We start from the raw sequence: 57,671 nt of genomic DNA, 5'->3' as shown, positions 1-57,671 counted from the left end.
GCCCCTGAGAATGCGGGCGTCTGGGCGCGACCCGCCGGCCACCCGGATGAGCGGGTGCGGGTGCATGCTTCAGCCGCTTCCCCGGACCGTCCTGCCGGCACCCTGATCTTCGCACCCCGGGGCTGGTATGACGCCGGTGACTACAACAAATATGTAGTCAATTCGGGTATCTCCACCTATACCCTGCTGAGGGCCTGGACAGACTTCCGGTCCTTTTATGTCAACCGGCAGTGGCAGATCCCGGAGTCTACCAATGCCCTCCCGGACCTGCTCGATGAAGTACTCTGGAACCTCGACTGGATGCGGGCCATGCAGGACCCCGGCGATGGCGGGGTGTACCACAAACTCACCACCTTGAATTTCGCCGGCGCGGTAATGCCACACCAGGCCACTGCCGAGCGTTATGTGGTGCAGAAAACCACCTCTGCCGCCCTCAACTACGCCGCCGTCATGGCCCTGGCCAGCCGGGTACTGGATGAATTTTCCAACCAGTTGCCTGGCCTGGGGCCGGACTACCGGCAAAGTGCTGAGCTAGCCTGGCAATGGGCGCTACAGCATCCACAACAGGCGTACCAGCAGCCGGAGGATGTCTCTACCGGCGCCTACGGGGATCAGCAGTTACAGGATGAATTTGCCTGGGCGGCGGCCGAACTCTACCTGGCCACCGGGGAATCCACATATCTGCAGGCATTTTTGGACCGGGACGCGCCGATCACAGAGGCGTCCTGGAGTGATGTGGCGGCCCTGGGTTACTTTTCTCTGGCGGGTGCTTCGCACAGCCTGGATGAGGAAACGCTGCAACTTGTCAGGGCGCGTATCCTGGCTGCAGCGGATTGCTTTGTCGGCCAGCATCAGCAGTCTGCCTATAAGGTGGCGATGGAGGAAGCCGACTTCGTGTGGGGCAGCAATGCGGTCGCCCTGAACAAGGCCGTTTTGCTATACCAGGCCTGGCAGCTCAAGCCTGAGCCGGTCTACTTACAGGCCGCACAAGGCCTGGTGGATTATGTGCTGGGACGCAACCCGACTGACTATTCCTATCTGACCGGGTTCGGCAATAAACCCCCCCTGCATATTCACCATCGTCCCTCCGAGGCTGACGGCATTGCCCAGCCCGTCCCTGGCTGGCTGGCGGGCGGCGCCCAGCCCGGCTGGCAGGACGGTTGTGCGTACCCCAGCCGGTTACCGGCCAAATCCTATCTGGATGACTGGTGCAGTTACTCCACCAATGAGATCACGATCAACTGGAACGCCCCGCTGGTTTATATGCTGGCCGGACTTTCCTCACTTGCCGAAGTGGAATCGCCATGAAAGCCGCTATCCTCTTGACTGTTCTCTGTCTGCTGAGCTTTGGCGGAGAGGCGAAAAACGCTGTTGTGCCGCCGTTATCTTCCCTGGTGGACTTTCCCGTCGGCGCGGCGGTGCCCGCCGATCCCTGGCCCAACAGCCTGCTGCAAAGCCCCCAGCGCCAGGCCCTGATGGAGCGGCACTTTAACAGCCTGACTGCAGAGAACGCCATGAAAATGGCCTACCTGCAGCCCCGCCCCGGTGAATTTGACTTTACCCATGCTGACGCCCTGGTGAACTACGCCAGGGGCCACAACATGATCGTCCACGGCCATGCCCTGGTCTGGCACACCCAGACGGCAAAATGGATGGATGAACAGACCGGACCCGCCAACGAATTTACCCGGATCCTGGACCGGCATATCCGCACAGTGGCAGGTCATTTTGTCGGCAGGCTGAAAAGCTGGGATGTGGTCAACGAAGCCTTTACCGATGAAACCCCCTCTGACTACCGTGACACGATCTGGTACCGCAATATCGGTGCCGGTTATATCGAAAGAGCGTTCAAACTGGCCCACCAGGCCGATCCAAAGGCCGAGCTGTATTACAACGACTATGACATCTCCGGCATGATTGGCCCGGCTAAACTGGATAGGGTACTGGCCATGTTCGATGACTTCCTGGCCCGGGGTGTGCCCATCCATGGACTGGGATTTCAGATGCATATCGACACCCAGGAACCGACCCTGTCTGACATCGAAGAGGCTTTTAGTAAGGCGGTGGCACGTGGCATCAAGGTCCGTATCTCGGAACTGGATATCGCTGTGAATCAGTCTGAGCAATACCAGCAACTGACCCCCGAGGTGGCCCAGTTGCAGCGCCAACGCTATCAGGATGTGGCCCGTGTGTATCTGCAAACCGTGCCCCCCGCCCAGCGCGGCGGTATTACCCTGTGGGGACTGACGGACGCCGACAGCTGGATCCCGGGCTTCAGGAAACGGGCCGACTGGCCCCTGTTGTTCGATGCCGACTTCCAGGCCAAACCCGCCCTGACCGGCCTTGCTGAAGGACTGGGGGCGGCGCAATGACAAACCCAGGCGGTCCGGGTTGGGTGCCAAGTCTGATGAGCCTGTTGCTGTTGCTGAACTGTGCTGTTACATCGGCACAGTCCGCTTCTCAGGCAACCTTTCACTGGTTTGACTATCAGGGCCGTGATCCGGTGTTTACCGAGCCGCTGGGCCGGGGACAATACCAGAATCCGCTTGCGGCCGGCTTTTTTCCCGATCCCAGTATCACCCGCCGGGGCGCGGATTTTTACATGGCAGTGTCATCCTTTGCCTATACGCCCGGCCTGCCTATTTTGCACAGCCGGGATCTGGTCAACTGGCAACTGGTGGGTCATGCCCTGACCCGCCCGTCGCAGTTGGATATGTCGGGCCTTGGCATTTCCCGGGGTATCTTCGCGCCGACCCTGCGCTACCACAATGGCCTGTTCTACCTGATCGGCACCGCGGTGGACAGCGGCGGTAATTTTATCCTCACAGCGGCCGATCCCGCAGGGCCCTGGTCTGATCCCATCTGGTTGCCACCCATTGATGGCATCGACCCGGATATTTTCTTCGATGAGGAAGGCCGGGTGTTTATCACCCACAACGGTCCGCCCCCCGACGAACCCTTATACGAAGGGCACCGGGCCATCTGGTTGTGGGAATATGATGCGGCCGCCCGACAAGTGGTGGCCGGTTCACAGCAACTGCTGGTCAACGGCGGCACCGAACTGAGCCGCGAGCCCATCTGGATCGAGGCCCCCCACCTTTACAAGCACCAGGGCTGGTACTATCTGCTCTGTGCCGAAGGGGGCACAGGTTACAACCACTCGGCAGTGATATTCCGCAGCCGCAGCCTTGACGAGCCTTTCGAGCCCTATGGGGGCAACCCCATCCTGACCCAGCGGGACCTGGACATCAGCCGGCCCGCTCCCATTACCACTGCCGGTCATGCTGACTTCGTGCAATTGGCGGACGGGCAGTGGTGGGCCGTATTCCTGGCCACCCGCGCCTACCAGCAGACCTACTACAACACCGGCCGGGAGAGTTTCCTGCTACCGGTGAGCTGGAAAGACGGCTGGCCTCACATCCTGCCTGCAGGGCAGCTTATTCCCTACCGCACTGACAAACCGGCCGGACTGGCCCCAGTCCCCGTTTCAGATCCCCTGACAGGCAACTTCAACTGGCGCGATGACTTTAACGACACACAACTGGATTCCCACTGGAGCCTGCTACGGGAGTTTGACAGAAGCTGGCTCAAGCTGGACGGACATAACCTGAGAATGCAGGCAAAGCCTGTCGGGCTCGACAGCCTGGCCCAGCCAGCTTTTGTCGCCCGGCGTCAGCAGCATATGCACTTTACCGCCAGTACCGCCTTAAACCTGCCAGAGCAGGGCATTTCAGCCGGTATTGCCGCCTTCCAGAACGAGACCTATCACTACTACCTTGGCGTGCGCAAACAGGGGACCGCTTACCAGGTGTTTCTTGAGCAGGCCAGTGGAGCAAAGCCGCGGCAGATTGCCGCCCGATCCGTTCCGGACACAGACGGCAAATTGCGTATGAAGATTGCCGGCGATGCAGGGCAAATCGAATTTTTCTATGCCGTTGGTGAGGGTATCTGGCAATCCCTGGGAGGGAGTCAGGACGCCAGGTTGTTGAGCACGGAAGTGGCCGGCGGCTTTGTCGGCACCACCCTTGGCCTGCACGCCAGACTGGAACAAAAGGACGAATAATGCGAACACTGTTGAGTCTGTGCCTGATGCTGATCAGCCCTGTTTTATGGGCTCTGCCCGGCAGTTATCTGACCGAAGACCCGGGCAAAGAGGATTTTGCCCTGGTGGCTGACAACGACCAGGCCCTGATCCGGGTGGACAGCGCCGATCACAAAGGCCTGCTCAGAGCCGTACAGACCCTGCAGCAGGACATCGGCAGGGTCAGCGGCCGGCAGCTGCCAATCAGCCCGTCGGAACAGCACCCTCAGATGCTGATTATCGGCAGCCTGGGCAATAACCGGCTCCTGGACCGGCTGGCGGCAGAAGGCAAGCTGGATGTCAGCGACATAGCGGGGCGCTGGGAGGCCTATCTAATCCAAGTGGTAAAGAAACCTCTGCCCGGCGTGGAACAGGCACTGGTCATTGCCGGTAGCGACAAACGCGGCGCCATATACGGCGTCTATGACCTGGCCGAAACCATCGGCGTGTCCCCCTGGTCCTGGTGGGCCGATGTGCCGGTGGTCAGACGCAGCAGCTTGTCCGTCAAAGCGGATACCCGGGTGATCGAGGCGCCCAAGGTCAAATACCGGGGCATTTTCCTGAACGACGAACACCCGGCCCTGAGCAACTGGGCCGCCGAGAAATTTGGCGGCTACAACAGCCGGTTCTATGTGCATGTGTTTGAGCTGTTGCTGCGTCTCAAGGCCAATTTCCTGTGGCCGGCCATGTGGAACAATGCCTTTGCCGACGATGATCCCCTCAACCCCATCCTGGCAGATGAAATGGGCATAGTGATGAGCAACAGCCACCATGAACCCATGATGCGCGCAGACAAGGAATGGAACCGCTACGGCGAAGGGCCCTGGGAGTATTCCACCAACCGCGACAGCATCTACCGTTTCTGGCAGCAGGGGGCTGCCCGACACAAGGATCTGGAGAGTATCTTTACCCTGGGCATGCGCGGCCAGGAAGACGAGCCCATGAGCGAGGGGGAGAATATCGGTCTGCTGGAACAGGTGGTGGCCGATCAGCGTGAAATTCTTCGTCAGACTTTCACCGACCGGGACATCAGCGAGGTTCCCCAGGTCTGGGCCCTGTACAAGGAAGTGCAGGGGTTTTATGAGAGGGGTATGCGGGTGCCGGACGATGTGACCCTGTTGTGGGCCGATGATAACTTCGGCAACCTGCGGCGTCTGCCCACCCCCGAAGAAAGGGGGCGGGCCGGAGGCGCCGGGGTCTACTATCACTTCGACTATGTGGGCGGTCCCCGTTCCTACCGCTGGATCAATACGGTGCCGATGGCCAAGATCTGGGAACAGATGAATCTGGCCTGGCAATACCAGGCAGACCGCATCTGGATAGTCAACGTGGGGGATCTTAAGCCGATGGAATATCCCATCGACTTTTTTCTGCGCATGGCCTGGGATCCGGAGGATTTCACTGCCGATAATCTCGATCAGTTCGCCACCGACTGGGCGGCCCAGCAGTTTGGCCGCAGGCACGCCGCTGATGTGGCGGAGCTGATCCAGGGCTATACCCGTCATAACGGCAGGCGTAAGCCCGAAGCGGTGGAGCCCCATACCTACAGCATTCTTCATTATGATGAAGCTGACCGCGTGTCTGCTGAGCTAGCTGAATGGGTGGACAAATCTGATCGGCTTGAGCGGCAACTGGCACCGGCCTACAAGGATGCCTACGTGCAGCTGGTTTCCCATCCTCTTAAAGCCAGCCAGGCGGTGTTTGAGCTGAACCGGGCGGTGGCCCTTAACCTGTTGCATGGGCAGCAGGGCCGGGCTACTGCCAATGACTGGGCGGAAAAGGCCCGTTACTGGTTTAACCGGGATGCGCAGTTGACTGAGCAGTACCACGGGCTGGGCAATGGCCGCTGGAACCATATGATGTCCCAGCCCCATATCGGCTACACCTACTGGCGCAATCCGCCGGCCAACCTGATGCCTGTGTTGTTCGTTGCCCAGCCCATGCCGGTGGCGGATATGGGCGTGGCGCCAGAGGGTTCGACCCATTCCTGGCCAATCAGCGAATACCGGGGCCAGACCCTGGCCCTGGATACATTCCATCCCTACGGCCAGGCAAGACGCTATATCGAGGTATTCAACAAGGGCAGCCTGACGTTTGAGTTCAAGGCGCGGGCTTCGGCCAGTTGGATCCGTCTGAGTGCCACAGAAGGACAGATTCAGGATGAGCAAAAACTGTGGGTCAGTATCGACTGGCAGCAGCTACCGGCCGGTCTCAGCCAGGGTGAGATTCTGGTGGAGGGCACGGGTTGGGGCGGTGCCAGAATCCAGGTGTCTGCGGTTAAACCGGCCGGCAGGCCCCGCGGCTTTGTGGAGGCCGATGGCTATATCTCGCTGGATGCGGCAAGCGCCATCGTCAGGGGTAACAGCGAACAGGCCGGCTGGCAGGAAATTCCAGGCCATGGCCGCAGTGGCTCTTCCATGGCGGCGATGACTGAACTGGATTATCAGGTCAAGGAGATCACCAAAGGGCCCTGTCTGGAATATCCCCTGTACTTCCACTCGGCCGGTGAATTCAGCCTCCAGGCTATCGCCGCGCCGACCCTGGATTTTGTCCCCGGCCGTGGCCTGCGTTTTGCGGTAGCCCTGGATGACGAACCGCCGCAGGTAGTGGACCTTCTGGCTGATAACAGCCAGAGCGCCTGGGAGCAGGCCGTACTGGACGGGGTCAGGCAGATCAGCACCCCTTTGAAGGTCACCCGGCCCGGTGAGCATACAATGCGTATTTATCTGGTGGACCCTGCCGTGGTGCTGCAGAAACTGATTATCGATACGGGCGGACTCAAACCCAGCTATCTGGGGCCGGAGCAGAGCCAGTTCGTTCCCTGACAGGGGCCTGCCAATCTCCAGCGTACAAGCTGAATGCAGGCTTCGCCCACCACCATGTTAATCAAATGTTTCGGTAGTCGCTTGAAAACGTTTGCATGGCGCTCTCTTATGATCGTTAGTCAGTTTCCCTATCAGGAAAATTCGTCTTATAAATCAGTATGCTATTGTATTTTATTGATATTTCCTCATCTTCTCCGAAATTTACTTGTTAACAATATGTTGCGAATTATGTTTTACCATTTGCGTTTTTTCCGAGTGGGTTTGATCCCCTGACAACCCTGGCGCACTATCTGTCGAAGGCTGTATGTATGCGCTTTCACTGCTTGAAAACCTTTGCAAGTCAGTTATCTGCAAAAATGCCATGACAGCCCAGCTCTGGCCGGTAATCCGGCAAGTCTGAACAAACCCCCGGCCATCAGGCCGGAGGCGGGTAACATAATAAAGAATCCTAAGTGGAGCATACCAATGGTGCGGAACAGTTCGAATTGCAAAGCGGGGCAGATGCCAGTCTTCAGGCGGTCATTACTGACCATGGCTATTGTCGGCTTGTCAGTCAGCGCTTACGGGCAGGAAGCCGAACCAACCGAAGAAACAAAGAGCGAAGACGGCGTTGAAGTGGTGGAAGTCAGGGGAATAAGGGCCAATCTGGAAAGTGCGCAAAACCTGAAACGATATTCGGACACTGTAGTAGACGGGATCTCTGCAGAAGATATCGGGGTACTGCCGGATCGCAGCGTACTGGAGGCGATTCAACGGGTGCCGGGGGTGTCCATTGAGCGTTTTGCCGGCCCGGATGATCCCGATCACTTCAGTGTGGAAGGCAGCGGCGCCATTATCCGCGGTATGACCCAGACCCGCAGCGAATTCAACGGCCGCGACTCCTTTACGGCTAACTCAGGACGCGGGTTGTCGTTTCAGGATGTGTCCCCCGAGCTGATGGGCGGCGTGGACATCTACAAGAACCAGACTGCCGATATGATTGAAGGCGGCATAGGCGGTACCGTCAGCCTGCGCACCCGCAAACCCTTCGATTCCGACGGGCGGGTATTTGCTTTTGGCGGCGACTATTCCTACGGCGATATTGCCGAAAAAGGCAGTCCGACCTTTTCGGCCCTGTACAGTGACCGCTTTGAACTGGACAGCGGCGCCGAGTTTGGCATGTTGTTCAATCTGGCCTATTCCAGGTTGTATGGAGAATCTCACGGTATCCAGTCCGACGCCTACACCACTTATTACGCCACCGAGCTGCCCGGTGCAGAAGACTTTGCCGGTGCGGATGGCCAGGGCGTGGTTTGGATGCCCAACGCTTCCAACCTGTTAAAGAAATTTGACGAACGCGAGCGAAAGGGGTTTGCCACGGCCTTGCAGTTTGAAAATGCAGACGAAACTTTCCTGGCCACTTTCCAGTACATTCGTTCCGACGCCAGATTGTCCTGGCACGAGCAGGCGATCAAATACCAGGGCAGCTACCAGGCGTTGGGCAGCCGCACCTCCCGCCCGCTGGAAGGAACAGAATTCGAATTTGATGATCAGGGGCTGTTTGAGGCCGGCATTATTACTCAGGGCGTGGACGGCTGGCGGGCCGCTGATGGTAACGTCGATCATGTACCAAGAGCCTGGGGCGACAATGCCCGCAGCCAGTTTGGTCACAAGACCCAGTTTGACAGCCGGGTTAAAGACACCGACACCCTGGTGGAAGACTTCTCCTTGAACCTTGAATGGAAGGCCACCGATCGCCTTAACCTGAGCACCGATCTCCAGTATGTCAAAGCCGAAACCAGTGATGACGATCTGGTGGTCCACACCGGTAGCTTTGCCGGTCAGGAATACGACATTCGTGGAGGCACGCCCACCATGCGGCTGCTTGAGCCCTGGTTTGGGTACCGGGACGAAAATCCTGATTTGTTTGCCAGCGGCTATCCGGGTTTCAGCGGCGACTCGGCCGGGGACAGCAATTATTTCCAGGACCCCAACTCCTATTTTCTGCGCAGCGCCATGGATCACTATGAGCGCTCAGAGGGAGAGTCTTTTGCCGTGCGTTTTGACGGGGAATATTACCTGGAGGACAAAGGTATCCTGACATCACTTCAGGCCGGGGTGCGTTATGCCAAGCGGGAACAGACGGTGCGCAACACCAGTTGGAACTGGGGTTCCCTTGCGCCTGAGTTTACCGGTGCCGCCCCTGCCGGCTGGCTGGCCGGCCTGGATGGCGCTGAGCAGGACTTTGAGCTGGTGGACTGGTCAGATTTCCATGACGGTGATGTGGCCAATATTCCCGGCAACCAGACCATTCATGCCACCGAAGCCTATGTCCGTTCACTGATGGGCGCCAATCCGGCACGCCAGCCCTACATGTCGGCGGGTGGCACCTGGATGCCTTATCCGCAGCGGGATGGCGTGGATGCCGAGTTCGGCATCTTTACGCCGGGTGAAATTAATGACACCACAGAAACCAACAAGGCCATTTATTTGCGGCTGAACTTCGAAGGCGACGGCGATCTGCGCTACAGCGGTAATGTCGGTATGCGCTATGTGGTGCTCGACCGCGAAGCCGAGGGCTTCATTACTTTCCCTGATCTGGTGGCCGACTTTCCGGCGCCGGGGGAACTGGCAGGCCAGCAGATTACGCCGGAGATCGTCATTAACTATGTGACGGAACAGATTAACAACGGCACCTATGACACGGTTGAAGAACTGATCAGCGATCCTGCCAACCGCTGGATCGGCGATCAGATCAACTACTTGCCCGCCGAGGATCAGGCCTACGGCAATGACGCCGAAGCGGCCCTGAAGGCCGAAACCACCTTCAAGATGTGGCTGCCCAGCTTCAACATCAAGGTGGAACTGACCGAGGATCTGGTTGGCCGGTTTGCCCTTTCCAAGGCGGTGGCGCTGCCGGATATGGGGGATGTGCAGTACCGGGCAAGCCTGGGTTCCGAGCCTGTGGAGGCCGTCAGACCCATAGGGGAGGTAGACCCTGACAATCCGCCGCCGCCGGAGGATAACCTGATCCAGTACTCCTTTATTCCGGCCTGGACCGGCAGTGGCGGCAACCCTTTCCTCAAGCCCATGGAGTCGGTTCAGTATGACGTGGCGCTGGAATGGTATTTCGCGGATGTGGGCCAACTGAGCTTCACCCTGTTCCATAAGGATCTGGATAACTACTTTATCCAGGGGGCGTTTCCGCAGAACTTTACCAATCCGACCACCGGCACCTCCCAGACCCACCTGGTGACCACCACTATCAACGGCGGCAAAGGAAAACTGGATGGACTTGAGGTGGCCTATCAGCAATTCTTCGATATGTTGCCCGAACCCTGGGACGGGTTGGGGATGCAGGCCAGTTTCACTTATATAGATGCCGGCGGCGTGCCCAACAATGAGACCTCCCTGGAAGATGAAAGCTGGGTGGGCAATCCCGACAATGACACCGGTATCCGGGTGGATTTGGACAATGTACCCCTGCAAGGCCAGTCCGACCGCACCTTCAACCTGGTGGGCATGTATGAAAAAGGTGACTGGAGTGCCCGATTGGCCTATAACTGGCGGTCAAAGTATCTGCTGACCACCCGGGACGTGATCAGCAAGGCTCCCTTGTGGTACGACGACCATGGGCAACTGGACGGCTCTGTGTTTTATAACGTTAATGAGCACTTTACCATTGGTCTGCAGGGCACCAATCTGACAAATTCCCAGTCAGAAACCATTATGGTGCTGAACAACGATGGCCTGGAAGCCGGACGTTCCTGGTTTGTCTCGGATCGCCGGATAGCGCTGGTGATGCGGGCCAATTTCTGATCCTTTGAAGACTCAGTGTGTGGTGAGTGTGTCCCTGACGTTGTTCAGGGCGCACTTTTTTATTTTGGACAGTGCGTGAATGACGGCAGCGTTGGTTGAGAGGCAGCGGATTGTTATTCTGGGCGGCGGCACGGCAGGCTGGATGACGGCCGCCGCATTGTCTAAGTATCTGCCCGCAGCCCGGTTCAGCATTCAGGTAATTGAATCCACTCAGATTGGCACAGTCGGGGTGGGCGAAGCCACTATCCCGCACATCCGCCAGTTCAACCAGTGGATAGGCCTGGATGAAACCGAGTTTATCCGGGCCGTGGGCGCCACCTACAAGCTGGCCATCCGATTTTCCGGCTGGGGCGAGGCAGAGGCGGATTACTACCATCCTTTTGGCCTTAGCGGTGAAGACCTCAATGGCCTGCCTTTCCATCAATACTGGTTATGGCTGCGTCAGCACCAGCAGAGCGATCTGAAAGCCTTCGGAGACTATTCCCTGGCGGTGCTGATGGCGCAAAACAATCGTTTTCGTTATCCGTCTGCCGATCCAAGGGAGGCCTGCTCGGCTTTCAACTATGCCTTTCATATGGACGCCACCCTGTACGCCCAGCTGCTGCGACGGCATTGCCTGGCCCGTGGCGTGCAGTGGCTGGATGCCAGGGTGGCGGCGGTACATCAGCATGCCAGCGGCGATATCCGCGCCCTGCAGCTGGAAGACGGCCGGCAACTGGCAGGGGACCTGTTCATCGACTGCACGGGGTTTGCTGGCGTATTGATTGAGCAGACCCTCAGGGCCGGTTATGACAACTGGCAGCACTGGCTGCCCTGTGATCGGGCGCTGGCCGTGCCAAGCCAGCCCGATCCAACGCCTCCGGTTTATACCCATGCCCTGGCCACCGCCGCAGGCTGGCAGTGGCGCATCCCTTTGCAACATCGCACCGGCAACGGCCTGGTCTACGCCAGTGCGTATCTGGATGATGCTCAGGCGTCTGAGCTGCTGCTGGCGGGGTTGCAGGAGCAGGCACTGGACGAGCCGCGGCCCTTAAGGTTTGTCACCGGACGACGCCGGCAAAGCTGGCTGAAAAACTGCGTGGCCATCGGTCTGTCTTCGGGTTTTCTGGAGCCGCTGGAGTCCACCAGTCTGTACCTGATCCAGGTGGCCATACAGCAACTGCTGGCCTGTTTTCCCGGCGACACAGTGAGCGAGGTGGAGCGTGATCACTTTAACCGCAGCATGGAGCTGGAATATCAGCGGGTAAGGGATTTTCTGATTCTGCATTACAAACTGAATCATCGTCCGGAACTCTTCTGGCGGCACTGCGCAACCATGCCCATTCCTGACAGCCTGGCGCAGCGGCTGGTCATGTACCGGGAAACCGGCCATCTGCTTGAATATCGACAGGGCCTGTTCCAGCCGGCCAGCTGGCTGGCGGTCATGTTGGGCCAGGGTTGTTACCCTGAGCGGCTGGACGCCCGTCTGGATAACCAGCGGCCTGACGCGGTGGCAGAGTGGCTGACCGGGTACCAGCAGCAATTGCAGTCATTAACCCATCAAATGCCGCTGCACAGCCAAGCCTTGCAAAGCAATCAGCACCCCGGCAGCCAGCCGCCAGCCGTCCAGAGCCTGTACGGCTACCGGAGCCGCCCATGAATATGCAGATTGTCATACTGGGCCAGGGCCTGTGGTTACAGGTGGCTGCCGCCCTGGTTGCAAGCCAGCTGCGTCCCTGGGGTGTCCGGTGCACAGCGGTGGAAGTACCGGGTGAACCTGAACCGGGCAGTGTGGCCAGTGGCCCGGAACTGCACGGACTGTGCCGGCTGTTGGGCCAGTCCTGGCAGGAGCTACTGCTCAAGGCCCGGGGCTCCTTTAACCTCGGCACGGATTACCGGGACGCGCTCACACATCAGGCAGCTGGGGCGGCCGGACCCGCACGCTGGTTTGTACCCTTTGGTCATCTTGGTCTTAAGTCGGAGGCGGCCGAATTTGCCCAGGGCCTGTTCAGCTATCTGGCTGGCCAGGCAGAACAAGGGCCGGAACCTTACTGTCTGGCTGCACTCGCCGCCTGGCAGGGCAAGTTCGCTGTGCCGCCGGCGAACAGGACGGATCTTCGTGATATGCTCGATTTCGGCCTGCACCTGGACCGTCAGGGCCTGTGTGCCTGGTTGCGCCGTTTCAGTGAGCGCCAGGGGGTCCGCTTTGTCGCTGCCGATGCCCTGTTTTCCGCACAGACAGCCCAGGGCCCCATAGCCTCAGTGCAACTGGCGGGCGGTGAGTCACTGCCGGTGGATTTCTGTCTGGATTGTCGGCCCCGGACCGGGGTGAAATCTGGCGCAGTCATGTTGCAGCTTTTTGCCGGGGATCCGCAACAGGGCCCCGGCAAGCCCTGCACCTCGGCAGAACGGGTGCCCTGGGGTTGGCTGGTAAGGCACCCCCTGGCCAATGGTTGCGTGTGGCAGACCGAATTTGATCCACAGGTACAGAAGCGGGATCAGGTGCAGGCCTGGCTTGACGGCAACCTGGGCGCCCTTGACTGGCAGTTACGTAGTCGCCAAACAAGCTCACCGGATGAGGTTTGGACCGGCAACTGCCTGCAACTCGGGCCGGTTGTTGAAACCCTCGACAGTCCGCTGCTCGGTGCAATGGGCCCGCTGCAGGCCCTGCTGGTGAGCTGGCTGGATATGCTGCCCAACCAGGCCTCGTGTCCGGCGACGGCCAGATTGTTTAATGGTTACTGGCAGCAGTATCGTGAGGAGCTGAACACTTATCTTACCTTGCACGAGACGCCCCTTGAGACTCACACAGGAAGGCTGTTTGCCCGCCTGGGAAGGGTGCCAACGGCCGAAACCGATGCCGTCCGGCCGGTGCAACTGATGACCATGCTGTACGGGCTCGGCCTGCGTCCTGAACTGCCCAGCCGCCTGCTGCTCGATAATGAACCGGCGCAGGTTGGCGCGGCACTGGCGCAGATCCGCCGCCGCCTGGACACCCTGGTGACCAACATGCCCAGCCATGCCCAGACCCTGGCCCGTTGTCTGGATGGGCGCCCGGCACACCCTTCATACTAAGGCTGTTATGAACCACAAATTGCGAAAAATTATTGTTCTTGGCGGCGGCTCGGCGGGCTGGATGACCGCAGCGGCGCTGGGCAAGGTGTTAAAAAATCAATACTGTCAGATCCAGGTAATAGAATCCGAGCAGATCGGCACGGTGGGCGTCGGGGAAGCCACCATCCCGCAGATTATGCTCTACAACCAGTTGATTGGCGTGGATGAGGATGAATTCGTCCGTCGTACCCAGGGCACCTTCAAGCTGGGCATTCAGTTTGTTGACTGGCACAGACCCGGCAGCAGCTACTTCCATGCCTTTGGCGACGTGGGCAAGAACATGGAAGGCGTGCAGTTCTATCACTACTGGCTGAAAATGCGCGCGCGGGGCAAGGCGGCACCCCTGGACGACTATACCCTGACCTCCCTGGCCTGCCATGAGAAGCGCTTTATGCGCCCTGTCGACGCCGGTAACTCACCCCTGTCGAATATTGCCTATGCCTTTCATTTTGATGCGGGTCTGTTTGCCAAGTACCTGCGTGAACTTGCCGAGGGCTGGGGAGTCGTGCGTACCGAGGGCAAAGTAACAGAGGTACGTCAGCATGAGAACGGCTTTCTCCGTTCACTGGTACTGGAAGACGGCAGCGAGCATGCAGCAGACTTTTTTATCGACTGCTCGGGCTTTCGCGGCTTGCTCATCGAACAGACCCTGAAAACCGGTTTTGAGGACTGGAGCCACTGGCTGCCCTGTGACCGCGCCATTGCCGTGCCCAGCGCCAACAGCACCGAGCCCTGGCCTTTTACCCGCGCCACGGCACAAAAGGCCGGCTGGCAATGGCGCATTCCGCTTCAGCACCGGGTGGGCAACGGCCATGTCTATAGCAGCCGCTTTATGTCAGAGGATGAAGCCACCGGGATTTTGCTGGACAACCTGGACGGCGAGCCACTGGCCGAGCCCCGGCTGATCCGTTTTGTCACCGGAAAACGCAGGCAGTTCTGGAACAGGAACTGCCTGGCTGTGGGCCTTGCCGGAGGCTTTATGGAGCCGCTGGAGTCCACCAGCTTGCATCTGGTACAGGCTGCCATCTCCAAATTGTTCAGCTTCTTTCCCGATCGTCAGTTTGCCCAGGCCGATATTGACGAATTCAACCGCCAGATGCATTTTGACTATGACAGGATCCGGGACTTCCTGATCCTGCACTATCACGCCACCAACCGGAATGATTCACCCTTCTGGGACTACTGCCGCACCATGGCAGTGCCGGAAGAACTGACCCAGAAAATCGAGCAATTCCGTTCCAACGGCCGGGTATTCCGTTTCAATAACGAAATGTTCAGTGATCTTAGCTGGTTCGAAGTCATGCTGGGGCAGGGCATCGAACCCCGGGGCTACCATCCGCTGGTGGACGTGTTTGGCGAGGAGGAACTGGCTCGCCGACTGGAAAGTATCCGCGGGGTCATCCGCAAGTCGGTGGATTATATGCCCTCACACCAGAACTTTATCGACCAGCACTGCAAGGCCCGGAAAATTTACTGATGGATGCCCGGCAGCACAGTATCGGACTGGAACACCAACCTTTGTTGGTAGTGGACAACTTTTTCGCCCATCCCCGGGAATTGGTGGACTATGCCCTGACCCAGCATAACGTACTACCCGCAGGGGGCCTTTATCCCGGCCTGCGCTCACCCGCTCCGGCGTCATACGGACGGTTCTTACTGGATGAGCTGGCGCCCGGGCTGAGTTCCTGTTTCGGCGCCTCGGTCAGTCATCTGGCCAAGGCCGAATGCTATTACTCCATGGTCAGCACACCGCCGGCGCAACTGAGTCTGCTGCAGCGTCTGCCGCATTTTGACCGGCCAAACCCCGCCGAGCTGGCCATCATCCACTACCTGTGTACCGGCAAGCATGGCGGCACCAGTTTTTACCGGCACCGCAGCACAGGATACGAATACATTACCCCTGATCGTCAACAGCCTTATCAGCAAAGCCTGAAGACGGACGTTCTGACCCATGGCCAGCCGGTAGGCTATATCAATGGTTCCACGCCGCTGTATGAGCGTATCGCCTCGATACCGGCCAGATTCAACCGGGCGTTGATCTACCGTTGTTCCAGCCTGCATTCGGGGGACATTCCCAACCTATCCGCCTTCGACCTTGACCCGCTGAGCGGCCGGTTCACTATCGCGTCCTTTTTATCCCTCTGATCGCTGACGTTATTCAGGAAGTCCTGTGAGAAAGCCTCTGCCAGATGACTCTTTAGCGCTGAAAACCAAACCGGAATGAAATGCCTGCATAACTTTTGATAGTGACGGTAACAGGCTGCCGACCTTCCATGGTTGACCGGTAAGGCGTTCCGGTACAGACGACAGGGGTCCGGCAAATTAATTAACAAAAAAGTCACAAAAACGACTGAAAACGTTTGCAGTTTTTGTTCTGGCAATCAATAATCCTTATGTCGATTAGGTTCTATACCGATAGGTTTTTCTTTGTCGTTGAAAATAAAGGTATTTTATTTGTCTATTTGATAATTAAAGGTCCTTAAACCGGCAATGTGGAACGCAGAAAGGTCGACAATAATAGTTAATGAGTTGAAAACGTTTGTATATCAAATGCTCAGTGCCGAGGGTTGAGGTAGGCTTCCGTTAAGTGGAACCCCTGACTGATGCGAGGTGCTGTGGCTGATAAAGGACTGGAATGCTGAGCAAGGCATAGTGATCGGCTGCTGAGGTAGTCAGGCTGGAAAAGCCGGGTAGCTGCCGGATGACTGAGACCGTCATTTTAGGCAGGTAAATAACTTTCGCCAGTAGCTGTAAATGCCTTGTTAAAAATCACAAGGGGCAAATGCATTTTTGCAAGCCACAAGTAAGACAGGGACGCTTACAATCGTTTTCACCACGTTGGTCTAGTGATGTGCCCGGGCGCTTTTCAGAAGCCAGGCTGACCAGCGTTTGACAAAGAGCCGCTGATGCAGATTGAACAGACAGGTTAATCACAACAGAGATCTGCGTTGGGTCACTCAATAGAGACAAAGTGGGATACAACATGAACAAACACAACAGATTCAGCAAATCTACCCTGGCGAAAAGCATCTCCTTGCTGCTGGGGGGGATGGCCGTCGTGCCAGCTTATGCTCAGGAAGTACAGCAGGGTGAGACAGAAGGGGTCGAAGTCATTCAGGTCAGTGGCATGCGCTCCAGCCTGCAGGAGTCCACTCAGGTCAAACGTCATTCCATGGGGGTGGTGGATGCCATCTCTGCCGAGGATATAGGCAAGTTTCCGGATACCAACCTGGCGGAGTCGCTGCAGCGTATCACCGGCGTGTCCATCAGCCGCACCAACGGCGAAGGCTCGGAAATTACCGTACGGGGTTTTGGCCCGGATTTTAATATGGTCACCCTCAACGGTCGTACCATGCCCGGCGGAACCACCTATGGCGCAGGCTCCGACGCCGACGGTACCACCCGGGGCGGCAGTGCCAGGGCCTTCGACTTTGCCAACCTGGCGTCCGAAAGCATCCGCGCCGTGGAAGTCTACAAGACGGGCAAGGCCAGCATCACTACCGGCGGTATCGGTGCCACAGTCAATATCAAGACTGCCAAACCCCTGGACAATCCGGGTGAAACCATCGGAAGCGTCGGGGTCAAAGCGGTGCATGACACCACCAACCGCACCGGTGATGACGTGACGCCGGAACTGTCAGGTATTTTCAGTTATGCCGATGACGACGCCAAATTCGGTGTCACCCTGACCGCCAGCCACCAGCAGCGGGATTCGGGCTACACCGGGGCCACGGTCAACGACTGGCAGGTGGACTACTGGGACGATATCGCCGACCCGGACAGACTCTGGAACAACGCCGATGCGGACTATCGCAATGCCCCCGAGCAGGGCCAGCTTTATGCCCGGCCAAACGACATCCGTTATGCCTTCTCCAATACCCAGCGTACCCGTGACAATGCCCAGTTGACCCTGCAGTACCGGCCGGTGGAGAACTTCACCACCACCTTGGACTATACCTTCGCCGAAAACGAAATCATTGAGCATAGGGGGGAGATCACCAACTGGTTGCAAGTGGGATCCAACACCCAAATCGTCGAGTTTGATGACAACCAGGTAAAAACCCCTACCTATATGAAAGAAGCTTACGCCAGTGCCGTGGATGAAGGCTATGAGCAGCAATGGCGTGAACAGACCAATACCCTTAAGTCTTTGGGTCTGAACCTGGAGTATCAGGTTAACGACGATCTGACCCTGATGCTGGATGCCCATGACTCTGAAATGTACAGCCGCGGCACCGGCCCCCGTAATACCGGCGAATTGGCCGTGGGCCTGGGCGCGCCTATTGTCACCTCAAGGGAGTGGTTCTGGGGAGGCGATTTGCCCACCTATCTGAACCAGTATGACGATACCATCCCTGGCAAGGGGGCCAACGGCAACGGCGTGGTGGACGCCGGCGATGTGGGCTCGTCCATTGCCAGGCTGAGAAACGCCAGCCAGAAAACCGAGATCACCCAAATCAAGCTTGACGGTAAGTACCAGTTCGACGACGGCCGCTTCGATTTTGGTCTGGAAACCCGCGCCATGGAGGCCCGCTCCATGCAGACGGCCGGTAATAATATTGCCCTGGGTAACTGGAACGTGGGCAATCCAGGGGAGTTCGGCGATCTGATCCAGCCGTTCGACCTGCCCAATGAATTTGACGACTACGACACGCTGGCAGGCGGCTACGGCTTTATCGCCGATCCCCGCGCCCTCTATGATGCCGCCCTGGATTTGTATCCGGGGATTCCTACCGCCTCTGAAGAAGCCTTGTCCTACGACGATATTGTCGAGGAAGATACCTTTGCCGCCTATTTCCAGATCAGTCTGAACGGCGAAGTGGGTAATATGCCTTTCGATGTGCTGGCCGGCATGCGCTATGAGGAAACCGAGACGGAATCCAGCTCCCTGAACAGCCGTGTTTACTTCCAGTGGGAAGACAATAACGATGTGGTCTCCTATGTGGATGCCAGCGTGCCTGCAGAGGCTGTCTCGGCAGAGAATAAGTACGATTATCTGCTGCCGAGCCTGGATATCAGCCTGAATATTACTGACGACCTCAAGGGACGTTTCTCATTCAGCAAGACCATTGCCCGGGCCGGCCTGGGTGATCTGGGCGTGTCCGCCTCCAACTTCGGCGGCGGCGGCGGCTCTACGCTGCTGGGGGCAAGACCTACTGCCGATGCGTCCAACCCGGGGCTGTTGCCCCTGGAGTCCTCAAATTTCGATCTGTCCCTGGAGTGGTACTACAACCCCTACAGCTATATGTCGGCCGGCTTCTTCCAGAAGGACGTAATCAACTTTCTCGGCAGCCGCCAGGTTGACCAGCCCCTGCTGGATATCCGCGATGTGACGGCCGGTCCCCGGGCCCAGCAGGCCGCCCAGGATGTACTGGATGCCGGCTTCCCGCTGGATGACACTTACCTGTATGCCATGATGGTGTTCAACGAGTATCGCAACCATCCGGATATGATTGACGAATATGGGGCCAACCCGTCCTTTACCGGAACGCCGGATCAGATCGACTTCCTGGCAAACCATGCAGGGTTTGACCTGGTCGCCAATGACAATGATCCGGAGATGACGTTCCGCACCAATACGCCGGACAACAGTAAGGAAGCCAAACTCTACGGCGCCGAACTGGCCATCCAGCATTTCTTCGGTGACAGCGGCTTCGGCGTGCAGGCCAACTACACCATAGTGCGCGGCGATGTGGGCTTTGATAACAATGCCGATCCGAACCAGAACCAGTTTGCTCTGGTGGGGCTGAGCGATACCGCCAACCTGATTGGTCTGTATGAGAAAGACGGCTGGCAGGCCCGGGTGGCCTGGAACTGGCGTGACACCTATTTGGCCGAAACCAACAAGAAAGGCTCCAATAACCCCCGTTATGTGGAAGCCTACTGGCAGCTCGACGTCAACGTCAGTTATGACATCAATGATCAGTTCTCGGTGTTCTTCGAGGGGCTGAACATTACCGGTGAGAATGATCGCCAGCATGCCCGTAACAAAGACATGCTCTGGTATCTGACCGACCTGGGTGCCCGCTATCAGATTGGCGCCCGCTACAACTTCTAGGTTGGAGCTGCTGTTCAATCTGAGGTAGACAGGCAAAGCCGCTGGTTCCAGCGGCTTTGCTATTCCTATTACAGGGGCAGTATCCAGTGTAATAAACGGTAGTTGGCCGGTAAATTTTCCCATGGGCAAGTCACCGGTGCATGCTATGGTTAAGCTGGTTTTGGCAGGTAAAGACGTTTTATGTTGAGCATCCACAACAGGACCCGGGTGATTGAAGATTGCCAGCCCGGCAGCATCCCCGACAATGTGCTGAATTCACCGGTGCCATTGGTGCTTAAGGGGCTGGTCCGGCACTGGAAACTGGTGGATCTGGGCAGGCAGTCCAGCGAGGCGGCGGTGGACTACCTGAAATCCCACTACAACGGCAAACCGTCCCAGGTCTACTTTGGTGAGCCCGGTCTTAACGGCCGGTATTTTTACGATAAAGAGGTTACCCGGCTTAATTACGAAACCCGCAAGGCGCAGATCGATGAAGTGCTGGATCTAATCCTTGCGGCCAGACAGGAACAGCATCCGCCCTCCTACTATATCGCCTCCAACCTGATCCATACCCACTTTCCCGCCTTGCGTGAAGAAAACGACCTGCACCTGCCACGGCCCGATCCGGGTTACCCGGTGGAGGCCAACCGGGTCAGCATCTGGATTGGCAACAAGACCCTGGCCTGCGCCCATTATGACGCATCAAGCAATCTGGCCTGCTGTGTGGTGGGCAACCGACGCTTCAGCCTGTTTCCCCCCGAGCAGATTGCCAATCTCTATCCCGGCCCCCTGGAGCCCACTCCGGGCGGCCAGGCTATCAGCATGGTGGATTTCAGTAACCCGGACCTGGACAGGTTCCCCGATTTCCCCAAAGCGGTCGAAGCCGGCCAGATAGCCGAACTGGAGCCAGGGGATGCGCTGTTTCTGCCCAGCATGTGGTGGCATCAGGTGGAAGGTCTGAATGACTTCAATATCCTGATTAACTACTGGTGGAGCGAAGCGCCGGCCTATACGGGATCCGGCATGAACGTGCTGTACCACGCCCTGCTCTGCCTGAGGGATAAGCCTGAGCATGAAAAACGCGCCTGGCGCGAAGTGCTGGACTACTACGTATTCGGCGATGCAGACCGGGCCGGCCGGCATCTGCCGGAGCAGGCCCGGGGCTTTCTGGGTGAACTGGATGACATCAAAGCGCGCCAGTTACGCGCCATGCTGCTCAGCCGGCTGAACCGTTAGCAGCAGGATAAAAGGCGAACATACCCTATGCAGACAGACAGAGTGAAGAAAGTGGTCATCGCCGGCGGCGGCACAGCGGGCTGGGTAGCGGCAGCAGCCCTGTCCAAGCGCCTGGCCGGACGCATCGAGGTGGTGCTGGTGGAGTCCGAGGAAATCGGCACTGTGGGGGTGGGCGAGTCCACCATTCCGCCGGTGCAGTTGTTCCATAATCTGCTGGGCATCGACGAACAGGCCTTCATGCGGGCCACCGACGCTACCTTTAAGCTGGGTATCTCTTTTGAAAACTGGGGGCGGATAGGGGATCGCTATATCCACCCCTTCGGCACCACCGGTAAGGGCAGCTTCCTGGCCGACTTCCAGCACTATTACCTGCATGGTCTGCAACTGGGTATCGAGGCGCCTTTCGGTGATTACTGTTACGAATTGCAGGCCGCCAGGGCCCATAAGTTCGGCAAGTCGTCCAGCTCCACCATCAGTTATGCCTATCACCTGGATGCCGGCCGCTACGCCCGCTTCCTGCGCCAGTTCAGCGAAGCCCAGGGGGCCATGCGCATCGAAGGCAAGATTGCCCGGGTTGAGCAGCACGCCGACGGCAATCTCAGCGCCCTGGTGCTGGAGTCCGGCCAGCGGATAGAAGGAGACCTGTTTATCGACTGCACGGGTTTCAGGGCGCTGTTGATTGAGCAGACCCTTAAAACCGGCTTCGAGGACTGGGGACACTGGCTGCCCTGTAACTCCGCGGCGGTGGTGCAGACCGAAGCGGCCGATTCCCTGCCGCCCTATACCCGCGCCATGGCCCATGATGCGGGCTGGCAATGGCGTATTCCGCTGCAGCACCGGGTGGGCAACGGCCTGGTCTATGCCGGGGATTATCTGAGCGATGAGCAGGCGAAGGCGCGACTGGTGGCCAACCTGGAGACCCCGCCGGTGACCGAACCGCGGGTGCTGCGCTACCAGACCGGCCGGCGCAAACAGTTCTGGAATAAAAATTGTGTGGCCCTGGGCCTGTCCAGCGGCTTTGTGGAGCCGCTGGAGTCCACCAGTATCTACCTGTTTATGAGCGGCGTGATCCGGCTGCTCAGGCTCTTCCCGTTCAACGGCGTGTCCCAGGCCAGGATCGATGAATACAACCAGCAGTCCATCGTCGAACTGGAGAAGATCCGCGACTTTATCATCTTGCACTACCACCAGACTGAACGGGATGACAGCGAGTTCTGGCGCTACTGCCGCACTATGCCCATCCCCGACACCCTGGCCCATCGTATGGAGCTGTTCCGCGAAGGGGCCCATGCCTTCCAGACCGGCGACGAGCTGTTCCGCCTGGAGTCCTGGACCCATGTCATGCTGGGCCAGAGGCTGATGCCGACAGGTTACCATGAGATTGTCGCCACCCTCAGCGAGCAGGAACTGGCCCGGCATATGGGGAGTATCCGCCAGACCATCGCACGGGTAGTGGAAAGGTTGCCCGCCCATCAGGATTTTATCCGCCAGTACTGCCAGGCAGAGGGCTGACATGGCTGCGCAGACTCTGCATGCCCATCCGGAGATACAGATCAGGCGGCTGCGCTTTGGCAACGAGCAGGCGCCTCTGTTGGTGGTGGATAATTTTGTCGATGAGCCCCAGTGGCTTGTGGAGCAGGCGGGCCTGAGCCGCTTTACTCAGAATTCTCCCTACTACCCCGGGGTACGGGCGCCGGCGCCGGCGGCCTATCGCAGCATGCTGCTGGACAGTCTGCAGGATGAGCTGATTGACTTTTTTGCCTTGCCGGCCCGGCAACTGGGCTTCTCGGTGTGCCATTTTTCCGCTGCTGGACAGTCTGCAGGATGAGCTGATTGACTTTTTTGCCTTGCCGGCCCGGCAACTGGGCTTCTCGGTGTGCCATTTTTCCATCGTTACCACGGCGCCACAGCAGCTTAAATTGCTGCAGCGCATCCCCCATTTCGACACACCAGACAAAGACGCTCTGGCCGCGGTGCATTACCTGTTTAAAGGGCCGCAGGGCGGCACGGCATTTTACCGGCACCGGCAGACCGGCTTTGAGACTATTGATGAGTCCCGGGCGGTGGATTATTTCCGCTCCCTGGAGCGTGAAAATGACGGACCCAATATACCAAGCCCGGAGCAGGGCTATATCAACGGCGACACCCCCCTGTTTGAACAGACAGCCCACCAGGAGGGGCTATTCAACCGGCTCATCGTCTATCGGCGTCATTCCCTGCACTCTGGGGCCATTGCGCCTGATGCCGTATTGTCTGCCGACCCGATGCAGGGGCGGCTGACCATCAGCAGCTTTATCGACTGCCTTGCCTGAGCGGCGCAGCAAGGACAGGGCAGATCACAGTCACTAGCAAGGAGTACCTATGGCCAGGCCTGAACTACTGAACAACGTCACTCATCAGAACCTGCGGGTCCTGACCCGCCACGCCGCCGAATTCGGTCACCAGGTTGGCCTGACTCTGACTTTTCCCGCGGAGTATGCGGATATCCAGCGTCACTATCCCATTTTGTTTCGCAAAAGCCCCGAGCAGGGTCAGTTTCAAAGCGTTGCCCTGCTGGGCTTCCAGGCGGAGGAGAATCTGTTTCTGGCTACTGACCTGCCCGGTGGCTGGCGGACAGACTATGTGCCGGCCATGATCGCCCGTGGCCCTTTTATGATTGGCTTTCAAAACCAGGTGATCGAAGGCGAGGAGCAACAGGTGCCGGTGATCCACCTGGATTGCGACGACCCGAGAGTCAACGAAACCCAGGGCCAACCGCTGTTTCTGCCTCACGGCGGCAACAGCCCGTACCTGGAGCACATCGGCCAGTTGCTCAGCCGCATCCGAGACGGCATCAGCCAGGATCAGAAGATGCTGGCGGTGTTCGACAGGCTCGGCCTGCTGGAGCCGGTCAATATCGAAATCGAGCTGCACAACGACACCAAAGTGCAACTCAAAGGCTACTACAGCATCAGCCAGGACAAACTCAACGCCGTGCAAGGCGACGAACTGGTCAGACTCAACCGCTCGGGCTACCTGTGCGCCGCCTACCTGGCGCTGACCTCATTGGGTAATATCAGCAGAATGGCGACACTGAGGAATCAGCAGGGATAGGGTTGGGAGCCGCTACTTACACAGCGCATCCCCCGTTAAAAGGTGAGAGTCAGGACAAGTAGCGTGAAAATACGGCGTAGTTTACGGACCCGGCACCTGTAATTGTTAGGAGCTTGACTGTTCGGATACGGAAAACTCATATGCCTCCTTTATATAGGGCTCTAGTTTTTTGAGCTCACGAAGATTTGCAATTTTAGCCACATGGGTAACTTGTTTGCCATCGTCAACGATCTTTATAAAGATTGGGTTGTCGACAGTGCGTCCAATATGAACAGCGACACGAACCACGTCTTTCATGATGGAGAGATCGACAAATATCCGGGAGCTTCGGAAAAGCACATATCTGTCTCTCGCAACAGTTTCGACTTTGCCCAGCTTACTAGTGAACTCTTCAATGGCCCGGTAAACCTCGACGACGGACTGTGGTCTATCCCGTATTACGTCATCCCGATCTCCGGTACCACAGGCGTGCCTCTGGTTCTTACGCGTAAACTCTCTTTTGCATTTTGGGCATTGCCACATTTTTTTAAATTCCTAAGAGCTTATGAACGCTGGGCGCATAAGTGAGCGTTACAGAGCTGAGTCAATAACCTCTGTGTGATGCGTTTATTATACCTGTTCCAAGACACAATCGACTTCCGTCTCTACGAGCCAATCCGGGGTAATGAAGCGACTCACTTCAACAAAGGTGCATGCGGGCTTTATTTGAGAAAATAGCTCACCATGCGCTTTGGCTGCCTCCTCCCAACGAGATATATCAGTAAGCATGATACGAGTTCTGATTATATCAGTCGGGCGTCCACCAGCTTCCTCAATAGCTTGGATAGATAAATCCAAGCAATACTTTGTCTGCCCGTATACGTCTCCGATGCATGTGGTTTCACCATTCTTTATGGGGGCCGTCCCAGAGACAGAAATCATGTTCGCAACTCTGCATGCCCTGGAAAATCCAATTGGTTCTTCCAGAGGAGAGCCTGAACTTACCAGTTTTCTCATTTGCTCCTCCTAAAGGTGCAGCTTCCCAAGCTGGGATTTTTCGATTCATAAGGTATTTATTCAAAGACCATGCGCTGATCATGTGGCCATTACCCATTAAGGTTGGTTCCCCTGCATCTTTCCTAGCTTTGGGTGGTGTTTTCACTTCCTCGAATAAACATCCGTGAAGTCACACTTTCAAGCGTTAAGAAAAACATAAAAACCTCGAATGCTATCCAACACTCCAGTGCGGCTTCCTTTACATATAACAGCTTAGTGGAATTCGATATAACTCCAAACCGCCTGTTCTTAAATAGAGTCACTGTACCCGGTTTTCTCTCACTGTCACAGGCACTTACCTATAGTTTGATGAGGTAGAACCAATATTCTTGTCGTTGAACGCGAGCCAATGTGTTTAATGGGGCTAACCAACAAGTTACTCACTATTTGGACAGTCTGTGGGATAGGGACCTCAAAGTGATTTCATTGTGACAAAGGCCTGGGTTTTCCCGTTCAGGACCACCGGTAACCTGGAACGTCATTCCAGGGTGACCAGCTTCATTTCAATCAGGGAAGGCTGAAAACCAAACTTCTCATAGGCCCGCACTGCGGCGGCATTGTCAGCATACACATCGAGATAGAAGTGGCGGATCCCCCGGGACTGTCCCCAGTCCACCAGGTCCTGCACAACTATTTTGTTCAGTCCAAGCCCCCGGTATTTCTGTGCGACATACATAAAGCCCAGGTAGCCGTGCTTATCATGGGTTAAGGAGGACTTTGAGTCCCGTACCTGCATGTAGCCTGTGGCGACAATGGTCCCGGACAGTTCTGCCACTATCATCCTGGTACTCTGGTCCGAGATCAGCCTGTGAATATCGTAGTAGTGGACCCCTGTTTCTTTCAGATCCGCATTAAAGGGGCGCTCTGCCTCCACCACCTTTTGTTCCAGTGCCAGCAGGGCGTCATAGTCTTCAGGCTGTGCTTCCCTTACAATCAATCCGTCCAATTTCATTACTACTCCAGGGTATACATGGGTGCCTTGAATTAGAGCATAAGAGTGAGCTTACGCAATACAGGCCTCACGCCAGTTCAGTATTTTTTGGCGAATAGTTTCTTACCACTCCCTGACGGCTGAAGCCCAGTTGCTCATACAGTCCCAACCCTTTGCTGGATGCCTGCAGTGTCATCCATTGCGCCCGGCACTCCCCCGCTATGGCCAACAATTGGTGCATCATGGCACGGGCCACTCCCTGGCCTTGTGCTGCCTGGGCCACGCCCAACTGGTGTAGTCCGGCAACTTGGCCGGTAGTAAACAGTATTGCAGTCCCCACAGCTTCGTTGTCTTTTTCAGCCAGCAGCAATAGCAGATCGGCTTGCCTTGCCAGGTGTTGTATAACCTGGATATCAATCTCATAGGCAAAAGCCTGCTCGCAGATCTGCCACCAGGCGTACAGTTGTGAAGGGGTTTGTACGCTGTTGAGCCTAATCCCCTTCGGGTTTTGCTGCCTGGGGGTTTGCGGCTGGTCCTGCAGGCCCTGGTACATCAGTATTTGCTCGCTGGAGACAGGCGGCATCTGCTGTTGCCAGGGGAGGGTAACCTCATTCTGTGACCAGAACGGCACGCGGGTTCTGGCATGCAGGTGGGGTTGCGCCTCTACAAGGTCTCTTATTGTCAAAGCCGTTTTGCCTGACTCGGGCCAGAGCTTGTACGGCCAACTCAGAGACTGCAGCCAGCCCTCTCCCTTAATGCTGAGAGCCTCACAGCCCATTCGCTGCCACAGGGCGGTCTGGTTGGAGATGTTGGCCTTCCACAGAGAAGTCGGATGATTCACGTCTGCCTCCAGTTGATCAAGAGTATACCGGCCAGCAGCGCGGCGATGCCGAGCAGCTTCAGGGCGTCGACTGACCTGACCGGCAGACCGAACCAACCATAGTGGCTGGCCAGCATCGCCACCAGTATTTGTCCGGTCAGGGCGAAGGACATCATTGGACCCACACCCATTTTGGGGATCAGGTAATAAAACAGTCCCACCCCCAGGGCGCTGAGCGCCCCACCGAACCAAAGGTACGGGGGCACGGCCAGCCATTCGTCGCCTCTGGGAAACGGCCGCTGGCTCAACAACAGCGCCAACAGGGTAACCAGCATACTGCCGGCAAACGCAATGGCGGTAGCCAGTGTCGAGTTGCGCAGCAACACCCCAAGCTGGGCATTCATGCTGGCCTGGGCGGCAATGGCCGCCCAGGCCAGCAGCGCCAGAATGCCTAGAAGGTTAACGGCCATGCTACCAGGCTGGAGAGGGGTAGACGCACTTTGGCCTGTTGTGCAGACCTATCTTCGGTATGCCGGTAACCCAGGGCGCACACAAACGAAGTGGTCAGATGCATGTCCGCCAGACCCAGCGCCTCGTCATAGCGCAATTTGTCGATGCCGCTCATGGGACAACTGTCAATGCGCATCAGGGCGGCGCTGGTCAGCAGGGTGCCCAGGGCAATATAGGCCTGTTCATGGGCCCATTGGTGTTGCTTATCCAGGCTCATGGCGCCCAGGGCCGACTTCATATGGGTGGCATAACCCTGGTGCTGGTCGACTCTCTGTTCCCGGATATCCGCCAGGCGCTGAATATATTCGTCCACCTGTTGGTCTACGGGCAGGGTGGAGGCGGCAAACACCAACAGGTGCGAGCAGTCCCTAATCTTGGTTTGACCAAAGGAATACGGCAGCAGTTTCTCCCGTTCCTGTCGTGAGGCTATCACCAGTATGCGATAGGGTTGCAGCCCATAAGATGACGCGCTCAGGCGGGTGGCTTCCAACAGTTGCCTGATCTGCTCGTCGTCCAGACGTTGCTCAGAAAAGGCCCTGGCGGCGTACCGCCAGTTCAGTGCTTCCAGTAATGACATGCGTAGGGCTCCAATCAATGATGGGTAATATCAAAGAGCTTACGCAGGGACTTCGCCGGGCTCATTTACATAGGTTGAGAATGGCGGTTTTTTCTGATCCGGCTCAACTGCGTGGGCGTGATGCCCAGATGGGAGGCAATATGGTACTGGGGCAACCTGTCGGCCAGCTTGCCGTGTTCCTGCAAAAAACGTTCATAGCGGCTGGTAGCGTCATCCTGCACCAGGGCGATTTCCCGCTTTTCCCTGAATTTCAGCCAGTGCGTCTCCAGATACTGGATCTGAAACAGGGCCAGATCATGATGTAGGGTCAGCAGCTCACGGAACCCGGCAAAATCAATCTCCAGTAAGATGCAGTCCTCCAGCGCCTGCGCCGCCAGGCTGGACGCTTTGCCCTCCAGCAACGCGGTCATGCTGCCGGGAAACCTGCCTTCGGCAAAAAAATTCTTATTGTATTCCCAGCCCTGTTCGGCCAGCGCGTAGACGCGCATCAGCCCCTGGTAGACAAAACCGAAGCAATCGGGCCGCTCGCCGGCTTTAAGCCAGTGTTCGCCTTTTTGTAGCTGACGAAGACGGCAGATCGCTTGCATATCCCGCCAGGTTGCATCAGACAAGGGCGAATAGGCTTGCATACGGAGGTGCAGCGCCTTCAGGGCCATCTGCAGCAGGTCGTTATTCACCATCCTGACCGACCTCACAATGTATCCAGATAACTTTTTGCATCCAAACCGCAGGGTGTCTTGCCCTTTCAGGTCGTCCTGTGACGGGCAAATGGTTGCTATTCAGATTGCAGACTGTACCGGAGAAAGGTCGTTCAGACTACCTGCGGTCTTTGCCGATCATGGGGTAAGCACTACTTAAGCGCGTTGTTTGTTGCACAGGCCTGCTGGAACGCAACCAACAGCGCAAACCCAGGCAAAGTGCCGCCATCGGAGTAGCCAATAACGGCATGCGGGACCCGGACACAGCGTCGCACTGTGTCCGGAATAGGCGTTACCGGATAGGAATGGCAACCGGTCGCATTGGCGCGGCATCGGCACCCCGGAGTTTGAGGGAGCCCCCGATAAAGGCGAACTGGTAGATCTTGTCACTGGCCAGCTCCTCCAGATTGACCAGTTCCATTATTGGCACGCCGTGCTGGGCCAGAAGGTAGGTGTGCACGGGAATGTAGTTGCCCTGCACCTGGGAAGGAAAGGCTTCCAGGCTGAGGTTGTCACCGCCGATGACCATCGCGCCGTTTTCAACCAGGTACTGTGCGCCGCTCATGGCCAGGCCGGGCGGATCCTGCAGGTAGCTGTCAGTGTGGCCGTACTGCTGCATTCTGCCGGTACGAATCAATACTATGTCCCCTTCGGCCAGGGTCAGTTGCTGTTGCTTGAGCGCATGGATGATTTCTTTTTTTCCGATGCGAAAATTCGGCGGCAATACCTCGACGCCCTGGGCGGCGGGTACATCAATCAGGACCCCGCGGGCGACCAGCGGTGGGATGGTTTCTGCGCCGGTTTTGTTCCAGCCGCGATCCCCCAGATGCTTGTCGGCCGCAAAGCCGTTATAGATCTCGCCATTCAGGCCGAAGTGGTTCAGCGCGTCAATATGGGTGCCGGTATGGGCATACATGGAAATAGCTGAGCCGGAGTAACTGACATGCTGGTTCATCTCTTTGCCGACGTTCAGCGGATCATCGTTGATGGTGCCCTGCGGCGTGTGGGTCATCCAGAAGGTATAACGGGGATCGCCGGCAGGGAACCAACCCGGCATGCCCATGTAGTATTCAACGGACAAGTCATACACCTGACCGCCGGAGATACGTGACAAAACGGCGGCGCGGCTTTTATCCGTCATCAGGTTGAGTCTTCCCAGTTCATCCTGTGGCCCCCAGGGACTTTTCCCCACCTGGGCGGATTGGGCAAAGGTCGGTTGTGACAGCGGGCCGAGCAGGGTTAACAGGGTGGCGGTGTAAATCAGTTTGCTAATACGCATCATCTTATTCCTTGGCTTTACTGAAGATGCGTACAGGCTATTGTCTTCTTATTATCTGATAAACAGGCATATTGGTGACTGTTTGTTCGCAAATATCTAATAATTTGGTTTGCTCTGAAAACCATCCCAGTAGGGTTTGCCCTCCAGGCGATGGGCCATAAAGTCGATAAAGGCCCTGACTTTGGGGGCCAGGTATTCGCGCTGGGGAAAAACCAGATAAATTGAGAGTTCCGGCAGGCTGTAAGCGCTCAGCAATTGGACCAACCGGCCCGCCTCGATATCGCCGCCCACCGCAAAGGTCGGCATTCTGGCGATACCGGCGCCGGCCAGAATGGCCTCCCGTATCGCCAGACTGTTGTTCATCTGGATGGGACCGTCCACAGCAATACGCTTGGGCTGACCCTGGGCAGCGGTAAATTCCCACTCCCTTGAAGACTGCTGATACTGATAGGCAATGATCTTATGCCTGGGCAGGTCTTCCGGCTCTTTGGGCATGCCGTGCTGTTGCACGTAGTCCGGCGAGGCAACCAGCACATGTCGGCAGGGTGCAATTCGTCTGGCGATCAGGTTGCCTTCCAGTTGCCGGGTGATCCTCACCGTCAGGTCAAAACCTTCTTTGATCATATCTATTTGCCGGTCTTCAAAACGCAAATCTATCTGCACTTCGGGATATTCCGTCAGGAATTCCTGCAGGGCCGGTGCGATATGCAGAGCGCCAAAAGAAAGGGGAGCGTTGATCCTGATGGTACCCCTGGGCTTGCCCTGCAAAAAAGAGACGGCCTCTTCTGCACTCTCAATGGCTTCGAGGCCTTGGCTCGCGCCCTGGTAAAAGGTCCTGCCCACTTCGGTCAATGTCAGCCTGCGGGTGGTCCGGGTAAGCAGTTTGGCGCCAAGTCTGTCTTCCAGCCGGCTGATGTACTTGCTGACCACAGATTTTGAGGTATTGAGTTGTTCAGCGGCTGCCGTAAAGGAGCCTGCCTGCACTACACAGATAAAGGCCGCGACATCACTGAGTCCAGAATAGTAATTGGTATTGGTCAACATACAGAAACAATGAGTTATCTTTATGGATGTTTATCCATTCTATGTCATGCAATAGGCTTTTCAAACAGGTTGATTACCACTCCAAGGAGATTGAAATGCCTACTCAGGAAATGTTCAGACAACAAGCGAATCGTACCAGGCTGATCGCTTTTACTACCTTACTGGCCTGCGGCGCCCTGCTGGCCCTGTCGACCAATATGGCCAAGGTCAGTAATACCCTGGGCTTTGCCCAGTTCCCCTATCTGACCTGGTCCCTGGCCGGGGCCACCCTGATGCTCGGGCTGTTGTCTTTAGCGAAGAGGCAGCCCCTGCCACTGAAAAGGCCTGCCCTGGTTTACTATTTTGTGGCGGCGTTTTTGTCGGTGGCCGGTTCCAATTTTATCTTCTTCAGTGCGGTGTCAAAGGTGGGGGTGAGCTTTGTGGCCCTGACCCTCTCGCTACCACCACTGCTGACTTATCTGGGTGCCCTGATGCTGGGTATGGAGTCATTTAATCGTTGGCGCGCTGCCGGGGTGGCCTTTGCCCTGGCCGGCGCCGGCGTACTGGTAATGGCCAAGTGGTCTTCGGCAACGGATGACCGGCTTTGGATCCTGCTCACCTTGCTGGGGCCGGTGCTGTTGGCCGCGGGCAACCTCTATCGCAGCAGTCACTGGCCTAAGGGGGCCAAGGCGGAGTCCCTGGCACCGGGCATGCTGATGGCCGCGACCCTGATCCTGGCGCTGGCCGGTTCAGCGGGACCCCAGGGTATTATGCTGACCGATCTGGATGGCGCCAAAACCGGCCTGCTGGTGCTGCAAGCTCTGGTCTTCGCCACCCAGTTCAAGCTGCTGTTTATCCTGCAAAAAGCCGGCGGACCCGTATTCCTGAGCCTCATTGGTGCCGTCAGTGCTGCATTTGGTATTCCGGTATCGGTTGCCCTGCTGGGTGAGCCGCTGCTGCCGGCCATCATCCCCGCAGCCATCTTTATGCTGGTGGCCATTGTCTGCATGCTGCATGGGCAGAAACAGGTACAGGCCGTTTAAGAAAAGGGCAGAACCATAAACCGCTTTATCCTCGAATTGATCAACCAGGGAGTTACCATGACTAAGACCAACCAGACAGCCATCGCCACCGGATCGCATCGCAAACGGGATATCGCCATGATTGAGCAAACCGTGGCCAGACTGGACAAAGCCCAGCGCGACAGGGACCCGGATGGGTTTATGGCACTGCTGACCCCTCAGGCAGTCTGGGTGACGGCACTGGGTAAGCGCATGACCGGCTGGGATGAAATCAACCGCTTCACCCAACAGGTGCTCACCCCGGCGCTGGGCGATGAGTACGCCAGCTATACCGTCGAGCATATCAGCTTCCTGGGTGACCAGGTGGCTGCGGTGAACGTCAGGCAACGGCCGGTCAATGCTGACAATCAGCCTCTGCCGGGGGCCAAAGAGGGGCGTCCCCTGTATGTGATGACCAGATCAGCAGGACAGTGGCAAATCGCAGTGGGTCAGAACACCCGCTTTGAAGCCCAGGCCATAGAAGACCAGCACGCCAGTCTGGCACACAGGTAATCAAGCCCATCCGGGCCTCCTGTCAGAAGGCCCGGCAAGCCGGTTCATTCGACCCGGCGCCATACCTCGTACTCCACCCGGGTTTCCCCTTCCCAGCGGGAGTTATACCAAAAGTCCCCCTCCACTTTGCTGTCAAATACAAACTCGGCGCCCTGGCTTTGGCCGAATGAATTGTACTTGAGCACTTCTTTGTACTTACCCTTGCTGAGTTCATAAGTTCCTGAGCCGGATGCCCAGAATTTATCGCCCCTGACAGAGGTAAAGCTGAAATGCGTGGCAGACAGGACCTTCAGGGAGTGAAAATCAACGGCGTTGTAGTTGATCAGTTGCCCCTGTTCATTGACGTATTCTCCTGACTCCAGCTCCCAGGCCCCGGTAAGTTCCGTCGCAAAAGAAGCTCTCGCGAGGGAAAGCAACGCCATCAGTATGATTACCTTTTTCACCTTTTGTCCTTTGTGACACCCTGTATTAAGGGCAGCCACTTTATCCGGTTTAGGCGCTGGCCGACAACTGCGAGGTTTTTTGTATGGTGAAGAGTCGGGTTTCAGCAGCCTGCTGCCGGCCCGTTTTAGAATTGACCCGTAGCGGTTTACTTACCACGAAGGACACGAAGAGCACGAAGGGGAAAGAGAGCAGAACGCTGAATTGCAGTTACAGTTGAAATATTTCACTATGAACAGCACTGGAAGACATTCAGGATGGAATTCGATGATCTTTCAAGACGGGTGATCGGTTGTGCCATTGAGGTCCACCGGTAACTGGGTCCAGGATTGTTGGAATCGGCCTACGAGCAATGCCTGGCGCACGAACTGGACCTGAATGGCATTGCATTCAAGCTGCAGCAACCACAACCCGTTGAATACAAAGGCTTCTGTTTGGACTGTGGCTACCGGGTTGATATCGTTGTCGAGAATACTCTTATCCTTGAGTTAAAGAGCGTCGAACATCTTAAAGGCATCCACGAGGCGCAATTATTGACATATATGAAACTGGCTGGCATCCCGACTGGTTTACTGATCAATTTCAACGTTACACAGCTTAAAGCAGGGATCAGGCGCTTCGTTCTCTGACCCCTTCGTGCTCTTCGTGTCCTTCGTGGTGAATATTGTTCCCACTCAGCGCTTAGTCACCTTCGCCTCAAAGGGTCCCGCCGGCAGGCCTGCGCCGTTATACAACACCGCATCCGGGTTGTCCGCCCAGCCATAACGTACCTGCACCGGCGCTTCAATCTCAGGATGTGACAATACAATGCGATTGCCCTGCTGCTCTACCCCGGCCCAGCGGAACTGCCCGTCTTCACCGGCGATAGCAAAAGCCTGGTCATGGGGGGATTTGAGCACCAGCTCCCCGGCAAGCGGGTCGAAAGCCAGCACCAGCGAATCGTCCTTTGCCTGTACTGATTGCAACTGCGGCCCCTGATACACCACCTCTTCACCCAGGGCCAGGGCCCGGGCCGCCAGGGCCAGGCGCTCGCCTACGGCTTGCTTGTTCACCGGGTGAATGTCATTCCATTCCCCTACATCGATAGTTATCGCCATGGCGGTATTGGGTTCGGACAGGCTCTGGGTCTGCGCCTCACGCAATCTGGCCCAGTTGCTGTCGATGGGCTGGGGTTGTTTCTCCATAAAGTTGGCCAGTTGCACAAAGAGGAAGGGAAACCGCCCCTGGCCCCATTTATCCCGCCAATCACGGATCATGGTGGTGAACTTGGCCCGGTAGTCCTGCCAGCGGCCGGTGTTGGATTCGCCCTGATACCAGATCACCCCTTTGATGGGGAGACGGGTCAGGGGGGCGGTCAGACCGTTGTATAACCCCAACGGCTTCCAGCGAATAAAGGTATCTCCCGGCAACGCCGGGGCCAGGGCGCCTGATTTCACCTTCCACTGGCCGGTCAGATCTGTTTTCTGCTGTTCGTTGCCTATCCAGTAGGGCTTGTCGAAGAAAAAGCCGTGCCTGCCGCTGTTGCCAATCACCCTGATCGTAATCTGATTGTCCCCGGCTTTAAGCAGGCCGTCGGGGATAGGATAACGGCGCGGCGGATACTGGTAAGTGGTATGGCCGACGCGGACGCCGTTGATATAGGTTTCATCGGCGTCGACAATTCGGCCCAGGCGCAGGATATCGGCCTGTTGTGCCTGCTGGGCGCTCAGGTGCACCCTCTTGCGGAACCACCAGACGCCATTAAGGGCTTCGCCGTCGGGGCCGTCGGCAAAACCGGGCACCTGAAAACCTTGCCAGTCGCTGTCGTCCAGGTCCGGCGCATACCAGGGCTTGGGTCCGGTTAACCCGGCATCGTTGCGGTTAAGATCCCCGTACCATTTGTCGTTTTTGGCTCTGTCCGCCTCAATGATCGAGCCCACCAGTTCGTCGTTCTTGAAGCGTTCGGCTTCAGCCAGGGCGTCGGGAAACGTCTGCAGGGCCTCTTCACTCATCCAGGCTTCCACCGGCGAGCCGCCCAGAGCGTTGTTCAGGATGCCGATGGGCACCCCGTTTTGTCTGAACAAACTGCGGGCAAAGTAAAAGGCCACCGCCGAAAAGTCCGCCACTGTCTGCGGCGACGCGGCCACCCACCGGCCGGATTCAAAATCGGCCTGGGGCGCCTGGAAGTGATATTTCTGCGGTACCTTAAACTGGCGGATCAGGGGGAAATCGGCTGTTGCCAGATCCTCTGGATAGGCCTCGGCCACCCTGGCCATGGGCAGCTCCATATTGGACTGCCCGGAGGCCACCCACACATCGCCGAAATAGACGTCTTGGAGTGCCAGCTCGTTATGGCCGCTCAACTCGATTCGATGTGGACCACCGGCGGGCTGGGCCGGCAGCGTCAGGGACCATTTTCCCCCTGAGCTGCCGGCTTTACCCACAAGCTTGCCGTCCAGCTTTACCCGCACGACTTCATCAGAATCTGCCCATCCCCACAGGACAATAGCCTGGTCCCGCTGCAGCACCATGCCGTCACTGATCAGGCGGGGAAGCCGAATATCGGCAGCCGCCAGCGGGCAGAACCACAGGATGATAAGTAAAAGACGACTGACAGTCATAACAACCCCATTTGTTGGTAACACCAACAGACTACCACCGGCAGCCATTTGGCCAACCGATCTGCCAGGAATGGCTAGGGTTATGGCAAAAATCGTAATACAGATTCCATAATTCTGTTATGCGTAAACTGAATTGCAGCGCCCCATCCGGATGCTAGCCTGATACTTTTCACCTCTGTCGGGTATCAATCCATGAAGATCACCGCCGCGCGCGTCATTGTCTGCAGCCCCGGGCGCAATTTTGTCACCCTGAAGATTGAGACGGATCAGGGGCTGTATGGCATAGGCGATGCCACCCTCAATGGCCGTGAGCTGGCCGTGGCCAGTTACCTGACCGACCATATGATCCCCTGCCTGATTGGCCGCGATGCCAGCCAGATTGAGGATATCTGGCAGTACTTCTACCGCGGCGCCTACTGGCGAAGGGGACCTGTGGGCATGACCGCCCTGGCGGCGGTGGATATGGCCTTGTGGGATATCAAGGCCAAGGCGGCCGGTATGCCCCTGTACCAGATACTGGGCGGGCGCAGTCGCGACAGGGTGCTGGTCTACGGCCATGCTAACGGCAATGACATAGCCGGGACCATCGAAGCGGTGGCGAAATACCGGGAACTGGGCTATCAGGCCATCCGCGCCCAGTCCGGGGTGCCGGGCCTGGCCTCCACCTACGGGGTGTCGAAGGATACCCTGTTCTACGAGCCGGCCGATGCGGGCCTGCCCAGTGAAAACCTCTGGTCAACCAGCAAATATCTGAACCATGTGCCTAAGCTGTTTGCCGAGCTCAGGGATCAATTTGGTGACGAGGTGCACCTGCTGCATGACGTGCATCATCGGCTGACGCCCATCGAGGCGGCGCGCCTGGGCAAAGAGCTGGAGCCCTATAAGCTGTTCTGGATGGAAGATGCGGTGACTGCCGAGTTGCAGGAAGGCTTTCGTCTTATCCGCCAGCATACTACCACGCCACTGGCGGTGGGTGAGGTGTTCTCCTCCATCCATGACTGCCAGCAGCTGATCAGCGAACAATTGATTGACTATATCCGTACCACCTTGGTCCATGGGGGCGGGATCACTCATCTACGGCGTATCGCCGCCCTGGCCGAGCTGTACCATGTACGCACAGGCTTCCACGGGGCCACCGATTTGTCTCCCGTCACCATGGGCACGGCGCTGCATTTTGACACCTGGGTGCCCAACTTCGGCATCCAGGAATATATGCGCCACACCGAACAGACCGATGAGGTCTTTCCCCATGATTATCGCTTTGAACAGGGGTTCCTGTATTGCGGTGAAGCGCCGGGACACGGTGTAGAGATAGACGAGAAGCTGGCAGCCCGTTATCCCTACCAGCGCGCCTACCTGCCGGTTAACCGGCTGGAAGACGGCACCCTGTTTAACTGGTAACTGGCCGGTTCGCCCGGCTTATTCTCCGCACTGCCCCTGACCTTCGCTGTTGGCCAGGCGGATACTGGCCAGTTGCAGGGTCAGTCCGGCTGACCCCTGGATAACCAGCGGACGGTTGACCCGGCTCATGTCCATTCCGGTGAAACAGCGCAGCGGCACCTTCAGAGTCTGCCAGCCGCTGTCCTGCCTGCCGGCAAAGTATTCCGTGAAATCCAGCTTGGTACCACAATCCGCCCCGCAGGCCATGCCCAGCAGAACCGGCGTGCCGGCCCCTTCAACCAGTCGGTATTCCATCTCCAGCGCCATATCCCCTTCAGCGAGGCGTGCCAGATCCACGCCAAGGTCTTCGCCGTGGGCAAGGGCCAGGGTGGCGTTTTGTTTGAAACTGACCAGTACGGAGTCTTCCTGCTGGCGGCGATCAGTGGCCTGGGCGACCAGGGCCCCGTTGCTCGATTCCTGCAAGGCATCCTGCACCAGGGTTATCCGGCCATCATCAATCAGCTGCAACTGCCAGGGTCTGACGGCCTTGCCCGCATAAAGATATCGGCTGGTATTGAGCACCTGTTCCGGCGCCAGGCCGGAGGTTTCGCTCAGCGGCGGCACACTGATCTTGTCCTCATAGCTCAGGCCATAGCCATAGGCAAACAAGGGAGAATAGTCGGCATCGTCCAGGTTCAGCGGTTCGCCGGTGGCATCATCAGGCCAGGAAAACGACAGCCTGCCCTGAAAATCATGCCGTATGCTGCCGTCCGGGGCGCGGATCAGCAAATCGGCAATGGCGCCACCCTCAGTGCCGGGCAGAAAGGCCGCCACAAAGGCATCGGATTGGTTCAGCTCCGGGTTGACCCATAAAGGCCGGCCGGACAGAAACACCGACACAGTAGGAATACCCTGAGCGCGCAGTTCGGTCAGGATTTGCAGGGCCCGGTTGTCATCGAATGCCAGGTGGGGGCGATCACCGATAAACTCCGCATAGGGCTCTTCACCGAAGACCACTACGGCCACATCCGGTTTCCGGCGGTACTGGCCGTTGTCATTCAGCTCAACGCTGCCGCCGCCGGCCTCTATTGCCTGCTTGATACCGGCATAGATGGATTCGCCATTGGGAAAATCGCTGTTGGCGTTGCCCGTGCCCTGCCAGCTCAGGGTCCAGCCTCCGGCTTGCTTGCCGATATTGTCGGCGCCGTCGCCGGCCACCAGTACCCGGCTATTAGCCGCCAGGGGCAGCACATTGTTGTTATTCTTCAGCAGTACCAGGGATTTGCGCGCCGCCTCGCGGGCGACCGTTCTGTGCCTGGGCTCGCCAAGCAGCTCCCAGCGCCCGGCCAGGGGTCGCTCGGAGGGGCGGACCTGCTCAAACAGGCCCATCTCCATTTTGATCCGCAGGATACGGGAGACCGCCTGATCCAGTCTTTGCTGGCTGATCCGGCCGTCCTGCACCTGGGCCAGGGTGTTATGGTAGAGGGCCTGCCAGCTATCCGGGGCCATAAACATATCCAGCCCGGCATTAAAGGCCGCGGCGCAATCGGTGGGGGTGCAGCCCTGTACCTGGCCATGGCCGTTCCAGTCCCCCACGGTAAAGCCGTTAAAGCCCATGCGGCCCACCAGCACCTGGTTGAGCATGGGTTCAAAGCCGTGCATCTTGTCCCCGTGCCAGCTGTTGTAGGAGGCCATCACCGCCCTTGCGCCGGCTGCAATGGCGGCATAATAGGGCTTGCCGTGAATATCCCGCAGCCCGGCTTCACTGTCCTGGTTGTCCCCCTGATCCTTGCCAAGCTGCGTGCCGCCGTCGCCAAGGAAATGCTTGACCGTGGCCAGCATATGCTCGCCATGTAAAAAGCCGTCGCTGCCGGGTACGCCCTGGATCCCCATCAGGATTTGCGGGGCGTAGTCTGCCACCAGCGCCGGATTCTCACTGTAGGATTCATAGGTGCGGCCCCAGCGATCGTCACGGGCCACGGCGATGGTGGGGGCAAAAGTCCAGTCCAGGCCGGTGACCTGCATCTCGGTGGCGGTGATGCGGCCGATGTCACGCAGCAAGGAGGGGTCATGCATGGCGCCCAGGCCAATATTGTGGGGGAAAATAGTCGCCCCTTTGACGTTGCTGTGCCCATGTACCGCATCGGTGCCCCAGAAAACCGGAATAAAGGGCCGTCCGTCGCTGGTATCGGTGGAGGCGACCCAGAATTGGTCAGCCAGATCCAGCCAGGCACCGGCGCCGGCCCGGTTGTTGCGCCCGGGGGCCGAGTTGCCGCCGTTCAGCACACTGCCAAGATAGTATTCCCGCACCTGCTGGGGGGTTACCGATGCAATGTCGGCCTGGATAATCTGGCCGACTTTCTGCTGGGGCGTCATCTGCGCCAGCAGTGCGTCGATACGTTGTTCGATGGCATCATCCCTGGCGATGGGAGACGGCTGTCTGGGCCAGTTTTCAGGCTGGATCGCCGGCTTGTCAGCCAGAGGCAAGGCCACCTCGCCCGGAGTCGGAGCAGGGGTCGGCTGACTGCAGCCGGCCAGAGCCAGCGCACAGCTTATAACCAACCAACCCGCCGGAAGTCGCCTGACTAGCTGGTGATCCGCCGTTGTACACAGTGGTTGAATACGTTTCATGCTGCCTCATTACTCCCGGGTTATCACGGCTTCGCTGAGATAAGCCTTGCTGGCACTGACATCGGTGATCTCACCCTGGACCTGGAACTCCCCTTTCAGACGGATATCCGCCGAGGAACTGCCTATCATCAGTTGGATCTGTCCTGGCTCCACTACATAGCGCATCTGTGCGTCATAAAACGCCAGCAGGTTGACCGGCAGGCTGAAGCTGACCCTGACTTTCTCACCGGCCTTGATGGGCACCCGTTTAAAGCCCTTGAGCTGTTTGACCGGACGGCTGATGCTGGCCTGGGGGTCGCGGACATATAGCTGCACCACTTCGGTGGCATCGTATTTACCCTGGTTGGTCAGTTGCAGGCTGACCCGCACATTCCCGTCGGGACGGGCGTCTGTGGCGTCTATTGTCAAACCCGAGTAGGCGAATTCGCTGTAGCTCAGGCCGTGGCCGAAGGGATAGAGGGGGCTGATATCGTCAAACAGATAGCCCCGCTTGGCCGAGGGCTTATGATTATAAAAACTGGGCACATGTCCGGCGCTGCGCGGGAAGGTCAGGGGCAGCTTGCCGGAGGGACTGACCTGGCCAAACAGTACGTTCGCCAGGGCATGACCAGTTTCCTGGCCCAGATACCAGGCTTCGATAATGGCCGGCACGGCTCCGGCCAGTTCGCCCAGGGCAAGCGGCCTGCCGTTGGTCAGCACCATCACCACCGGCCTGCCGGTGGCGAGCACGGCACGGGCCAGCTCAAGCTGATTGCCCACCAGTTGCAGACTGGTGCGATCGCCCAGGTGCTCGTCGGCCCAGGCTTCCCGGGACAGTCCTTCGTTTTCACCCAATACCAGCACCACGGCATCGGCTTTGCCGGCCAGTTGTACGGCCTCTTCCAGCAGACCCTGGCGGTCGTTGTCGTCGGCCAGCAGCATCTCGTCCGCATTCCAGCGCTGCATGGATCGGGTATTGGCCTGTTTGCTGCGCTCGCTGATATCCGCTATCGGCTTGGTCAGGCGCGTACCCGGGGCAAAATCCACCTGCACCTGGCCTGCCAGTTTGTCACGCAGGCCGGCGAAAATACTCACCGTCTGGCGCGGGATACTGCTGTAGCCGCCCAGCAGGGTGTCATCGGCGTGGGGACCTATGACCGCCAGGCGTTTGAGTTTGCCGGCATCCAGCGGCAGGATGCCGTCGTTTTTCAGCAGCACCATGGATTTTTCAGCCACCTGGCGGGCAAAGTCCCGCTGGCTGGTGGCGCCCACTTGCTTATCGGCCCTATCTGCATCCACATAGGGATGTTCAAACAGGCCTAGGCGGAACTTCATTGCCAGGACCCGGCGTACCGAGCGATCCACTGCTTCCTGATCCAATTGGCCGGAGCTGACCAGCTCCACCAGATGGGGAAAGGTCTGCGGGTCCGGGGTTTCCATATCCACCCCAGCCAGAATTGCGGCTCTGGCCGCCTGTTTGTCATTTTCATACAGGTTGTGTCTGGTATTCAGTTCTTTTATTGCGTAGTAATCACTTACTACCACCCCGTTAAAACCCCAGTCGTCGCGGACTATGTCTTGCAGCAGCGACTGGTTGATATGGGATGGAATGCCGTCGATCTCATTGTACGAGGCCATAATGCTGCCGGCATGGGCCAGCCTGACCGCCGCCTCGAAGGGGGGCAGAAAGACTTCTCGCAGCTCACGGGGCCCAATCTGTGCCGGCGCAATATTTACCCCGGCCTGGGGCTGACCATGGCCGGTCAGATGCTTGAGGGTGGCCACCACTTTGTCGCCGCCAAAAGCACCGTCGGTGCCGGGCCTACCCTGAAACCCCTCCACTGCGGCCACGCCCAGCGCCGACATCAGGTAGGGATCTTCCCCCATGGTTTCTTCTATCCGTCCCCAGCGGGGATCCCGGGCAATATCCAGAATGGGGGTCAGGGCCCAGTGGCTGCCGGTAGCGCGCATTTCTCCTGCGGCCAGGGCGTAGATATCATGCAAGTCGTCAGGCGACCAACTGCTGGCCAGGGCAATGGCCTGTGGAAAGCTGGTGGCATCAAAAGCCGCATAGCCATGCAGGGCCTCTTCGTGCATCAGGGCTGGAATGCCCAGCCGGGTATTCTCCTTGAGCCAGCGCTGGGCGGCGTTGTTGAATTCGGCGGTCTGTTGTGGCGTTTTGAATTCGCTGGGCCGGGCGATATGGCCGATGCCCAGCGGCATGATGGCGGCGGCTTTATCCGGCAAAAAGCGCTGCTGCGCATCTTCCATCTCGCGCCGCTGGTGCCAGATTGTTTGCAATTGGGCGACCTTCTCTTCCAGGGTCATGCGTGACAGCAGATCCGCTATCCGCTGTTCGGTGCCCAAACTGGCATCCTGATAAGGCAACAGTTCCTTTGCCTGGGTTGAAACAGCCATGCCGATGCCCACCAGCGCGTAAAGTTTGCCTTTGCCCATATTGCCTCCTATTCAGTCCAGATAGGGTTTAAGGGTCTGGATGCGGCCCTGTTCGTCATAGCGGATTTCGGCCATCTTGACCGAGCGCAGATGGGTCACCCCGCCCGACAGGATGGAGTCGTGGTAGAACAGGTACCACTTTCCCCCGACTTCGCAGATGGAATGATGGGTGGTCCAGCCCACCACAGGTTCAAGGATCCGGCCCTGGTAGGTAAAAGGTCCGTAGGGATTGTCGCCGGTGGCGTAGCAGATAAAGTGACTGTCGCCGGTGGAGTAGGAAAAGTAATACTTGCCCTGGTATTTGTGCATCCAGGACGCCTCAAAGAAACGCCGCTCCGTGTCGCCGGCCAGCAGGGGGTTACCCTGCTCATCCAGAATGCGGATTTGTTGGGGGGCTTCGGCAAATTCCAGCATGTCGTCCCGTAGTTTTGCCACCACCGGACCCAGCGCGGGTTCCTGGGCGGTGGGCTCCTCGTGCTGATCGTCAAACTGGTTGTTGCGGTATTTCTGCAGTTGTCCGCCCCAGATCCCGCCGAAATAAAGGTAATACTGGCCGTCCTCGTCCTCAAATACCGCAGGATCGATGGAATAACTGCCTTGAATGGCCTCTGGCTGAGGCACAAAGGGCCCGGTGGGCGAGTCGCTTACTGCCACCCCGATCTGGAACAGGCCATCGGCTTTCTTGGCTGGAAAATAGAAGTAGTACTGTTCGCCTTTTCTGGCCGCGTCCGGCGCCCACATTTGCCGCTCGGCCCAGGGCACATCGTTAACATGCAATGCCACCCCGTGGTCGGTGGTCTCGCCCCCCGGATTATCCATGGACAACACATGGTAGTCCTGCATGCCGAAGTGATCGCCGTTGTCGTTAAAGGGGATGCCGGCGTCGATATCATGGGACGGATAAATATAAATCCGCCCGTTGAACACATGGGCGGACGGGTCGGCTGTGTAGATATGTTCCACCAGCGGCTGGGAAATGGCCCTGGCTTTGAGGGCGGTATATTCATTGTCTGACATGGTACTCACTTGGGTTGCAGAACCTTCACGGCAGAGCGGCGTTCGCTCAGCTCGTGCTCGATCTGGATTTCTTTACGCTTGTTGATTTCGTACAGGAACATGCAGGCCACCCCCAGCAAAAAGGGCAGAGCCGCATACAGGCTTACCGACAGTTTGATGCCATTGATGGTCTCAGGCGACTGGGTGCTTAGCTGCGCATCGTAGCCATAGTGGGCCAGAATGCCGGCTACCAGTGCCCCGCCGATACTCAGCCCCAGTTTCAGGCCGAAGATCATGGCCGAGAAGATAATGGCGGTAGCACGGCGGTGGTTCTTCCATTCTGAATAGTCAGCCACATCGGCGATCATGGCCCACAGCAGCGGAATGGTGATGCCGTAGAAAAAGCCGTGCAGCAACTGGGCGGTGAACACCAGGGCAATGGCATCGGGCGGAAACAGATAAAACACCAGAATAAACAGACTGGAAATAAACAGCGCCACGGCAAAGACGTCGCGTTTGCCGAAACGGTCGGCCAGTGGCCGGGAAAAGCCTATGCCGATGATCATGCAGATGATGCCGCCGGCATTGAACAGGCTGAAACCTGAGGTAGGAGCATCCTTGGGCCAGAGGAATTCATTCAGCCCGACGCTGGTCAGCAGGCTGTTCAGGCCGGCAATAAAACCGTTGAAGCCGATATCTTCCAGAAAGCGGGCGACCTGCATTTCACTCAGATAGTTTTCGAAATAGAAGATATACATGCCGCCTTTAAGGGCCAGGGTGACAAACACCAGCACAGTGAGCACAAGCATGATGGCCCAGGGTTTGTTGCGTACCAGATCGCCCAGATCCTGGCCTATAGTGGAAGCCTTAGTGCTGATAGTGAGCACACGCTCCCGGGTGGTAATAAAAGTAATCAGGAAGAACAGGATGCCGATAGAAGCAAACAGGGTCATGGTGTTTTCAAAACCCACCGCTTTGTCGCCGTCACCCAGAATCAATACCAGTGGCAGCAGCAGCACCTGGATAACAAACTGGGCCACCATTACCGCCACAAAGCGGTAAGCAGACAGGCTGTTGCGGTCCGACATACTGCCGGTCAGCACCCCACTTAAGGCTGAATAAGGCAGGTTGTTTGCCGAATACACCAGCACCAGGATCACATAGGTGGTGAAGGCATAGATGATCTTGCCCTCGGGACTGAAGTTCGGTGTGCTGAAGGCCAGCAGGGCGATCAGCCCAAAGGGGATGGCGGTCCACAGGATCCAGGGCCGGAACTTGCCCCAACGGGTATGGGTACGGTCGGCGATAATGCCCATTACCGGGTTGAAGAAGGCGCCGATCAGGCCGCCGAAAAAGATGATAGTGGCAGCGGCACCGGCCGGTATCTTGTACACATCTGTATAGAAAAAGGCCAGGAAGGTCATCAGAGTCTGGAAGATCAGGTTGGCGGCGAGATCACCCAGGCTGTAGCCGATTTTTTCCGTGACACTGAGTTTCTGTGAGTCTGTTTGCATCTGAATCTGCCTGTTGGTTGCCGCCATACTCTGGGCACTGTTGGTCATGATTGGGGTCCCTGGGGTTCGGGCAGCCAGGCCCGGTACTGGCCGCTCACATGCAGCAGCGCCATCATATACAGCATGCCGTCGTAGTAGCGATATTGCCCCTGGGGTATGGGTTGCTGCCAGAGGGCCTCAACAAATTCCTGGGCTACCGGATTGGTGGCTGCCAGACTGGCCACCGCGTTCATGGCCACCAGACCTGTGGTCTGGGCATTGTCCAGTTTTTTGCCGTCCAGGCTGTACTGACTGGCATATTCATCCAATCCTTCACCGGCAAAGAAGGCCTGCAGGCGATCACTGAGCTGTTGTGCCCTGGGATCTTTGCGCCACCAGCTCCAGTCAAACGACCAGTTCATGGCGGTGCGCCAGGCATCGAAGCGAAAGTCCGCGGACTCTTCCCGCCAGGGCGCTGCCCAGGGGCTGCCGTCAAAATTGCCGTAGTCCGGAGTCAGGCCGGTGTTTGGATGGGCTGCCAGGCTGAAATGGTCACGGCTGGCTTGGGCAGCACGCTGCCAGAAGGCTCTGTCGGCCTGGGGCCCCATACTTGCCCAGACTTCGTAAAAAGCTGGCAGGTGATAGGAGGCGTCGGTATGATCGGCATGGGCCAAATCCGGAGTAAAGCGCACCATGGCATGATCCGGGTGAAACAGGTTGGTGGCGCTCTGCCGGCCACGCAGGGTTTCACCTGTGATCACCTTGCGGTGGCGCATATGGGTGAGCAGGGTATCGGCCTGTTGCCGGTACTGATAGATATCCTTGCCATCGCCCCAGCGCACCGAGGCAAAATACAAGGCGGTAGCAAAATACTCCTCACCGTCCGGTGCCGGCATGGGGTCGTTGACCTGACCCCGGGGGCTCACCGACCAGGCAAAATAGCCGTAGGCGGGATGGTTGGGATCCTCCTGATACATATGGCTCATGGCCCAGTTCCACAGGGCATCGAACTCGGCCTTTTTATCCAGCTGTACGGCAACCATCATGCCGTAGGACATACCCTCAGAGCGCACGTCATCGTTGTTGATATCGAGGATATAGGCCAGCGCCCCGTTGCCATTGCCGCCATCCGGGTAATACAGAGTCTGGGTATTGGCGTCGCCGTAAAACAATTGATTGAATGCCTGCTCAATCTTGCTGTTGATGGCGTTCCGGGGCTTGCCGGCCAAAGCAAACAGGTTAGGGTAGTGGCCGCTGAGTGCACTGCCAGGCTCAGTTGCAAGGGGCGCTTGCATCAAGGGCATCGCTGAAGGCTCATGGGTACGGCAGGACATGGCCGTCGACAGAGTCAACACAGTCAACAGAACCAGGGGGCCGCTTCGACCGCATAAGACGAAATTTGAGATCATGCTAAGAAATGCTGCACCGAATATTCATCGGACCCAACCATACCTCGTCGGCCGGCGGCGTGCGTTAACGGAATGTACCGGAAGAATTATCTTTTTTAACAACTGGTGCAGTTCGGTGTCGCGCTGATCGGCGATAACCGGCTTTACATTTCTGCGTGGGGCCATATGTCTGATTTCTGACGCTTTTTTGGGAACGGAATTTGCACAAGCCCTGTTTTCTTACACCGGAGACAGGAAAACCCATGCGAACCTTAGCTGCTGCCATGGTGCTGATTACCCCTTTGCTGGGGCAGGCCACTGAAGAGGTGCCCACCGAATATGTGGGCAAGATTACCAATTTGCTGATCAGTAAATCCGGCGCCGTGATGATTGGCGTTAACCGGGACGAGGACAACCCGCTGGACTGCCAGGAAGGCGACTGGCCGGTCAGTTTCGATATGCAGGATGACCATGCACAGAACTGGCTGGACTTTCTGATGCTGGCCCGTAATACCAACCAGACTATCCGCCTGGGCTACGGAGCGGACAGTGACGCTGTATGCAGTCTGGAATACGTGGCGGTGATGCAGGGCGACGGTTATGCTGGCGGTGGTGTGGGTGACGAAGACGGTCGCCTGGTGGAAACCGGCGCCCTGGGTAATGTGGCACTGCTGGGCAGCAACGGTCTGACCGAAACCAGCTTCAAGGCCAGCGGCCATTACCTGAACGATATAGTAGCAGCGGCCTTCGACGGCCATACCTGGACGGAAAAAGTCAATGAGGATGCCGGCGATCGGATTAACCGGGGCTTGTGGCTGCTGTCCACTGCAGAAGACAGCAAAGCCTGGATCCAGGTGGATTTCGGCCAAAAGGTCAAGCTGGCCGGGCTGCGCTTTATGTTAAACGAAAAAGCCACCAAGCTGGGCCGGGGTCCACGGGATATTACCGTACAGGTGTCCAATGACGGCGCCAACTTTGCCGACCATGAGGCCTTTCGTCTGGCCATGGTAGCCGATCAGACCGGCAGTTTTAGCTCTACCGTCCAGGCCCGCTATCTGCGCGTTGTCATCGACAGCAACCACGGTGACAGCCGTTTTGTGGAGATAGACGAACTGGAAGTGTTCCAGCCACAGAACTGATCCGGCTCAGTACCACGTCTGTCCCCGGCACGACTTATCAATGCCGGGGACAGGCTCTGCTATATTTAGGTCAAACTCCTGACCATCCTCCGCCATGAAGTTATTCTTTTGCAGCCTGTTAATATGCAGCGCTTCGGGGTTGGCGCAGGATACCCTTCACTATGCCTTTCACCCTTCTGCACCTTATCGGTTCGTCACGCCGGATGGGGTCATCAGCGGCATGGATATGGACATACTGCAACGACTGGAACAGGAGCTGGGTGTTCACATAGAGCCCGTACAATGCCCGTTCAGCCGCTGCCTGCTGATGATGGAGGAGGGCAATCTGGATCTGATCAGCGGCATCCTTAAAAGCGACGAGCGCCAGCGCTATATGAACTATATTGAGCCGCCTTACTACCGGCTGACGTCTTACTATTCCTTCTACAAACTGAAAACCTCAGACATCAGGGTGACCCTGTTCGACGAGCTCAAACCCTATACTGTGGCCTATACCCGCGGGGCATTGTATTTCCCACGCTTCGATAAGGAAGATCGGCTGAGGAAAGTCCCCACAGTGACGGAAACAGCCCAGATACAGATGCTGTTGAAGGGCCGGGTGGACCTGATTATCGGCATAGACTCGACCCTGGATCTGACCCTGGTGGCCATGGGGATAGATCACCTGATCGAGCCGGTGACCTATCAGGAGGCCAGGCAGGTCAGCAGCTATATGGCCCTGTCCAGGGCATCCCGTTTTAACGCGCGGACAGAGGATTTCAGCCGCGCCATACGTAAACTGCAGTCGGACGGAACGCTGGAAGCAATCCTGCAGCGCTATGGCATGCCTGCCCAAATCAGGGATTAAGGTTTGGCGGTGACGCAGGTTAACTAAGAGGCCAGGGCCCGGGGGTTCCTTGTTTCAGTTATAGCTGACGTCATAACGCAGCTCTACCATCCCCTGACCCATCTGTCTCACCGATGTCAGACTTAGCGGTGGCTGAACTATCTCTCTTGGTAAAACCGGCTTCCCTTTGCCCAGGGTCACTGAGCCAACCTGAACAATCAGTTCATTGAGCAATCCGGCGTCATAAAACTGGCCGGCCAGATCACCACCACCCACCACCCAGATATTTTTAGACCCCGCAGCCCTTTGCATGGCTTGATGGATGATTTTGACATCTCCTTTGACAAACCTAATATCCGCTTCCTTAAGTGCCGGCAGGGATCGCGTTGTAAAAACCCAGGTTGGTTGCTGATAAGGCCAGGGCGAGCCGGTTTCGGCGACCATTTCGTCCGCGTGCGCCAATATCCATTGGTAGGTGGTTGAGCCCATGGCGATGGCGCCGACCTGCGCAATAAATTCCGGGTAGCTGGATTCGTTTAAATCCGTCAGGGGAAACAGCCACTCCAGGGAGTCGTCCTCTGTTGCGATGAAGCCGTCAAGGCTGGAGGCAGTATAATACTGAGTTTTCATGAGTCAGTTCCTTGGGTTGCTGCGTCTGCTTCAGGGGCCATATTCTATGCTTTTCACACTTCGCAAATGACTACATTATTCCAGCTTTTTCGGGGCGCTGAAGGCCTTGCTGTAATAACCCGAAGGATCGAAACAGCAAACCCGCCGCTTGCCCGATGCCAGCATCTCACAGGCGTCGTTAATCCTCTTCACACGGGTTTTGGCCTGCTTGGCGGACGTCACCCAGTGGATCCAGTCAAGGCGGGCGATGGTGGTGGTGTCATCCCAGGTAGCGCGGGCCTCAGGGGTCGCCGTCAGGGCAGACTCTAAATCAGACGGCACGGTGGGCTCGGGCTCCTGCTCCATTGCTCTTATGTCAAATGTCGCCTTATCGCCAAAGGTGACTTTAGCCCGATTGAGCAGCGACTCGTCTAGTTTCAGCCAGTGGCTCAGCTTACCATCGGGCTCCAGAGTGGCCTGAAACGGCTTTCCGTTGAGGGTGCCTTCTATACTGGTTCTACCCCTTCTGGGCAGTTTCTCACTGGCGCTTTTGGGCAGCACCACAAAGGCCCAGCGGTCGTCGCTGTCCCATTTTGCCGGACAAAGCAATTCTGTTTCGAAGCTGGATTCTGTTTCATTTGCTGTCATTCGGTTCCTCCCTGATAGGAGTTTATCCCATCTCGTCATAGCGCTGCATGGCGCCAGCAAGGTATTAAAAAACCTGCCCTGTGGGGTTGGTTAAAAAATGGAATATAGCGACATTGGCTGCCCTGGCCAAGGGCAGCCAGTTGCGCCGTGATCAGCAGCCTTATGCTAATGATAAGCCCGTCCACCGTCAGAAATGAAGGGCTTCTTCCACGCCCATGCCGGCCGTCTCTTCTAGCTGTTGGTTCCGATCGCCCGGTCAGGCTCGTAACCTTCGTAGCGGGGCAATTCTGCATCCAGATCATCCCAGTTTGCCCTGGATGACACAAAATTGTGGGACATGGGCCTTTCCACTATGTCTGAATCCAGAATTCCCAAACGCAGCCGCACCCTTTGCGGGTCCTGGTTATTGCTGCTGTAAACAGGTGAAGCACAGATCCGGCAGAAATGACGCTGTTTACCCGGCGAGGTCTCAAAACTGGTGATGGAGCTTTGTCCTGCGGTAATCACCAGATCGGTGGTCGCGACAAAACCATTGGTGGCATAAGCGGTACCGCTGCTTTTGCGGCATTTCGAGCAATGGCAGTGGATGATGGACTCTATCGGACCCCTTACTTCCAGCCGGACCTTTTTGCACAGACAACTTCCCTGATACATCCTGTTTTCTCCATTGGTAAACGAAATGGCAATCCGGGCGGTGAGACAGGCTCTGCCAGTCAGCCTCGCCAGAGATAATATGACAGGGGCGAGTCGGTTGCTACTTCTCAGCGTGAAAGTCACCGGCGGTGCGATGTGCAGCCAGTACGGCAATTAGCTGATCAGTGTTATCAACCCGAGCTGAGTATCAAGGCTAGTGAAAAAATGCGGGCCGCGATATCTGAGACCGCGTATTGGCCTGCCGGAATAACAATCCGGGCGCCGTCACAGCAGGGATGCTTATGGTTTTACGAGGGGATTGGGATTGCCGGCACCTGGTCGCACGATGCGCGAGGTGCCGGGCTTATCAGTAGAATACGCCTGATGTGTTAAGCAGGGCGTACTTTGTTGGCGCAGGGGCCTTTCTGACCCTGGCCTACTTCAAACTCTACCTTCTGGCCGTCAGTCAGGGTGGCATAGCCACCGCCAGCCTGAATTTCTGAATGATGAACAAAGAGATCCTTTCCGCCGTCATCCGGAGTAATAAATCCAAAGCCCTTGTCCGCGTTAAACCACTTGACTGTACCTGTACTCATGTCGTGCTCTTCTATTGTGGTGAATATAAAATTATCATCTTCGCTGTCACCATCACGAAAATAATTCCTGAATGCCTGGGAACGGCCAGGGCAGATAAATTGCTACTAAATGTAATCTGCCGCTACCTCTGAAATCGCCACCCCACACCGGTCCATCATGGGTTTTAACAGGGGGCAAGTCAACTGCCACGGCATAATACGCAAAAATACGCACCGATTAATTCAACCATTACTCACCTCCCAGACGAGTCCTGCTTATCTGCAAGTGAGGTAAGCCTTCACCGGCAGGTATCTTTGTCCGTTAAATTACCGCCGATAGGCGAAACACTCCAGGTGCCCGGCGAGCTCAGTACGGCAGGTATTTTTGCACGCTATTCTTTTATCGGATTGGCATCCAGCGGGGCAACAAACCCGATATACAACACGCAGCGTTCACCTTTGTGACAGTATGCAGTGTGAGGCAATTTTGCCGGACCAAAAGCATAGTCGCCCGTATGGATGGTGGCCTTCTCATGATTCTGGTAATTAACATCGAGTGTGCCGGAAACCAACACCATTCTCTCCTGGGACGTATGATTATGCTTAGGAATATGAGAATCGGCCGGGACGCGGAAAAATATATCCAGGTTTTCCTTGTCAGGCTGCCCATTTAAAATCGCGATTTCACAACCCTTGGGGATAAAAGCCGGGCAGGGTCCCCATTGCAATGAGCTGTCTTTATGGGAAATAACCAGGGCATTGTCGCCGGCAATTAAACAAGGCGAAGAAAATAGTAATAAAAACCCAATGGTTGATACCCTCTTCATAATAAGTTTCCTTCTGCGTTGCGGGATGGGGAAAGGCCCGGATAGTCTTAAAGCGTAGCATGCCGTTGATGCTGCACATCATTATTGGCAGGCTAGCTTGCAGCCTTCCACATCAAGTTTGGCAAGCATAGGGAATATGTGACGCACCTGCTTCAGGCCGCCTGCAGGGTAGCCGCCGTTATTCTGTTCGGGGTCTGTTCCGAGCCGGTGCAGAGAGTTGCGCAGCGCAGCAGGACCTTCCTTACCGGGTAGGTGTGCTGCCAGCCTGGCGGGAGCCCTGCCCGAAATCGACCACGGCATTGGGGGTCGGGAATTCAGCGGTGCGCCTGGGCATGACGTCTTTGCCGATGGGCGTCCATGGGGACTTACCAAAGGATTCGAAATTGTCGTAGCCCCCCAGCAGATTAAATTGGTCTATTACATAAGGAAGACCCTCGGCCGCACCCAGCGGCGAGGGCGCATCGGCCAGGTGGAAGTGCAGTTGCGGGCCACCGGCGCTACCCGAAAAGCCAACCGCGCCAATTACCTGACCAAGCCGGACCCTTTCGCCGGGTGCCACCCGGACACTGCCGGGCTTCAGATGTTTATAGATTGCATAGCGGCTATCGCCCAGATCCAGGACCACCAAATTACCTGTGGCATCCTCAAACTCGTATTTGAAACGCCCGGAAAGGGTATCACTCTCGGGGATGTCATTGCGCGTGGCCACGACCAGGGCATCTGCCACCGCCAGCACCTCGGCGTCGTACCCGTGCCAGTTACGCACCAGGTCCTCATCCAAGATCGCTCTGGCACCGTTGGCGTCCAGTCGCACCCAGTCGATAGCGAGCCGATCCGGAATGCGCGCCTGCCCCCCGAACGCATGGATCACCCGGCGATGGCCGCGCTGCCAGGAAGGGTGGTAAACGGCCGCCCAGGGCCCGCCTCTAAGTGGCGGACCCAGCACTACGGCCTGTCCGCCGTGGACAGGCACAGGCACGCTGCGAACAGCATCAGCCAGGCCGGGATCCTGTTCGGGAGAGCGGAAGGTGATTTGGTGCTCCAGAGCCTGGGGTATCGGATCCGTCAGCGGCAGTTCCAGATACAGCACGCCGGACATGCCGGCAGCGAGAGTAGGTGCGTCGGTCAGATACTGCCCGGCTCCCGGACGGCCCAGGCGTGTCGCCAGTGCAGGGGCGTCCAGATCGGCAATCACCGTTTTGTTTTTCGCGTCAAGCACTTCCAGCCGCTGCAGAATCAGTGGCTTGGCGGAGAAATTGCTCAGATGCAGTTCGTAGACGAGGTGCTGCGTGCCCGCCACCGGGACTGGGATCAAAGGAACCGGGATGCGGATATCAAAACTCTGACGGTGTGGGGTGGGCTCTGCCGGGGCCGCGGCAAGGCCGAAACTCGCCAGCAGCATAGCAAGGGTGAGGCCGAGAAATCGTGCCGAAAATATCAATTCCCGACTTTTACTGACAGTTTCCATCTGTATTCCCGCGGTTATGGTCCGACCGCCTGTCTATGTACTGCCCTTGCCCTAGGTGGCGCGAGGCGGTAATGGAGCAGGCGAGGGATCGGCTGCAAGTGATAGCTCCACTATATATAACAAAAAAGCCTCATTGCAGGCGGTATCGACCAGCGGCTCTGTTTGTGCGCCCGGCCTCCGGCGCGGAAGGATGAGGTTAATCCGATTGGTATTACCTAAACGCATAGATTTTGCGAAGGGAGTCTCTCAATGAATTGAAGAGAGCCCGCAGTCTGGTCGACACCAGGCGGCCGCCGGGACAAACCAGGTGCACCGGCAGGGAACCAGGCCGAGCTTGTTACCGGTCTGAAGAAGTGCGGTGTGGCGCCAGAGCATATCCACACCGAAACTTTCTGAGGGCTGAGGCCCGTTACAGCGAAGCGGCGCAGATTGCGCCTGTTATCCGATGCCTTATCTAGCCTTGTTGTTGCGCATATTCCTGAAGCAGTTGCGGAAACATGTCCTGCGGTGGAAACTTGCAGAAACTATGCTCTGCACCGGTTGTAGCCCATTCGAGCTTTTCATCGGTGTAAGTCTCAATGAAGGGCTTGCAGGTTTGGGCGTCCTCCAGCATCACTGAGCGCACATTGACAAAGTCATCCATACCTTCGGGGCGTGTGAACAGCCAGCTCATGCAATGCCCGCAGAAAAAGTGCCGCGTACTCCCATGCAACCCACCGATAACAGGCTCCCCGGCTGTGATCGAAAAGGCCTTGCTGGGGAACAGGGAGCTTAAGCTAAATGCGCTTGATGTCATTCGCTGACATCCTGTGCAGTGACAAGCCATGGTGATCAATGGCTTTGAGGTAACCTCAAACTCCACCTGCCCGCAACGGCAATAGCCTTTAACCTTAAGTGATGTATCGTCCACTACAATTTATCTCCAATCTCAATATGGTTAGCGCTTTAGACCCTTTGTGAACAGGAATTATCGGCAAGTGACTTTAGGTCACACATCACCGTAGCCTGCCTGGTTAAATTTTTAGCGCCTCAGATGCAGCAGCGGATAAGGCTTACCCTGCCCGTCAAAAGGAGACCGGCCCGTTACCGAAAAGCCCATATGCTGGTAAAAACCCAAGGCTTGAACATTCTGTTCGTTAACATCGACTTTGGTAGCGCCCTGGGAGTTGATGGCATGGTTGGCTAGCAAAGTGCCCACCCCTTTTCCGCGTGCGTCAGGTGAGATGAACAGCATTTCAATATTGCCGTCATGTACACCACAGAAACCCAGAATTTTACCGTCGTTGTTTTTAGCGCATCTTAAATCAACAGCATCAAAGTACTGCTCCAGGATCAGCGGCTTCAATTCCTGCAGATCCTCTTCCTCCAAAAAGTCATGGGTGGCTCTGACTGACGCCTCCCAAATTTTCAGCAGAGTAAGATGTTCTGCTTTTTCCACCGACTCTATCTTCATTTCATAACTCGGTTAAATTCAACGCCCGTAACAGGCGGAAAAGTTCAGCGTCCTTTGGGCAAGCATCTTAACTGCTGCCTTCGCCATAGGTAACCTTAATCTTGTCCAGAAATCCCCAGCTGGACTCAGCTTTATATTCAGAACCGTTCAAGCCTCTCTCTATTCTCAGTTCTGTATTGGAAATCCACCTGACGCGAGGGGCAACCTCCTTGGGGTGGCCATCGATAATGTATATGTTGCCACTCTCATTTTCGAGCTCATCGTCAGAATCGATAATTGCTATCTGGGCGCTAACGCCAGTTGTTGCGCCGCAATCCTTTTGAAACAGCACTGCTTTATGCTCACTGTTGGACGACAACACCTCATCGTAGACTTGGTTCCCGCACATGCCGGTGGTTGCATAAATGAATAGTCCCGCTATTGCCAGCGGAACGCCAACAAACAAGATAGCGAAGGAAATTGCCACTCTCTTCCAAACTTTCATAGGCAGTTAACGCTTTTTATGGACAGTGCACGTGATTTGCGTCTTATTGAATTTATTTGCGGCCGACGACATGGATTACCCCTGCAACAATGAGCGCCACAAGGGCGATAATGTCTGCGATGACGACCTTGTGAACAGACTCATTGTACCCACCTACTGACCATGCGATCCCGATGAAGGATACAACACTGACGAAACCCGCAATAATTGCCAATCTTTGTAACGTTGGTCGGAATGCTGCGTACACCAGGAACAGGCCGAGAAGCCCAAACAGGACAGCCCGGTGGCGCATCAGGATTTCGATATTGGGCTCTCCCAGAGAAATGCCGTATAAAGCGACCAACCGCTCAACGCCCAGAACCCCCGAAACGGGCAAGAGATGAATGATGCCCACAAGTACCAGCAGGCCGGTAATAACTTTAGCCATGTTTGAGGCTGCTCCCTGAGTCTAACGTCGTTTTAAGGGGTGCAAGCCGCTGACTACGCGACGCGAAGGCAGCCTGCATGTTTGTCTTCCAACGAGTGGCTATAGAATTTGTTATATATCGCTTTCTAAAAACCACAAAAAGCTTTTAACGCCTCGGTAGGCATAATTCTAGGCTGAGTATCTAGGAGGTCTACATTATCAAATGCTGGGTCGCTGATACTATTTGAATCCGGGAATACTACCGTTACTTTGTCTCCACTATCGTCGGTGTATATTGCGGCCCACATATTTGCGTTACGCAACATTGCTAATTCATTGTACGCACACATCATCCAACGACTGGCTGCAGCTGAACGTTCCTGAAATTTTGGTATGCTTAAAACTGAATAACCTTTCTCTCGCTTGACTTCGGTCACAATGTAATCAAATTCTGATATGCCTTTATTCTTGGAAGAAACAGAAAACAACTCTTCTGCTGTAACTAAGGATGGACAGATAAAAATAAAAAATAGCGAAGTTAATAAGATTAATTTCATAACACTTTCCTTGTGGATGTATAACGGATGGACTCCCCCTTTCCCGGGGCTCTGCCAAGCTCATGTGGCAACCTATGAGGAGAACCGTCCATGTCAGAATTTCACTATTTCTATGGCATTGATTTAGCCAAACTTCAGCTCAGTATCCACGGCGAAGACAGCCATGGCAAGTCGCTTATCCACAAGAGTGTGACCCACGCCAAGTTGTTGAAGGAGATGGCCAATCTGCCTGCGGGCCTGGTCGGATTGGGGGCTTGAAGTGCAGCCCATTATTGAGCCAGGGAGTTGGAGAAGCTCGGTCATTATGAATACGCCGTCTAGGCGGCGGCGTATTAGGTAATGATTTGTAGTTACCCAACCGGGGTCAGTGCAATAGCACCTGATGATGTATGGTTAAGACCATTTGTGGGAAACCCTGGGCTTGCGGCGGGCTTATCAAAGCCTTCTAACGAATGAGGACCCACAACCGCGCAGATTACTCGTCTCATCCTTGAGCCTCGCCCTATTGAGGGCCGCCCTTCGGGCGTTCAAATTCGTTCCTTACGAATTTGTCATCATGGCCGGGCACCAGTACGCCCACTAACGCCAAAACCAACGGCCAAAAGTTGATGGCGCATTTGTTGCGCCTTTTGCAACAAATGTGACAGCGAGTTTTGGTCCGATTTGCGGTGCCTTGTTATCTTTCAAGTTTCAAACTCTCAATCGAGGTTACAGCTAAGTTCACATACTTATCTTCATAAACGGCAAAATCCTGTGTGTGAAAACTAAGGATACTTCCACCATGGATTAGGCAATACATAACGCCGTTAAGAATTTCTCCAAAGGCTTCGCCACTCCACTTAATCTTGGCCGTTGAGACTCCCGAAATTTTAATGATTTCAATTTCTGTTTTTTCAAAGTTGCTTCTCTGTCTTTCAACTCCACCCAAGAATTGCAATAAATATTGTTTAGCAAATTTGACTTGCTCATCTTCGCTCAAACTTGGGATGCCATTTGGAGGAGTGAATATTGAAATTTGGAGCAAAGTCCCTTTATCACTGCCTTCATGAGGCCTTTTAAAACCGATAACCTCTACAGCTGGGTTTGGTCTTGCAGTAGTAGGACCTTCGAATCCTGACGGTATTTCAATTTCACCTGCGCTGAACTCATATGCATCAACGGCTAAACTGACCCAAAAGAAACTTAAAAAAATTATCCTTATCAAAATTTTCTCCTTGAAAGATAACGCCCCGCTAAGGGGAAAATTGAGTGGGCTACACTTGCGCGAAGCGCAAGCCCGCGAAAATTTGTCCCGCCAGCACAGCTGGCTACCTTGAGCACTTGTTAGGTTTGTTCTTCTACATCCTTCCAAAGCACAGTCATTAATTCTTTTCCGGCGTACCAATTGCCAAACATTTTCACAGTACAGCGTTGTAAGGATATATTACCACTATGTTTTTTAGTGCAAATTCCGTCAATATTTTCCTGAGAAAGCACGTAATAACGGTTGATGGTTTGTTTCATTTCACCTTTCGCATTGGTAAAGAAGTGAACATCGCTTGAGCCAGGAAAAGACCAACTCCCATTTTGCTTTTGCGCCCAAAAACAGGGAAGTCCCGCGTCAATAACTGCGGATCTTAGCTTTTTAAAGTTTTGATCACTATCGCTGACGTATTTACGCTCGCCTATTGTCTCTACCCAAGGTTGTGGCCTATTAAGGCACATGTGTACTCTTTCATATTCCAATTGGTCAGCTAAAACAAATAGCTGGGATATTTCGTCCCCTTTAACCCATATAAGTGCATAGTCTTGCATCTTTCCCGATGGCCAGTACGGGTAGGAGTAAGGCACAAGCAATAAAGCGAGGACAATAAATCCTAAAGCAGCTAATTTCTTCACTGGAAAACCTAACGCTTTAAACAGCGGAAAACGCGAGCGCAGCGAGTGGTTTTCCGATGGTTTAATTTGTGTACGCCCAGCATGGGCATGAACTAATGAGGTGAAAGTCCTCTGTAGGAAGATCACCGTTGATTAACTGTCTGTTATTCAACGCTAACTACTAGCGAATGGCAAGGGCCAACCTGCGAGGGAC

Annotated in this window: 51 protein-coding genes (1 of these 51 running past the window's edge); 22 read left to right on the top strand and 29 right to left on the bottom strand. The window is 56.5% G+C overall.

Annotated features, from left to right (window positions below; translation table 11 throughout):
* From J0A66_RS10495 to J0A66_RS10425, 15 genes are all read left to right on the top strand, one after another.
* Window positions 1–1,308, top strand: the 3' portion of a protein-coding gene (locus tag J0A66_RS10495; protein ID WP_206573769.1) for a glycoside hydrolase family 9 protein. 453 nt of this gene lie to the left of the window's left edge; 1,308 of the gene's 1,761 nt are visible here — the last part of the coding sequence; the start codon falls outside the window, past its left edge; its stop codon occupies window positions 1,306–1,308.
* Entirely contained in the window at window positions 1,305–2,372 is a 1,068-nt protein-coding gene (locus J0A66_RS10490) for an endo-1,4-beta-xylanase (RefSeq protein WP_206573768.1), read from the top strand. The genes J0A66_RS10495 and J0A66_RS10490 overlap by 4 nt, the downstream gene beginning before the upstream one ends.
* Window positions 2,369–4,063: a glycoside hydrolase family 43 protein gene (locus tag J0A66_RS10485; protein ID WP_241264139.1), complete on the top strand. Its 1,695-nt coding sequence runs from the start codon at window positions 2,369–2,371 to the stop codon at window positions 4,061–4,063. Before J0A66_RS10490 ends, J0A66_RS10485 begins: the two co-directional genes overlap by 4 nt.
* On the top strand, window positions 4,063–6,906 hold the full coding sequence (locus J0A66_RS10480; protein ID WP_206573767.1) for a glycosyl hydrolase 115 family protein: 2,844 nt from the start codon (window positions 4,063–4,065) through the stop codon (window positions 6,904–6,906). The genes J0A66_RS10485 and J0A66_RS10480 overlap by 1 nt, the downstream gene beginning before the upstream one ends.
* 501 nt (window positions 6,907–7,407) lie before the next feature.
* On the top strand, window positions 7,408–10,704 hold the full coding sequence (locus J0A66_RS10475; RefSeq protein WP_206573766.1) for a TonB-dependent receptor: 3,297 nt from the start codon (window positions 7,408–7,410) through the stop codon (window positions 10,702–10,704).
* Between the two features lie 79 nt (window positions 10,705–10,783).
* On the top strand, window positions 10,784–12,343 hold the full coding sequence (locus J0A66_RS10470; RefSeq protein ID WP_206573765.1) for a tryptophan halogenase family protein: 1,560 nt from the start codon (window positions 10,784–10,786) through the stop codon (window positions 12,341–12,343).
* The gene (locus tag J0A66_RS10465) at window positions 12,340–13,758 is read left to right on the top strand and encodes a tryptophan 7-halogenase (protein ID WP_206573764.1); all 1,419 of its coding nucleotides are present in this window, start codon (window positions 12,340–12,342) and stop codon (window positions 13,756–13,758) included. Before J0A66_RS10470 ends, J0A66_RS10465 begins: the two co-directional genes overlap by 4 nt.
* A 19-nt stretch (window positions 13,759–13,777) precedes the next feature.
* Window positions 13,778–15,274, top strand: coding sequence for a tryptophan halogenase family protein (locus J0A66_RS10460; RefSeq protein ID WP_338143881.1), 1,497 nt, complete (start codon window positions 13,778–13,780; stop codon window positions 15,272–15,274).
* Window positions 15,274–15,942, top strand: coding sequence for a DUF6445 family protein (locus tag J0A66_RS10455; RefSeq protein ID WP_206573762.1), 669 nt, complete (start codon window positions 15,274–15,276; stop codon window positions 15,940–15,942). The genes J0A66_RS10460 and J0A66_RS10455 overlap by 1 nt, the downstream gene beginning before the upstream one ends.
* A gap of 838 nt (window positions 15,943–16,780) precedes the next feature.
* Window positions 16,781–19,855, top strand: a complete 3,075-nt coding sequence (locus J0A66_RS10450) for a TonB-dependent receptor (protein WP_206573761.1) — start codon at window positions 16,781–16,783, stop codon at window positions 19,853–19,855.
* Window positions 19,856–20,035: 180 nt separating this feature from the next.
* Window positions 20,036–21,070 carry a cupin-like domain-containing protein gene (locus tag J0A66_RS10445; RefSeq protein ID WP_206573760.1) on the top strand — a complete coding sequence of 345 codons (1,035 nt, stop codon included), beginning with the start codon at window positions 20,036–20,038 and terminating at the stop codon, window positions 21,068–21,070.
* A 27-nt stretch (window positions 21,071–21,097) separates the two neighbouring features.
* On the top strand, window positions 21,098–22,582 hold the full coding sequence (locus J0A66_RS10440) for a tryptophan halogenase family protein (protein WP_206573759.1): 1,485 nt from the start codon (window positions 21,098–21,100) through the stop codon (window positions 22,580–22,582).
* Between the two features lies 1 nt (window position 22,583).
* A complete protein-coding gene (locus tag J0A66_RS10435) occupies window positions 22,584–22,898 on the top strand; it encodes a DUF6445 family protein (RefSeq protein ID WP_206573758.1) in 315 nt (104 codons plus the stop codon).
* Window positions 22,819–23,382 carry a DUF6445 family protein gene (locus J0A66_RS10430; protein ID WP_206573757.1) on the top strand — a complete coding sequence of 188 codons (564 nt, stop codon included), beginning with the start codon at window positions 22,819–22,821 and terminating at the stop codon, window positions 23,380–23,382. Before J0A66_RS10435 ends, J0A66_RS10430 begins: the two co-directional genes overlap by 80 nt.
* A gap of 49 nt (window positions 23,383–23,431) precedes the next feature.
* A complete protein-coding gene (locus tag J0A66_RS10425) occupies window positions 23,432–24,163 on the top strand; it encodes a SapC family protein (protein WP_206573756.1) in 732 nt (243 codons plus the stop codon).
* Between the two features lie 105 nt (window positions 24,164–24,268).
* On the opposite strand, the gene J0A66_RS23810 is transcribed toward J0A66_RS10425, so the two are convergent.
* The 9 genes from J0A66_RS23810 to J0A66_RS10380 all read right to left on the bottom strand — a co-directional run bounded on the left by J0A66_RS23810 (window position 24,269) and on the right by J0A66_RS10380 (window position 31,057).
* Window positions 24,269–24,685: a DUF5655 domain-containing protein gene (locus J0A66_RS23810; protein WP_369127366.1), complete on the bottom strand. Its 417-nt coding sequence runs from the start codon at window positions 24,683–24,685 to the stop codon at window positions 24,269–24,271.
* Between the two features lie 87 nt (window positions 24,686–24,772).
* Window positions 24,773–25,159, bottom strand: coding sequence for a RidA family protein (locus J0A66_RS10415; RefSeq protein ID WP_206573754.1), 387 nt, complete (start codon window positions 25,157–25,159; stop codon window positions 24,773–24,775).
* Between the two features lie 517 nt (window positions 25,160–25,676).
* A complete protein-coding gene (locus J0A66_RS10410; protein ID WP_206573753.1) occupies window positions 25,677–26,150 on the bottom strand; it encodes a GNAT family N-acetyltransferase in 474 nt (157 codons plus the stop codon).
* 67 nt (window positions 26,151–26,217) lie between these two features.
* Complete coding sequence (locus J0A66_RS23700) at window positions 26,218–26,970, bottom strand: GNAT family N-acetyltransferase (RefSeq protein ID WP_206573752.1); 753 nt, start codon at window positions 26,968–26,970, stop codon at window positions 26,218–26,220.
* Window positions 26,967–27,419, bottom strand: a complete 453-nt coding sequence (locus J0A66_RS10400) for a DMT family transporter (protein WP_206573751.1) — start codon at window positions 27,417–27,419, stop codon at window positions 26,967–26,969. The genes J0A66_RS23700 and J0A66_RS10400 overlap by 4 nt, the downstream gene beginning before the upstream one ends.
* The gene (locus tag J0A66_RS10395; protein WP_206573750.1) at window positions 27,401–28,036 is read right to left on the bottom strand and encodes an NAD(P)H-dependent oxidoreductase; all 636 of its coding nucleotides are present in this window, start codon (window positions 28,034–28,036) and stop codon (window positions 27,401–27,403) included. Before J0A66_RS10395 ends, J0A66_RS10400 begins: the two co-directional genes overlap by 19 nt.
* A 65-nt stretch (window positions 28,037–28,101) precedes the next feature.
* Window positions 28,102–28,716, bottom strand: coding sequence for a Crp/Fnr family transcriptional regulator (locus J0A66_RS10390; RefSeq protein WP_206573749.1), 615 nt, complete (start codon window positions 28,714–28,716; stop codon window positions 28,102–28,104).
* A gap of 310 nt (window positions 28,717–29,026) precedes the next feature.
* Window positions 29,027–30,013 carry a cyclase family protein gene (locus tag J0A66_RS10385; protein WP_206573748.1) on the bottom strand — a complete coding sequence of 329 codons (987 nt, stop codon included), beginning with the start codon at window positions 30,011–30,013 and terminating at the stop codon, window positions 29,027–29,029.
* A gap of 96 nt (window positions 30,014–30,109) precedes the next feature.
* Window positions 30,110–31,057 (bottom strand): LysR family transcriptional regulator, encoded by a 948-nt coding sequence (locus J0A66_RS10380; RefSeq protein ID WP_206573747.1) that lies wholly within the window; start codon window positions 31,055–31,057, stop codon window positions 30,110–30,112.
* Between the two features lie 95 nt (window positions 31,058–31,152).
* Here J0A66_RS10380 and J0A66_RS10375 point away from each other — a divergent pair, with 95 nt between their 5' ends.
* Window positions 31,153–32,079 (top strand): DMT family transporter, encoded by a 927-nt coding sequence (locus tag J0A66_RS10375; RefSeq protein WP_206573746.1) that lies wholly within the window; start codon window positions 31,153–31,155, stop codon window positions 32,077–32,079.
* Window positions 32,080–32,136: 57 nt separating this feature from the next.
* The gene (locus tag J0A66_RS10370; RefSeq protein WP_206573745.1) at window positions 32,137–32,610 is read left to right on the top strand and encodes an SgcJ/EcaC family oxidoreductase; all 474 of its coding nucleotides are present in this window, start codon (window positions 32,137–32,139) and stop codon (window positions 32,608–32,610) included.
* Between the two features lie 44 nt (window positions 32,611–32,654).
* Here the strand turns inward: J0A66_RS10370 and J0A66_RS10365 are convergent, their stop codons facing one another.
* Entirely contained in the window at window positions 32,655–33,053 is a 399-nt protein-coding gene (locus tag J0A66_RS10365; protein ID WP_206573744.1) for a hypothetical protein, read from the bottom strand.
* 327 nt (window positions 33,054–33,380) lie between these two features.
* On the opposite strand from J0A66_RS10365, the gene J0A66_RS10360 reads away from it, so the two are divergent.
* Entirely contained in the window at window positions 33,381–33,680 is a 300-nt protein-coding gene (locus J0A66_RS10360) for a GxxExxY protein (protein WP_338143880.1), read from the top strand.
* Between the two features lie 45 nt (window positions 33,681–33,725).
* On the opposite strand, the gene J0A66_RS10355 is transcribed toward J0A66_RS10360, so the two are convergent.
* Entirely contained in the window at window positions 33,726–35,651 is a 1,926-nt protein-coding gene (locus tag J0A66_RS10355) for a sialate O-acetylesterase (RefSeq protein WP_206573743.1), read from the bottom strand.
* A gap of 192 nt (window positions 35,652–35,843) precedes the next feature.
* Between J0A66_RS10355 and manD the strand changes: the two genes are divergently transcribed.
* Window positions 35,844–37,052, top strand: a complete 1,209-nt coding sequence (gene manD / locus J0A66_RS10350; RefSeq protein WP_206573742.1) for a D-mannonate dehydratase ManD — start codon at window positions 35,844–35,846, stop codon at window positions 37,050–37,052.
* Window positions 37,053–37,070: 18 nt separating this feature from the next.
* Here manD and J0A66_RS10345 read toward each other — a convergent pair whose 3' ends face one another.
* From J0A66_RS10345 to J0A66_RS10325, 5 genes are read right to left on the bottom strand one after another with little or no spacing between them, the layout of a single operon-like run.
* A complete protein-coding gene (locus J0A66_RS10345) occupies window positions 37,071–39,662 on the bottom strand; it encodes a glycoside hydrolase family 3 protein (RefSeq protein WP_206573741.1) in 2,592 nt (863 codons plus the stop codon).
* Window positions 39,663–39,671: 9 nt separating this feature from the next.
* Window positions 39,672–42,098 carry a glycoside hydrolase family 3 N-terminal domain-containing protein gene (locus J0A66_RS10340; RefSeq protein ID WP_206573740.1) on the bottom strand — a complete coding sequence of 809 codons (2,427 nt, stop codon included), beginning with the start codon at window positions 42,096–42,098 and terminating at the stop codon, window positions 39,672–39,674.
* A gap of 12 nt (window positions 42,099–42,110) precedes the next feature.
* Window positions 42,111–43,115, bottom strand: a complete 1,005-nt coding sequence (locus J0A66_RS10335) for a glycoside hydrolase family 43 protein (RefSeq protein ID WP_206573739.1) — start codon at window positions 43,113–43,115, stop codon at window positions 42,111–42,113.
* A gap of 5 nt (window positions 43,116–43,120) precedes the next feature.
* Window positions 43,121–44,656 carry an MFS transporter gene (locus J0A66_RS10330; protein ID WP_241264138.1) on the bottom strand — a complete coding sequence of 512 codons (1,536 nt, stop codon included), beginning with the start codon at window positions 44,654–44,656 and terminating at the stop codon, window positions 43,121–43,123.
* Complete coding sequence (locus J0A66_RS10325; RefSeq protein WP_206573738.1) at window positions 44,653–45,891, bottom strand: family 8 glycosyl hydrolase; 1,239 nt, start codon at window positions 45,889–45,891, stop codon at window positions 44,653–44,655. The genes J0A66_RS10330 and J0A66_RS10325 overlap by 4 nt, the downstream gene beginning before the upstream one ends.
* Window positions 45,892–46,238: 347 nt before the next feature.
* Between J0A66_RS10325 and J0A66_RS10320 the strand changes: the two genes are divergently transcribed.
* Window positions 46,239–47,114 carry a discoidin domain-containing protein gene (locus J0A66_RS10320; protein WP_206573737.1) on the top strand — a complete coding sequence of 292 codons (876 nt, stop codon included), beginning with the start codon at window positions 46,239–46,241 and terminating at the stop codon, window positions 47,112–47,114.
* 94 nt (window positions 47,115–47,208) lie between these two features.
* A complete protein-coding gene (locus tag J0A66_RS10315) occupies window positions 47,209–47,961 on the top strand; it encodes a substrate-binding periplasmic protein (protein WP_206573736.1) in 753 nt (250 codons plus the stop codon).
* A gap of 54 nt (window positions 47,962–48,015) precedes the next feature.
* Here the strand turns inward: J0A66_RS10315 and J0A66_RS10310 are convergent, their stop codons facing one another.
* The 11 genes from J0A66_RS10310 to J0A66_RS10260 form a co-directional block, all read right to left on the bottom strand.
* A complete protein-coding gene (locus tag J0A66_RS10310; RefSeq protein ID WP_206573735.1) occupies window positions 48,016–48,570 on the bottom strand; it encodes a dihydrofolate reductase family protein in 555 nt (184 codons plus the stop codon).
* 75 nt (window positions 48,571–48,645) lie between these two features.
* Complete coding sequence (locus tag J0A66_RS10305; protein WP_206573734.1) at window positions 48,646–49,197, bottom strand: YdeI/OmpD-associated family protein; 552 nt, start codon at window positions 49,195–49,197, stop codon at window positions 48,646–48,648.
* 231 nt (window positions 49,198–49,428) lie between these two features.
* A complete protein-coding gene (locus J0A66_RS10300; RefSeq protein ID WP_206573733.1) occupies window positions 49,429–49,851 on the bottom strand; it encodes a GFA family protein in 423 nt (140 codons plus the stop codon).
* A 368-nt stretch (window positions 49,852–50,219) separates the two neighbouring features.
* The gene (locus tag J0A66_RS10295) at window positions 50,220–50,426 is read right to left on the bottom strand and encodes a cold-shock protein (protein ID WP_206573732.1); all 207 of its coding nucleotides are present in this window, start codon (window positions 50,424–50,426) and stop codon (window positions 50,220–50,222) included.
* 371 nt (window positions 50,427–50,797) lie between these two features.
* Window positions 50,798–51,232, bottom strand: a complete 435-nt coding sequence (locus J0A66_RS10290) for a cupin domain-containing protein (protein ID WP_206573731.1) — start codon at window positions 51,230–51,232, stop codon at window positions 50,798–50,800.
* 241 nt (window positions 51,233–51,473) lie between these two features.
* On the bottom strand, window positions 51,474–52,700 hold the full coding sequence (locus J0A66_RS10285; protein ID WP_206573730.1) for a peptidoglycan DD-metalloendopeptidase family protein: 1,227 nt from the start codon (window positions 52,698–52,700) through the stop codon (window positions 51,474–51,476).
* A gap of 454 nt (window positions 52,701–53,154) precedes the next feature.
* The gene (locus J0A66_RS10280; RefSeq protein ID WP_206573729.1) at window positions 53,155–53,610 is read right to left on the bottom strand and encodes a GFA family protein; all 456 of its coding nucleotides are present in this window, start codon (window positions 53,608–53,610) and stop codon (window positions 53,155–53,157) included.
* Between the two features lie 111 nt (window positions 53,611–53,721).
* Window positions 53,722–54,153, bottom strand: coding sequence for an acetyltransferase (locus J0A66_RS10275; RefSeq protein ID WP_206573728.1), 432 nt, complete (start codon window positions 54,151–54,153; stop codon window positions 53,722–53,724).
* Between the two features lie 67 nt (window positions 54,154–54,220).
* A complete protein-coding gene (locus tag J0A66_RS10270; protein WP_206573727.1) occupies window positions 54,221–54,637 on the bottom strand; it encodes a hypothetical protein in 417 nt (138 codons plus the stop codon).
* A 52-nt stretch (window positions 54,638–54,689) separates the two neighbouring features.
* Entirely contained in the window at window positions 54,690–55,064 is a 375-nt protein-coding gene (locus J0A66_RS10265; protein WP_206573726.1) for a phosphopantetheine adenylyltransferase, read from the bottom strand.
* A 125-nt stretch (window positions 55,065–55,189) separates the two neighbouring features.
* On the bottom strand, window positions 55,190–55,600 hold the full coding sequence (locus tag J0A66_RS10260; RefSeq protein WP_206573725.1) for a hypothetical protein: 411 nt from the start codon (window positions 55,598–55,600) through the stop codon (window positions 55,190–55,192).
* 90 nt (window positions 55,601–55,690) lie between these two features.
* Between J0A66_RS10260 and J0A66_RS10255 the strand changes: the two genes are divergently transcribed.
* The gene (locus tag J0A66_RS10255; protein WP_206573724.1) at window positions 55,691–55,858 is read left to right on the top strand and encodes a hypothetical protein; all 168 of its coding nucleotides are present in this window, start codon (window positions 55,691–55,693) and stop codon (window positions 55,856–55,858) included.
* 418 nt (window positions 55,859–56,276) lie between these two features.
* Here J0A66_RS10255 and J0A66_RS10250 read toward each other — a convergent pair whose 3' ends face one another.
* Both J0A66_RS10250 and J0A66_RS10245 read right to left on the bottom strand, forming a co-directional pair.
* Window positions 56,277–56,804: a hypothetical protein gene (locus J0A66_RS10250; protein ID WP_206573723.1), complete on the bottom strand. Its 528-nt coding sequence runs from the start codon at window positions 56,802–56,804 to the stop codon at window positions 56,277–56,279.
* A gap of 119 nt (window positions 56,805–56,923) precedes the next feature.
* Window positions 56,924–57,478, bottom strand: coding sequence for a hypothetical protein (locus J0A66_RS10245; protein WP_206573722.1), 555 nt, complete (start codon window positions 57,476–57,478; stop codon window positions 56,924–56,926).
* Between the last annotated feature and the right edge of the window lie 193 nt (window positions 57,479–57,671).

The organism is Bowmanella dokdonensis, from assembly GCF_017254865.1.
Classification (GTDB): Bacteria; Pseudomonadota; Gammaproteobacteria; order Enterobacterales; family Alteromonadaceae; genus Bowmanella; species Bowmanella dokdonensis.
Note: the sequence above shows the minus strand (reverse complement) of the source record. Positions and strands in the feature narration are given on the sequence as shown.

Excerpts from the sequence above, each read along its gene's own strand:
- J0A66_RS10490 (WP_206573768.1), top strand. The coding sequence starts at position 1,305 with ATGAAAGCCGCTATCCTCTTGACTGTTCTCTGTCTGCTGAGCTTTGGC.
- J0A66_RS10485 (WP_241264139.1), top strand. The coding sequence starts at position 2,369 with ATGACAAACCCAGGCGGTCCGGGTTGGGTGCCAAGTCTGATGAGCCTG.
- J0A66_RS10480 (WP_206573767.1), top strand. The coding sequence starts at position 4,063 with ATGCGAACACTGTTGAGTCTGTGCCTGATGCTGATCAGCCCTGTTTTA.
- J0A66_RS10475 (WP_206573766.1), top strand. The coding sequence starts at position 7,408 with ATGCCAGTCTTCAGGCGGTCATTACTGACCATGGCTATTGTCGGCTTG.
- J0A66_RS10470 (WP_206573765.1), top strand. The coding sequence starts at position 10,784 with ATGACGGCAGCGTTGGTTGAGAGGCAGCGGATTGTTATTCTGGGCGGC.
- J0A66_RS10465 (WP_206573764.1), top strand. The coding sequence starts at position 12,340 with ATGAATATGCAGATTGTCATACTGGGCCAGGGCCTGTGGTTACAGGTG.
- J0A66_RS10455 (WP_206573762.1), top strand. The coding sequence starts at position 15,274 with ATGGATGCCCGGCAGCACAGTATCGGACTGGAACACCAACCTTTGTTG.
- J0A66_RS10450 (WP_206573761.1), top strand. The coding sequence starts at position 16,781 with ATGAACAAACACAACAGATTCAGCAAATCTACCCTGGCGAAAAGCATC.
- J0A66_RS10445 (WP_206573760.1), top strand. The coding sequence starts at position 20,036 with ATGTTGAGCATCCACAACAGGACCCGGGTGATTGAAGATTGCCAGCCC.
- J0A66_RS10440 (WP_206573759.1), top strand. The coding sequence starts at position 21,098 with ATGCAGACAGACAGAGTGAAGAAAGTGGTCATCGCCGGCGGCGGCACA.
- J0A66_RS10435 (WP_206573758.1), top strand. The coding sequence starts at position 22,584 with ATGGCTGCGCAGACTCTGCATGCCCATCCGGAGATACAGATCAGGCGG.
- J0A66_RS10425 (WP_206573756.1), top strand. The coding sequence starts at position 23,432 with ATGGCCAGGCCTGAACTACTGAACAACGTCACTCATCAGAACCTGCGG.
- J0A66_RS23810 (WP_369127366.1), bottom strand. The coding sequence starts at position 24,685 with ATGTGGCAATGCCCAAAATGCAAAAGAGAGTTTACGCGTAAGAACCAG.
- J0A66_RS10415 (WP_206573754.1), bottom strand. The coding sequence starts at position 25,159 with ATGAGAAAACTGGTAAGTTCAGGCTCTCCTCTGGAAGAACCAATTGGA.
- J0A66_RS10410 (WP_206573753.1), bottom strand. The coding sequence starts at position 26,150 with ATGAAATTGGACGGATTGATTGTAAGGGAAGCACAGCCTGAAGACTAT.
- J0A66_RS10400 (WP_206573751.1), bottom strand. The coding sequence starts at position 27,419 with ATGGCCGTTAACCTTCTAGGCATTCTGGCGCTGCTGGCCTGGGCGGCC.
- J0A66_RS10395 (WP_206573750.1), bottom strand. The coding sequence starts at position 28,036 with ATGTCATTACTGGAAGCACTGAACTGGCGGTACGCCGCCAGGGCCTTT.
- J0A66_RS10390 (WP_206573749.1), bottom strand. The coding sequence starts at position 28,716 with ATGGTGAATAACGACCTGCTGCAGATGGCCCTGAAGGCGCTGCACCTC.
- J0A66_RS10385 (WP_206573748.1), bottom strand. The coding sequence starts at position 30,013 with ATGCGTATTAGCAAACTGATTTACACCGCCACCCTGTTAACCCTGCTC.
- J0A66_RS10380 (WP_206573747.1), bottom strand. The coding sequence starts at position 31,057 with ATGTTGACCAATACCAATTACTATTCTGGACTCAGTGATGTCGCGGCC.
- J0A66_RS10375 (WP_206573746.1), top strand. The coding sequence starts at position 31,153 with ATGCCTACTCAGGAAATGTTCAGACAACAAGCGAATCGTACCAGGCTG.
- J0A66_RS10370 (WP_206573745.1), top strand. The coding sequence starts at position 32,137 with ATGACTAAGACCAACCAGACAGCCATCGCCACCGGATCGCATCGCAAA.
- J0A66_RS10355 (WP_206573743.1), bottom strand. The coding sequence starts at position 35,651 with ATGACTGTCAGTCGTCTTTTACTTATCATCCTGTGGTTCTGCCCGCTG.
- manD (WP_206573742.1), top strand. The coding sequence starts at position 35,844 with ATGAAGATCACCGCCGCGCGCGTCATTGTCTGCAGCCCCGGGCGCAAT.
- J0A66_RS10345 (WP_206573741.1), bottom strand. The coding sequence starts at position 39,662 with ATGAAACGTATTCAACCACTGTGTACAACGGCGGATCACCAGCTAGTC.
- J0A66_RS10340 (WP_206573740.1), bottom strand. The coding sequence starts at position 42,098 with ATGGGCAAAGGCAAACTTTACGCGCTGGTGGGCATCGGCATGGCTGTT.
- J0A66_RS10335 (WP_206573739.1), bottom strand. The coding sequence starts at position 43,115 with ATGTCAGACAATGAATATACCGCCCTCAAAGCCAGGGCCATTTCCCAG.
- J0A66_RS10330 (WP_241264138.1), bottom strand. The coding sequence starts at position 44,656 with ATGACCAACAGTGCCCAGAGTATGGCGGCAACCAACAGGCAGATTCAG.
- J0A66_RS10325 (WP_206573738.1), bottom strand. The coding sequence starts at position 45,891 with ATGCCCTTGATGCAAGCGCCCCTTGCAACTGAGCCTGGCAGTGCACTC.
- J0A66_RS10320 (WP_206573737.1), top strand. The coding sequence starts at position 46,239 with ATGCGAACCTTAGCTGCTGCCATGGTGCTGATTACCCCTTTGCTGGGG.
- J0A66_RS10315 (WP_206573736.1), top strand. The coding sequence starts at position 47,209 with ATGAAGTTATTCTTTTGCAGCCTGTTAATATGCAGCGCTTCGGGGTTG.
- J0A66_RS10310 (WP_206573735.1), bottom strand. The coding sequence starts at position 48,570 with ATGAAAACTCAGTATTATACTGCCTCCAGCCTTGACGGCTTCATCGCA.
- J0A66_RS10305 (WP_206573734.1), bottom strand. The coding sequence starts at position 49,197 with ATGACAGCAAATGAAACAGAATCCAGCTTCGAAACAGAATTGCTTTGT.
- J0A66_RS10300 (WP_206573733.1), bottom strand. The coding sequence starts at position 49,851 with ATGTATCAGGGAAGTTGTCTGTGCAAAAAGGTCCGGCTGGAAGTAAGG.
- J0A66_RS10295 (WP_206573732.1), bottom strand. The coding sequence starts at position 50,426 with ATGAGTACAGGTACAGTCAAGTGGTTTAACGCGGACAAGGGCTTTGGA.
- J0A66_RS10290 (WP_206573731.1), bottom strand. The coding sequence starts at position 51,232 with ATGAAGAGGGTATCAACCATTGGGTTTTTATTACTATTTTCTTCGCCT.
- J0A66_RS10285 (WP_206573730.1), bottom strand. The coding sequence starts at position 52,700 with ATGGAAACTGTCAGTAAAAGTCGGGAATTGATATTTTCGGCACGATTT.
- J0A66_RS10275 (WP_206573728.1), bottom strand. The coding sequence starts at position 54,153 with ATGAAGATAGAGTCGGTGGAAAAAGCAGAACATCTTACTCTGCTGAAA.
- J0A66_RS10270 (WP_206573727.1), bottom strand. The coding sequence starts at position 54,637 with ATGAAAGTTTGGAAGAGAGTGGCAATTTCCTTCGCTATCTTGTTTGTT.
- J0A66_RS10265 (WP_206573726.1), bottom strand. The coding sequence starts at position 55,064 with ATGGCTAAAGTTATTACCGGCCTGCTGGTACTTGTGGGCATCATTCAT.
- J0A66_RS10260 (WP_206573725.1), bottom strand. The coding sequence starts at position 55,600 with ATGAAATTAATCTTATTAACTTCGCTATTTTTTATTTTTATCTGTCCA.
- J0A66_RS10255 (WP_206573724.1), top strand. The coding sequence starts at position 55,691 with ATGTCAGAATTTCACTATTTCTATGGCATTGATTTAGCCAAACTTCAG.